General features: G+C 71.3%; 57 protein-coding genes and 1 riboswitch (3 of these 58 only partly in view). Of the genes, 18 read left to right on the top strand and 39 right to left on the bottom strand.

The window, feature by feature from the left end; translation table 11 throughout:
• Positions 1–4, bottom strand: the 5' portion of a protein-coding gene (gene murD / locus KV097_RS09780; RefSeq protein WP_374106987.1) for a UDP-N-acetylmuramoyl-L-alanine--D-glutamate ligase. The gene continues 1484 nt to the left of window position 1, outside the view; only the first 4 of its 1488 coding nucleotides appear in the window; its start codon is at positions 2–4; its stop codon lies beyond the left edge, outside the window.
• Positions 1–1050: the 5' portion of a phospho-N-acetylmuramoyl-pentapeptide-transferase gene (gene mraY / locus KV097_RS09785; protein ID WP_220344388.1), read on the bottom strand. It extends 15 nt beyond the left edge of the window; only the first 1050 of its 1065 coding nucleotides appear in the window; its start codon is at positions 1048–1050; the stop codon falls past the left edge of the window. The genes murD and mraY overlap by 19 nt, the downstream gene beginning before the upstream one ends.
• The gene (murF, locus tag KV097_RS09790; RefSeq protein ID WP_220365771.1) at positions 1047–2489 is read right to left on the bottom strand and encodes a UDP-N-acetylmuramoyl-tripeptide--D-alanyl-D-alanine ligase; all 1443 of its coding nucleotides are present in this window, start codon (positions 2487–2489) and stop codon (positions 1047–1049) included. Before murF ends, mraY begins: the two co-directional genes overlap by 4 nt.
• Positions 2486–4042 carry a UDP-N-acetylmuramoyl-L-alanyl-D-glutamate--2,6-diaminopimelate ligase gene (locus KV097_RS09795; RefSeq protein WP_220365772.1) on the bottom strand — a complete coding sequence of 519 codons (1557 nt, stop codon included), beginning with the start codon at positions 4040–4042 and terminating at the stop codon, positions 2486–2488. Before KV097_RS09795 ends, murF begins: the two co-directional genes overlap by 4 nt.
• A gap of 21 nt (positions 4043–4063) precedes the next feature.
• Positions 4064–5803, bottom strand: a complete 1740-nt coding sequence (locus KV097_RS09800; protein WP_220365773.1) for a penicillin-binding protein 2 — start codon at positions 5801–5803, stop codon at positions 4064–4066.
• The gene (locus tag KV097_RS09805; protein ID WP_220344384.1) at positions 5800–6249 is read right to left on the bottom strand and encodes a hypothetical protein; all 450 of its coding nucleotides are present in this window, start codon (positions 6247–6249) and stop codon (positions 5800–5802) included. Before KV097_RS09805 ends, KV097_RS09800 begins: the two co-directional genes overlap by 4 nt.
• A complete protein-coding gene (gene rsmH, locus KV097_RS09810; RefSeq protein ID WP_220347048.1) occupies positions 6246–7196 on the bottom strand; it encodes a 16S rRNA (cytosine(1402)-N(4))-methyltransferase RsmH in 951 nt (316 codons plus the stop codon). The genes KV097_RS09805 and rsmH overlap by 4 nt, the downstream gene beginning before the upstream one ends.
• Before the next feature lie 216 nt (positions 7197–7412).
• Positions 7413–7844, bottom strand: a complete 432-nt coding sequence (gene mraZ / locus KV097_RS09815; RefSeq protein WP_220344382.1) for a division/cell wall cluster transcriptional repressor MraZ — start codon at positions 7842–7844, stop codon at positions 7413–7415.
• Positions 7845–8224: 380 nt separating this feature from the next.
• Between mraZ and KV097_RS09820 the strand changes: the two genes are divergently transcribed.
• The 3 genes from KV097_RS09820 to KV097_RS09830 are packed head-to-tail and all read left to right on the top strand — an operon-like array spanning position 8225 to position 12772.
• Entirely contained in the window at positions 8225–9220 is a 996-nt protein-coding gene (locus KV097_RS09820; protein ID WP_220365774.1) for a MoxR family ATPase, read from the top strand.
• Between the two features lies 1 nt (position 9221).
• Positions 9222–10460, top strand: a complete 1239-nt coding sequence (locus KV097_RS09825; RefSeq protein ID WP_220344380.1) for a DUF58 domain-containing protein — start codon at positions 9222–9224, stop codon at positions 10458–10460.
• Complete coding sequence (locus KV097_RS09830) at positions 10457–12772, top strand: DUF3488 and transglutaminase-like domain-containing protein (protein WP_220365775.1); 2316 nt, start codon at positions 10457–10459, stop codon at positions 12770–12772. The genes KV097_RS09825 and KV097_RS09830 overlap by 4 nt, the downstream gene beginning before the upstream one ends.
• A 64-nt stretch (positions 12773–12836) precedes the next feature.
• Here KV097_RS09830 and KV097_RS09835 read toward each other — a convergent pair whose 3' ends face one another.
• Positions 12837–13238 (bottom strand): DUF3040 domain-containing protein, encoded by a 402-nt coding sequence (locus KV097_RS09835; protein WP_220344378.1) that lies wholly within the window; start codon positions 13236–13238, stop codon positions 12837–12839.
• Between the two features lie 147 nt (positions 13239–13385).
• Here KV097_RS09835 and KV097_RS09840 point away from each other — a divergent pair, with 147 nt between their 5' ends.
• The 3 genes from KV097_RS09840 (at position 13386) to KV097_RS09850 (ending at position 16214) form a co-directional block, all read left to right on the top strand.
• Positions 13386–14207 carry a L,D-transpeptidase family protein gene (locus KV097_RS09840; protein WP_220365776.1) on the top strand — a complete coding sequence of 274 codons (822 nt, stop codon included), beginning with the start codon at positions 13386–13388 and terminating at the stop codon, positions 14205–14207.
• A gap of 44 nt (positions 14208–14251) precedes the next feature.
• A complete protein-coding gene (locus KV097_RS09845; RefSeq protein ID WP_220365777.1) occupies positions 14252–14728 on the top strand; it encodes a YbaK/EbsC family protein in 477 nt (158 codons plus the stop codon).
• A 205-nt stretch (positions 14729–14933) separates the two neighbouring features.
• Complete coding sequence (locus tag KV097_RS09850) at positions 14934–16214, top strand: FAD-dependent oxidoreductase (RefSeq protein WP_220365778.1); 1281 nt, start codon at positions 14934–14936, stop codon at positions 16212–16214.
• Between the two features lie 10 nt (positions 16215–16224).
• On the opposite strand, the gene KV097_RS09855 is transcribed toward KV097_RS09850, so the two are convergent.
• Together KV097_RS09855 and metF are read right to left on the bottom strand one after the other, a co-directional pair.
• Entirely contained in the window at positions 16225–16503 is a 279-nt protein-coding gene (locus KV097_RS09855; RefSeq protein ID WP_220344374.1) for a hypothetical protein, read from the bottom strand.
• A 65-nt stretch (positions 16504–16568) separates the two neighbouring features.
• The gene (gene metF / locus KV097_RS09860; protein WP_220344373.1) at positions 16569–17459 is read right to left on the bottom strand and encodes a methylenetetrahydrofolate reductase [NAD(P)H]; all 891 of its coding nucleotides are present in this window, start codon (positions 17457–17459) and stop codon (positions 16569–16571) included.
• Between the two features lie 86 nt (positions 17460–17545).
• Between metF and KV097_RS09865 the strand changes: the two genes are divergently transcribed.
• A complete protein-coding gene (locus KV097_RS09865) occupies positions 17546–18601 on the top strand; it encodes a polyprenyl synthetase family protein (protein WP_308289392.1) in 1056 nt (351 codons plus the stop codon).
• An 18-nt stretch (positions 18602–18619) separates the two neighbouring features.
• Here the strand turns inward: KV097_RS09865 and KV097_RS09870 are convergent, their stop codons facing one another.
• Positions 18620–19006, bottom strand: a complete 387-nt coding sequence (locus KV097_RS09870; RefSeq protein ID WP_220344371.1) for an Rv2175c family DNA-binding protein — start codon at positions 19004–19006, stop codon at positions 18620–18622.
• Between the two features lie 135 nt (positions 19007–19141).
• Between KV097_RS09870 and pknB the strand changes: the two genes are divergently transcribed.
• Together pknB and KV097_RS09880 are read left to right on the top strand one after the other, a co-directional pair.
• Positions 19142–21166, top strand: coding sequence for a Stk1 family PASTA domain-containing Ser/Thr kinase (gene pknB / locus KV097_RS09875; RefSeq protein ID WP_308289393.1), 2025 nt, complete (start codon positions 19142–19144; stop codon positions 21164–21166).
• A gap of 52 nt (positions 21167–21218) precedes the next feature.
• Entirely contained in the window at positions 21219–22106 is an 888-nt protein-coding gene (locus KV097_RS09880; protein ID WP_308289394.1) for a deoxyribonuclease IV, read from the top strand.
• Positions 22107–22347: 241 nt separating this feature from the next.
• Here KV097_RS09880 and pdxY read toward each other — a convergent pair whose 3' ends face one another.
• From pdxY to KV097_RS09910, 6 genes are all read right to left on the bottom strand, one after another.
• Complete coding sequence (gene pdxY / locus KV097_RS09885; protein ID WP_220344369.1) at positions 22348–23205, bottom strand: pyridoxal kinase PdxY; 858 nt, start codon at positions 23203–23205, stop codon at positions 22348–22350.
• Positions 23206–23292: 87 nt separating this feature from the next.
• The gene (locus tag KV097_RS09890; RefSeq protein ID WP_220344737.1) at positions 23293–24630 is read right to left on the bottom strand and encodes a class II 3-deoxy-7-phosphoheptulonate synthase; all 1338 of its coding nucleotides are present in this window, start codon (positions 24628–24630) and stop codon (positions 23293–23295) included.
• A gap of 59 nt (positions 24631–24689) precedes the next feature.
• A complete protein-coding gene (locus KV097_RS09895) occupies positions 24690–25715 on the bottom strand; it encodes an ATP-dependent 6-phosphofructokinase (RefSeq protein ID WP_220344368.1) in 1026 nt (341 codons plus the stop codon).
• A gap of 36 nt (positions 25716–25751) precedes the next feature.
• Positions 25752–26396: a response regulator transcription factor gene (locus KV097_RS09900; RefSeq protein WP_220344367.1), complete on the bottom strand. Its 645-nt coding sequence runs from the start codon at positions 26394–26396 to the stop codon at positions 25752–25754.
• A gap of 10 nt (positions 26397–26406) precedes the next feature.
• Positions 26407–27567 (bottom strand): MacS family sensor histidine kinase, encoded by a 1161-nt coding sequence (gene macS / locus KV097_RS09905; protein ID WP_220347037.1) that lies wholly within the window; start codon positions 27565–27567, stop codon positions 26407–26409.
• Positions 27568–27576: 9 nt separating this feature from the next.
• Positions 27577–28299, bottom strand: coding sequence for a 1-acyl-sn-glycerol-3-phosphate acyltransferase (locus KV097_RS09910; RefSeq protein WP_220344365.1), 723 nt, complete (start codon positions 28297–28299; stop codon positions 27577–27579).
• An 85-nt stretch (positions 28300–28384) separates the two neighbouring features.
• Here KV097_RS09910 and KV097_RS09915 point away from each other — a divergent pair, with 85 nt between their 5' ends.
• Both KV097_RS09915 and KV097_RS09920 read left to right on the top strand, forming a co-directional pair.
• Positions 28385–29173, top strand: coding sequence for a carboxylesterase (locus KV097_RS09915; RefSeq protein WP_220344364.1), 789 nt, complete (start codon positions 28385–28387; stop codon positions 29171–29173).
• Positions 29170–29634 carry a hypothetical protein gene (locus KV097_RS09920; RefSeq protein ID WP_220344363.1) on the top strand — a complete coding sequence of 155 codons (465 nt, stop codon included), beginning with the start codon at positions 29170–29172 and terminating at the stop codon, positions 29632–29634. The genes KV097_RS09915 and KV097_RS09920 overlap by 4 nt, the downstream gene beginning before the upstream one ends.
• 4 nt (positions 29635–29638) lie before the next feature.
• Here KV097_RS09920 and KV097_RS09925 read toward each other — a convergent pair whose 3' ends face one another.
• The 12 genes from KV097_RS09925 to KV097_RS09980 form a co-directional block, all read right to left on the bottom strand.
• Positions 29639–30421 carry a TIM barrel protein gene (locus KV097_RS09925; protein WP_301021716.1) on the bottom strand — a complete coding sequence of 261 codons (783 nt, stop codon included), beginning with the start codon at positions 30419–30421 and terminating at the stop codon, positions 29639–29641.
• Positions 30418–31437 (bottom strand): Gfo/Idh/MocA family oxidoreductase, encoded by a 1020-nt coding sequence (locus KV097_RS09930; RefSeq protein ID WP_220365780.1) that lies wholly within the window; start codon positions 31435–31437, stop codon positions 30418–30420. Before KV097_RS09930 ends, KV097_RS09925 begins: the two co-directional genes overlap by 4 nt.
• A complete protein-coding gene (locus KV097_RS09935; RefSeq protein ID WP_255559491.1) occupies positions 31437–32435 on the bottom strand; it encodes a Gfo/Idh/MocA family oxidoreductase in 999 nt (332 codons plus the stop codon). The genes KV097_RS09930 and KV097_RS09935 overlap by 1 nt, the downstream gene beginning before the upstream one ends.
• Before the next feature lie 5 nt (positions 32436–32440).
• Positions 32441–33595: a Gfo/Idh/MocA family protein gene (locus tag KV097_RS09940; protein ID WP_220365782.1), complete on the bottom strand. Its 1155-nt coding sequence runs from the start codon at positions 33593–33595 to the stop codon at positions 32441–32443.
• Positions 33592–34557 carry an ATP-binding cassette domain-containing protein gene (locus tag KV097_RS09945; RefSeq protein ID WP_220344359.1) on the bottom strand — a complete coding sequence of 322 codons (966 nt, stop codon included), beginning with the start codon at positions 34555–34557 and terminating at the stop codon, positions 33592–33594. Before KV097_RS09945 ends, KV097_RS09940 begins: the two co-directional genes overlap by 4 nt.
• Positions 34554–35591, bottom strand: coding sequence for an ABC transporter permease (locus KV097_RS09950; RefSeq protein ID WP_220344358.1), 1038 nt, complete (start codon positions 35589–35591; stop codon positions 34554–34556). Before KV097_RS09950 ends, KV097_RS09945 begins: the two co-directional genes overlap by 4 nt.
• A gap of 71 nt (positions 35592–35662) precedes the next feature.
• The gene (locus tag KV097_RS09955; protein ID WP_220344357.1) at positions 35663–36622 is read right to left on the bottom strand and encodes a sugar ABC transporter substrate-binding protein; all 960 of its coding nucleotides are present in this window, start codon (positions 36620–36622) and stop codon (positions 35663–35665) included.
• Positions 36619–38541: a 3D-(3,5/4)-trihydroxycyclohexane-1,2-dione acylhydrolase (decyclizing) gene (gene iolD / locus KV097_RS09960; RefSeq protein WP_220365783.1), complete on the bottom strand. Its 1923-nt coding sequence runs from the start codon at positions 38539–38541 to the stop codon at positions 36619–36621. The genes KV097_RS09955 and iolD overlap by 4 nt, the downstream gene beginning before the upstream one ends.
• Positions 38538–39398 (bottom strand): 5-deoxy-glucuronate isomerase, encoded by an 861-nt coding sequence (gene iolB / locus KV097_RS09965; RefSeq protein ID WP_220365784.1) that lies wholly within the window; start codon positions 39396–39398, stop codon positions 38538–38540. The genes iolD and iolB overlap by 4 nt, the downstream gene beginning before the upstream one ends.
• On the bottom strand, positions 39395–40291 hold the full coding sequence (locus tag KV097_RS09970; RefSeq protein WP_308289395.1) for an aldolase: 897 nt from the start codon (positions 40289–40291) through the stop codon (positions 39395–39397). Before KV097_RS09970 ends, iolB begins: the two co-directional genes overlap by 4 nt.
• Complete coding sequence (gene iolC / locus KV097_RS09975) at positions 40288–41208, bottom strand: 5-dehydro-2-deoxygluconokinase (protein ID WP_220347193.1); 921 nt, start codon at positions 41206–41208, stop codon at positions 40288–40290. The genes KV097_RS09970 and iolC overlap by 4 nt, the downstream gene beginning before the upstream one ends.
• A gap of 20 nt (positions 41209–41228) precedes the next feature.
• A complete protein-coding gene (locus tag KV097_RS09980) occupies positions 41229–42098 on the bottom strand; it encodes a TIM barrel protein (RefSeq protein WP_220344354.1) in 870 nt (289 codons plus the stop codon).
• 121 nt (positions 42099–42219) lie between these two features.
• On the opposite strand from KV097_RS09980, the gene KV097_RS09985 reads away from it, so the two are divergent.
• A complete protein-coding gene (locus KV097_RS09985) occupies positions 42220–42960 on the top strand; it encodes a GntR family transcriptional regulator (RefSeq protein ID WP_220365785.1) in 741 nt (246 codons plus the stop codon).
• Here KV097_RS09985 and KV097_RS09990 read toward each other — a convergent pair.
• The 5 genes from KV097_RS09990 to KV097_RS10010 all read right to left on the bottom strand — a co-directional run bounded on the left by KV097_RS09990 (position 42941) and on the right by KV097_RS10010 (position 46264).
• Positions 42941–43969 carry an ROK family glucokinase gene (locus KV097_RS09990; protein ID WP_220365786.1) on the bottom strand — a complete coding sequence of 343 codons (1029 nt, stop codon included), beginning with the start codon at positions 43967–43969 and terminating at the stop codon, positions 42941–42943. The genes KV097_RS09985 and KV097_RS09990 overlap by 20 nt on opposite strands.
• A gap of 9 nt (positions 43970–43978) precedes the next feature.
• The gene (locus KV097_RS09995; RefSeq protein WP_220344351.1) at positions 43979–44923 is read right to left on the bottom strand and encodes an ROK family glucokinase; all 945 of its coding nucleotides are present in this window, start codon (positions 44921–44923) and stop codon (positions 43979–43981) included.
• On the bottom strand, positions 44914–45267 hold the full coding sequence (locus KV097_RS10000) for a hypothetical protein (protein ID WP_220344350.1): 354 nt from the start codon (positions 45265–45267) through the stop codon (positions 44914–44916). The genes KV097_RS09995 and KV097_RS10000 overlap by 10 nt, the downstream gene beginning before the upstream one ends.
• Before the next feature lie 85 nt (positions 45268–45352).
• Complete coding sequence (locus KV097_RS10005) at positions 45353–45802, bottom strand: SRPBCC family protein (RefSeq protein WP_220344349.1); 450 nt, start codon at positions 45800–45802, stop codon at positions 45353–45355.
• A 36-nt stretch (positions 45803–45838) separates the two neighbouring features.
• Positions 45839–46264, bottom strand: a complete 426-nt coding sequence (locus KV097_RS10010) for a hypothetical protein (protein WP_220365787.1) — start codon at positions 46262–46264, stop codon at positions 45839–45841.
• A gap of 97 nt (positions 46265–46361) precedes the next feature.
• On the opposite strand from KV097_RS10010, the gene KV097_RS10015 reads away from it, so the two are divergent.
• The gene (locus KV097_RS10015) at positions 46362–48152 is read left to right on the top strand and encodes a long-chain fatty acid--CoA ligase (RefSeq protein WP_220347028.1); all 1791 of its coding nucleotides are present in this window, start codon (positions 46362–46364) and stop codon (positions 48150–48152) included.
• 159 nt (positions 48153–48311) lie between these two features.
• Here the strand turns inward: KV097_RS10015 and KV097_RS19765 are convergent, their stop codons facing one another.
• The gene (locus KV097_RS19765) at positions 48312–49337 is read right to left on the bottom strand and encodes an NlpC/P60 family protein (protein WP_220344346.1); all 1026 of its coding nucleotides are present in this window, start codon (positions 49335–49337) and stop codon (positions 48312–48314) included.
• 8 nt (positions 49338–49345) lie between these two features.
• Positions 49346–49487, bottom strand: a riboswitch (cyclic di-AMP (ydaO/yuaA leader).
• Positions 49488–49625: 138 nt separating this feature from the next.
• Positions 49626–49889 (bottom strand): hypothetical protein, encoded by a 264-nt coding sequence (locus KV097_RS10025; RefSeq protein ID WP_255559404.1) that lies wholly within the window; start codon positions 49887–49889, stop codon positions 49626–49628.
• Positions 49890–49990: 101 nt separating this feature from the next.
• On the opposite strand from KV097_RS10025, the gene KV097_RS10030 reads away from it, so the two are divergent.
• Positions 49991–51802: a DEDD exonuclease domain-containing protein gene (locus KV097_RS10030; protein WP_220365788.1), complete on the top strand. Its 1812-nt coding sequence runs from the start codon at positions 49991–49993 to the stop codon at positions 51800–51802.
• A 45-nt stretch (positions 51803–51847) separates the two neighbouring features.
• Positions 51848–52132, top strand: coding sequence for an Lrp/AsnC family transcriptional regulator (locus tag KV097_RS10035; RefSeq protein ID WP_220365789.1), 285 nt, complete (start codon positions 51848–51850; stop codon positions 52130–52132).
• Between the two features lie 30 nt (positions 52133–52162).
• Here the strand turns inward: KV097_RS10035 and trpD are convergent, their stop codons facing one another.
• Together trpD and KV097_RS10045 are read right to left on the bottom strand one after the other, a co-directional pair.
• On the bottom strand, positions 52163–53215 hold the full coding sequence (gene trpD, locus KV097_RS10040) for an anthranilate phosphoribosyltransferase (RefSeq protein ID WP_220365790.1): 1053 nt from the start codon (positions 53213–53215) through the stop codon (positions 52163–52165).
• Positions 53212–53649, bottom strand: a complete 438-nt coding sequence (locus KV097_RS10045) for a hypothetical protein (RefSeq protein WP_220344342.1) — start codon at positions 53647–53649, stop codon at positions 53212–53214. The genes trpD and KV097_RS10045 overlap by 4 nt, the downstream gene beginning before the upstream one ends.
• A gap of 72 nt (positions 53650–53721) precedes the next feature.
• Between KV097_RS10045 and KV097_RS10050 the strand changes: the two genes are divergently transcribed.
• The 3 genes from KV097_RS10050 to KV097_RS10060 form a co-directional block, all read left to right on the top strand.
• Positions 53722–54369, top strand: a complete 648-nt coding sequence (locus KV097_RS10050) for a heme-copper oxidase subunit III (protein ID WP_220344732.1) — start codon at positions 53722–53724, stop codon at positions 54367–54369.
• A gap of 130 nt (positions 54370–54499) precedes the next feature.
• The gene (locus tag KV097_RS10055; RefSeq protein ID WP_220344341.1) at positions 54500–55330 is read left to right on the top strand and encodes a c-type cytochrome; all 831 of its coding nucleotides are present in this window, start codon (positions 54500–54502) and stop codon (positions 55328–55330) included.
• Positions 55327–55993 carry the 5' portion of a ubiquinol-cytochrome c reductase iron-sulfur subunit gene (locus tag KV097_RS10060; protein WP_220344340.1) on the top strand. The gene runs 410 nt beyond the window's last position, so the window shows 667 of its 1077 coding nt (coding positions 1–667); the start codon lies at positions 55327–55329; the stop codon falls past the right edge of the window. Before KV097_RS10055 ends, KV097_RS10060 begins: the two co-directional genes overlap by 4 nt.

A 55993-nucleotide genomic window follows, 5' to 3' on the forward strand; every position in this document is an offset into this window, starting at 1 on the left:
CCACTCGGAGTAGAAGATGCCCAGGCCGAGCGCTACGAAGAGCCCGCTGATGATCCAGAACCGGACGACGATGGTGATCTCGGCCCACCCCATCAGCTCGAAGTGGTGCTGCAGCGGCGCCATCCTGAACAGCCGCTTGCCCCCCGACATCTTGAACCACCCGACCTGGAGGATCACCGACAGCGTGATGATGACGAACAGGCCGCCGAGGACCAGGAGGAGGACCTCCGTACGGGTCATGATCGCGAAGCCGGCCATCGCGCCGCCCAGCGACAGCGACCCGGTGTCGCCCATGAAGATCTTGGCCGGTGAGGCGTTCCACCACAGGAAACCGAAGCAGGCGCCGGTGAGGGCGGCCGCGACCACGGCGAGGTCGAGCGGGTCTCGGACGTCGTAGCACTTGGGGCCGGGGTTGAAGGCGCACGACTGGTTGCTCTGCCAGAGGTTGATCAGCATGTAGGCGCCGAAGACCATCACGGACGCTCCGGTCGCGAGACCGTCGAGACCGTCGGTGAGGTTGACCGCGTTGCTGGTGCCCCAGATCATCACGAGCACCCAGATGACGATCAGCGCGGCGGGGACGGTCCACCCGGGGATGTCACGGATGAACGAGATGCCCTCGGAGATCGGGGTCCGACCGTTCGCGTCGGGGAAGCTGAGCGCGAGCAGGGCGAAGCTGAGCGCGACGAGCGCCTGCCCCGCCAGCTTTGCCTTGGACCGAAGACCGAGGCTGCGCTGCTTGATCACCTTGATGTAGTCGTCCAGGAACCCGACCAGCCCGAGCCCGACGAAGAGGTAGAGCAGCAGGACCGCTGAGGCCGACGGCACGCTCCCCGTGATCAGCTTGGCCAGCGCGTAGGCCAGGACGACCGAGATGATGATCACCAGGCCGCCCATGGTCGGCGTCCCGCGCTTGGTGTGGTGCGAGGTAGGACCGTCGTCGCGGATCAGCTGCCCGTAGCCCTTGCGGACGAGCAGACGGATCGCCAGCGGTGTGCCGAGCAACGTGCCGATCAGCCCGAAACCGCTGGCGATCAGAATGGCCCTCATCGACCGTCGTTCCCTTCGTCGTCGCGTCCTCCGCCGTCCTCGGGCTCGGTGCCCGCGACTCGTTCGTGCTGCGCCGGTGGCGAGAGCAGCGCGTCAGCCACCCGCTCCAGACCACTCGCGCGAGAGGCCTTCACCAGCACGATGTCACCCGGGCCGGCGTACGTCCGCAGCCACGCGACGGCGTCGTTGACGTCGTCGACGGCGACGGACGGAGCGCCGGCGGCGAGCACCGCCTCGTGGATCGGGCGTGCGCCCGACCCGACGGCGACCACGTGGGTGACACCGAGGTCCGCGGCGAGACTACCAACGTCGGAGTGGGCACGGTGAGACGCATCGCCGAGCTCGAGCATCTCTCCGAGGACGGCCACGACCCTCCCCTCGCCCCGCATCGCCGCCACCGCGCTCAGCGCGGCTGCCGTCGACTCCGGGTTGGCGTTGTAGGCGTCGTTGACGACCACGAGGCCGTCGTCGCGCACGAGGCGCTCCATCCGCCAGGCCGAGCGCGTCGTGGCCGCACCGAGGGCGTCGCTCACGGTCGGAAGGTCCATGCCGACCGCGAGTGCCACCGCGGCCGCCGCAGCAGCGTTGGAGGCCTGGTGAGCACCGAGCAGCGGGACGTGGACCCCGACGCTCTCGTCACCGGCGACCAGCCGGAAGCGAGGCTCGCCGTCGGGTCCGACGGCGAGGTCGCGCACCGCCACGTCGGCGCCGTCGGACATGCCGTAGGTCACCACCCGCGCCCTCGTGCGTGTCGACATCGCCGCGACGGTCGCGTCGTCGGCGTTGAGCACCGCCACACCCTGCGGAGGGAGCGCTTCCACGAGCTCGCCCTTCGTGCGCGCGATCGTCTCCACCGACCCGAACTCACCCAGGTGGGCCGACCCGACGCTGAGGACGGCGCCGACGTCCGGGCGGGCGATCGCACACAGCTCGGCGATGTTGCCCAGCGCTCGCGCCCCCATCTCGACGACGAGGAACCGGGTGTCGGGGTCGGCGCGCAGCACGGTGAGCGGCACCCCCAGCTCGTTGTTGTAGTTGCCTGCGGTGGCCACGGTCGTCCCCGCACGGGTGAGGACCTGCGCCAGCAGGTCCTTCACACTGGTCTTGCCCTGCGACCCGGTCACCCCTATGACCGTGCAGCCGTCCAGCCGGTCGCGCACGTCGGCCGCGAGCGTGCCGAGCGCTCGGGTCACGTCGTCGACGACCACGCAGGGGCCGTCGACCCGGCGCTCGCCGAGGACGGCGGCGGCACCCGCCCGCAGCGCCGCGGGCGCGTATTCATGACCGTCGACGTGCTCGCCCCGGACGGCGACGAAGAGCCCTCCGGACGCGACGTCGCGCGAGTCGAGCGTGGCGGGGCCGGTGACGACCACGTCGTCGGAGTCGTAGGCCGTACCGCCGACGAGGTCGGCGACGCGGGCGAGCGAGGTCGCGATCACCCGTCTCTCCTCTCCCGGTCACGCAGCGCCTCGGCGACGACCTCGCGGTCGTCGAACCGGTGCACGACGTCGCCCACGACCTGTCCGCTCTCGTCGCCCTTGCCCGCCACGACGACCGTGTCGCCGGGCCGGGCGTCGGCGACGGCGTGGGCGATGGCCGCCCGTCGGTCGCCGATCTCGACCAGCGTCGCGGTGGCCCCGCGGAGGATGGCGTCCTGCGCCCCGGCCAGGATCGCGGCCCGGACCGCGGCCGGCTCTTCCGTGCGCGGGTTGTCGTCGGTGACCACCACCACGTCGGCGAGCTCAGCAGCGACGGCGCCCATCAGCGGGCGCTTGCCGGGGTCGCGGTCGCCGCCGGCGCCGACCACGACCAGCAGCCGCCCGGGGCCCAGCCCACGCAGGGACGCCAGCACCGCTCGGAGGGCGTCGGGCTTGTGCGCGTAGTCGACCAGGGCGACGAAGTCCTGACCCACGTCGACGGGCTCCATCCTGCCCGGCACGCCGGTGCAGGCGGCGATCCCGGCCAGCGCGTCGTCGACCGCACGGCCAGTCGCGGTGACGGCTGCGAGGACGGCGAGCGCGTTGGCGACGTTGAAGCGGCCCGGCAGGCCGACGACGAGCGTCTTCTCCTGACCGTCCGGTCCGACGACCTCTGCGGTCGAACCGGAGGGGGTGCTCTCCAACGACGCGACCCGCCAGTCGGCCTCCTCGCGCCCGTCCACCGAGACCGTGGTCACCGGGAGGGCGGTCTCCGCGGCCAGCCGACGGCCGTACGGGTCGTCCACGTCGACGACGGCGTGGCCGGCGTGCTCGGGAGTGAACAAAGACGCCTTGGCCGCGAAGTAGTCCTCGACGTCGGCGTGGAAGTCGAGGTGGTCGCGGCCCAGGTTGAGAAAGACCGCGACGTCGTAGACGACACCGTCGACGCGGTGCAGCGCGAGGGCGTGGCTGGAGACCTCCATCACGACCGCGTCGGCCCCGTGGTCGCGCATCACCGCGAAGAGCGCGTGCAGCGCCGGGGCCTCGGGAGTCGTCAGCGCCGAGCTGACCGGACGGTCCTCCAGGAAGGCGCCGGTCGTGCCGATCACGCCCACACGGTCGCCGCACGCCCGCAGCGCAGATGCCATCAGGAAGGCACTGGTCGTCTTGCCCTGCGTGCCCGTGATCCCGATCGTCGTCACGCTCTCGGCAGGCCAGCCGTAGACGTGCGCAGCGACGCGACCGAGCACCTCTCGGGGGTCGTCTAAGCGGAGGACGGGCACGTCCACGCCGGCCTCGGAGAGAAGGTCGGCACCTGGCCCGTCGGTGAGCACGGCCACGGCGCCGGACGCCACGGCGTCCGCGGCGAAGCGCGCCCCGTGGGTTCGCATCCCCGGGAGCGCGGCGTAGAGGTCGCCGTCCCGCACGTCGCGCGACGACAGGGTGACACCGGTGACGACGCCTCCCGTACCGCCGACGAGGGTGGCGCCGACAGCCTCGGCGAGATCATCGAGAGCGACCGGGACCACCGAGGGCGGTCGCGTGTCGAGAGGGGTGAGAGGCTCAGAAGACATCGCAGCCGAGCGTATCGAGTCTCACCACTTGACCGGCGTCCTGGGCGCACGCGACCCGCTCGGCGCGATGCCGTAGCGCTGCAGGGACTGCTGCATGATGTCTCGGAAGACCGGGCCTGCCGTGCCGCTGCCCGATCCTCCCCCCTGCGGGTTGTCCAGCACGACGTAGGTGAGGAAGCGCGGCTTCTCCGCGGGCGCGAACCCGATGAACGACACGGTGTTCTCGCCGCGCACGTACCGCCCGGTGTCGGGGTTCACCCGCCAGGCGGTGCCGGTCTTCCCGGCGACCCGGTAGCCGGGGATCGACACGTTGGGCGCCGACCCCCGCGGCGAGGTGACCGCCTCCATCATCGTCGTGACCATCGACGCGGCCTCGGGCGAGACGACCTCACGGGACTCGGGCGCCTTCCGCGGGACCGTGGTGCCGTCGGCACGACGGACCTCGGTGACCAGGGTCGGGCTGGTGTAGCGGCCGCCGTTGGCGATCGCTGCGACCGCGGCGGTCTGCTGCATCGCCGTCACCGAGATCCCCTGACCGAACGAGATGGTCGCGTGCTGCGCCCTCGACCACCGCTCCGCCGGGGTGAGGATGCCTCGCGACTCCGATGACAGCCCGACGCCCGTGGGCTGACCGAACCCGAACTTCGTCAGGTAGTCGTGCATCGTCGCGTCGTCCATCTGCTGGGCCAGGGCGATCGTGCCGAGGTTGGACGACTTCGCCACCACACCCGCGGCGGTGAGCCGCAGGCGTCCGTGGTCCCACCAGTCGCTGATCGTGAACCCGTCGAGACGCAGCTCGCTGGGCACCCGGACCTTGGTCTGCGGCGTCACGAGACCGGCGTCGGCGAGCGCGGCCATCGTGACGACCTTCTGCACCGAGCCCGGCTCGTAGACGTTCTGCACGGCGCGGTTGTTCATCGACGCCGGCGTGACGGTCGAGCGGTCCTCGGCGTCGAACGTCGGGAGCTGCGACAGCTGCAGCACCTGCATCGTCTCGAGGTCGACCGTGATCGCGACGCCCCAGTCGGAGTCGCTCGCGCGCACGGCCGCGGCGAGACGCTTGTCGGCGTACCACTGGAGGTCGCGGTCGATCGTGGTCACCACGTCGGCGCCAGGCACCGCCTCCTTCATCGTCTGACGCGCCAGCGGGATGCGTACCCCCTTGGGGGAGGTCTCGTAGGTCGCCTTGCCGTCGCTGCCCGTCAGGTCGTCGTCGAACGCCTTTTCCAGCCCGCTGGTGCCCTCGCCCGTCTCACCCGAGACCAGGCCGATCAGCGTGGCGCCGAGAGTGCCACCGGGGTACGTCCGGACCGCGTCGCGCTCCGTCGTCACACCGTTGAGGAGGCCAGCGTCGGCGAGCTTCGCCATCGCGCTGCTGGCCTGGTAGGCCGGGACCTTGCGGGCGACGTAGACGAACTGCGTCCCCTCGCGTCGCAGCTTCGTCACCGTGTCGAAGTAGTCGACGCCCAGCTCCGCGGCGAGGATGCTCGCAATCTCGGTGGCCGGCTTGGCGGTGAACCTCGGGTTGGCGATGATCGACTGCGCGTCGAGCGAGGTGGCCAGAGGTTCACCGTCGCGGTCGAGGATCCGCCCACGGTCGGCGTGCAGCACCGTCGGCTGCACCGTCTCCTTCAGAGCACGCTCGGCGTACGCGTTCGCGTCGACACCCTGGATCTGGAAGAGGCGGCCGGCGAAGATCACGAGGAGGGTCGCGACGACCACGAAGCAGAAGCGCGCACGGTTGCGGACCGCCGGACTCACTCGCGGGCTCCCACGGCGGCCGGCGACGGCCCTCCGACCCCGGAAGGGCTCTCGCCCCGGGCGGCGGGCTCCGGGTCGCCGACGACCTTCCCGTCGGAGAGTCGCAGGAAGACGGGAGTCGTGTTGGGCACCATGCCGAGCTCTGCGGCTCGCTCCGCGAGTGCCGCCGGGGTCGCACGCTCCTCGACCTCGAGGGACAGCTGGGCGTGCCTGCTCTGCAGCGTCTCCGCCTCCTTCTCCAGCTCGGCGAGCTGGAAGGCGCCGTTCTGCATCGAGGTGTTGAGGAGCAGCAGACCGACGAGCCCACCGGCGAGCAGGGTGACCACGAGGAGCACGAAGGGCGCGCGCGGCGAACGGGGGCGAGCGGCCGGGACGACGCGCAGGGGACTGCGCGTCGGCTGCGGACGACCCGGCGCCCGGCGCGGAGCGCTGTGGACGACACTCATGCTGCCTCCTTCACTCGCTCGACGACGCGAAGCCTGACGGGCTTCGCGCGGGGGTTCTGCTCGATCTCGGCCTCCGACGCCGTCTCGGCGCCGCGGGTGACGAGTCGGAACCGGGGCTCGAGGGCCTCGGGGACGACGGGGAGTCCTGGCGGGACGTCCAGCCGGGTGACCTTCGCGAACGCCTGCTTGACGATCCGGTCCTCGAGGGAGTGGTAGGCCATGGACACGACTCGACCACCGAGGCCGACCGCGTCCAGCGCGGCCGGGACAGCACGCCGGAGCACGCCGAGCTCGTCGTTCACCTCGATGCGCAGTGCCTGGAAGGTCCGCTTGGCGGGGTTTCCGCCGGTGCGCATCGCCGCCGCGGGGAGGGCCTCGCGGACCAGCGCCACCAGTTCGTCGCTCGTGCGCAGGGGTGCTTCGGCCCGCCTCCGTACGATCGCGTCGGCGATCCGCCCCGCGTGCTTCTCCTCGCCGTAGGTCCGCAGGATGCGGGCCAGGTCGTCCCGGCTGTAGGTCTCGAGGACCTCCGCCGCGGTCGTCCCCTCACTCCCCATGCGCATGTCGAGCGGAGCAGGGCGGGAGTACGAGAAGCCGCGCTCGTCGAGGTCGAGCTGCATCGAGGAGACGCCCAGGTCGAACAGGACGGCATCGACGTGGGAGCGCCCGGCCTCGGCGATCGCCTCCTCGAGCTGGTCGTACACCCCCTCGAAGAAGGTCACCCGGTCTCCGAAGGGAGCGAGGCGCTCGCGAGAGCGCCGGAGGGCCTCGGGATCACGGTCGATCCCGATCAGCTGCACGCCGGCGAAGCGCGACAGCACCGCCTCCGCGTGCCCGCCCAGGCCCAGCGTCGCGTCGACCAGGACCGCGTCGCTTCCGGCCAGGGCGGGCGCGAGGAGCTCGACCGTCCGATCCAGCAGCACCGGTACGTGCTTCGTCTCACCCATGCGTCCCGGCCCCGGGACGTCCGACCACCATCTCGACCCCTCGTTCCGTGTGGTTCAGCGTTGTGTGCGCCTCGATCCGCTACCCGTGCGGTCTGATCGCGGGTGGTTCGTCCGGCCAGGTCCCTGGCCGCTTGCCCTGGGAAGTCACCTCTTGGCACCGGGGAAGTGGAGCCAGGAGGTGGAGCAAGCGGCCCAGAGGCCTCGACGGACGAGCCTCTAGAGCAGTCCCTCGATCACCTCCTCCGAGAGGGTCGCGAAGCTCTCCTCCTGCTCGTCGGAGTACTCCGCCCAGCGTGCGGCGTCCCAGATCTCGACCCGCTCCATCGCCCCGACGACCACGCAGTCGCGGTCGAGCCGGGCGTAGTCACGCAGAGGTCCCGGGACGGTGATGCGGCCTTGCTTGTCGGGAACCTCGTCCGAGGCGCCCGAGAACAGGACGCGGACGAAGTCGCGAGTGGCCTTGTTGGTGAACGGCGTCTTGCTGATCCGGTCGCTGAACTCCTGGAAGCTCGCCTGCGGCCAGACGTAGATGCAGCGGTCCTGCCCCTTCGTCAGCACGAGACCCTCCGTGAGCCGGTCGCGGAACTTGGCGGGGAGGAACAGGCGACCCTTGTCGTCGAGTCGAGGCGTGTATGTGCCGAAGAACATCGCACCGCACACTCCCTCGTCTCGCGCCGCCGAACCGGACACCCGAGGACCCGAAAGTCGATGACCGGCTGTTGCTCCACTTTGCGCCACCATACTCCACAACGCACCACGAATGCCGATCTTGCACGTCGGCGCGCCCTCCTGACGCCGTCGCGCACGAGAGGGCAGGTCAGGCGTCGATGCCTCGCGATCGCTGGAATCCCAGGCACTCCCCTGGCCGTGGCGCAGAGGATGGGGAAGAGTGGAGGAGAAGTGGAGGACGAGAGCGCGCGCTCCGCGTTCCGAGGTGGCCCGTTGGGACGCGCGGGTAGTCTCGGAACCTCCGGGGGGTGATCGCGTCATCTCCCGACCGAGCCCCGCTGGAGCCCCAGGAGACTGCCGTGACGACGACACCTCGCCGAGAGCCGGCCGCCCCTCCCGCGCCGGACCAGACCGACGAGCTCGTCGTCGCCGCGCAGCGTCTGGTGGACAACGTCGGGACGGTGATCGTCGGCAAGGCCGACGTCGTCCGCACCGCCGTCATCGTGCTCCTCGCCGGCGGACATCTCCTCCTCGAGGACGTCCCCGGAGTCGGCAAGACGATGCTCAGCAAGGCGCTCGCGCGATCCATCGACGGGTCGATGCGGCGGATCCAGTTCACTCCCGACCTACTCCCCAGCGACGTCACCGGCTCGTCGGTCTGGGATCCGGCGACCCGCACCTTCGAGTTCCGGCAGGGCGCGGTGTTCGGCAACGTGGTCGTCGGAGACGAGATCAACCGCGCGTCCCCCAAGACGCAGTCGGCGCTCCTGGAGTGCATGGAGGAGCGTCAGGTCACCGTCGACGGCACCTCGTACCCGCTCGACGACCCGTTCATGGTCGTCGCCACCCAGAACCCGCTGGAGATGGAGGGCACCTACCCGCTGCCCGAGGCGCAGCGTGACCGGTTCATGGCCCGCGTGGCGATGGGCTACCCGTCCGCCGATGCCGAGGCGGCGATGCTGCGCGAGCACGGCAGCACCGACCCTCTCGCCGACCTCGTCCCGGTGACCGACGTCAAGCAGGTGGCCGACCTCGTCGCCACCGTGCGCACCGTCCACGTCGCGCCCGCCATCGAGAAGTACGCCGTCGCGCTCACGACCGCGACCCGCTCCTCGCCCCGCCTGCGGCTCGGCGCCTCCCCGCGCGCCACGCTGCACCTCGTGCGTGCGGCTCGCGCACGCGCTGCGCTGGAGCGGCGTCCGTACGTCCTGCCCGACGACGTCTCGACCCTGGCCGTCCCGGTGCTCGCTCACCGTCTGCTCCTGTCCCCCGACGCCGTCGTCGCGGGTTGGCAGGCTGCCGACGTCGTCCGCGAGGTCCTGTCCGACGTCCGCGTGCCCGACCCTGGGCGATGACGTGCGCTCGACGCTCGGTGCTCTGACGTCGCGCGGCCGCGCGTTCCTGGCCGCGGGGACCACCGTGGTGCTCGGGGGCATGTTCCTGGGACTCGACCTCCTGGTCCGCATCGGCGCCCTCGCGCTCGCGCTGCCGCTGCTGGCGGTCATCGCGGTCGCTCACAGCCGGAGCACGGTGGGCGCCAGCCGCGAGGTGTCGCCGGCGCGGGTGCCTGCGGGCACGGACGTCGACGTGTCGCTCGACCTTTCCGGCCGTGGTCGAGGCACGTCGGGCACCCTCCTCCTGGAGGACCGGCTGCCCGACGCCCTGGGGGGCGACCGCCGCTTCGCCGTCGACACGGTCGGAGCGCGGTGGCAGTGCCCGGCCCGTTATCGACTGGTTCCTCGGCGGCGCGGCTTCTATTCCCTGGGTCCCCTGTCGGTCCGGGTCGGAGACCCCTTCGGCTTCCTGTCCGTCCGCAAGACCTTCCACACCACGACGCCCCTCGTCGTCACCCCCACCATCCACCCGCTCGGCCGGCTGTGGGCGGGAGGCGTGGGGACCGAACAGGGAGAGCACCGGGTCCGGCTCGGCTCGAACGGACGCCCCGACGACGCCTCCGTACGCGAGTACCGCATCGGCGACGACCTCCGCCGCATCCACTGGCGCACGACGGCGCGGACCGGAGAGCTGATGGTCCGCCGCGAGGAGGAGGGTCGCCACGCCGACGTCACCGTCTACCTCGACACCCGCCGCCACGTCCACCGCCCTGGCTCGGACGGCTCCTTCGAGTGGGCGGTGTCGGCAGCCGCCTCGGTCGTCGCCCACTTCGCCGGCAACGGGTGGGACGTCCGTCTGATCACCGACACCACCGACTCCCACGACTCCGCACGTGACGAGCTCGGCCTGATCCTCGACGACCTGGCCGCCGTACGCATGTCGGCCCGGCGCGGGAGCGACCTGGTGCCCGCCGACGTGATGGCGTCGCGAGGAACGGTCGTGGCCATCGTCGGCGGAGCAGACCCGGACTCGCTGGAGCACGTCAACCGGTGCTCGCTCGGCGCCGGACGGCGACTGGCCCTGGTGCTCGACGGCGACGGCTGGCTGCGCGGGGCCCACGGTGGTTCGGGCACCGCGGCCGACCTCGCCTCCTCGGCACGCGCGCAGGGTTGGGCCGCCACGGCGGTCGGCGGCGGCGACACGGTGGGCGAGGCGTGGCACGCCCTTGCGGCCCAGTCCACGAAGGATGCGGTGCGATGAACGCGTCGGTGGCGCACACGTTCTGGGTCGGGCTGTGGGTGTGGCTGCTTGCGGTCACGACGGGAGCCGCGTTCTCGCCGCTGGTGGCCGACAGCCGCTTCCTGCTCGAGGGCGCGCTCGGCGCCGCGGCCGTGGTCCTCGTCGGCGTCGTCGTCCGCGCGGCAGGCGGACGCCGACCCGTCGTCGTCGCCGCGCAGGCCGCGGTGACGCTCGGGTGGCTCACCGCGGCGTACGGGGCAGGCACCGGGATCGCCGGGGTGATTCCTACCCCCGACACGCTCGAACGTGCCGGTGCCCTGGCCGAGGCGACCTATCTGCACGCCCAGCGATATGCGGCGCCTGTCCCCGACACCGCGGCGCTCACCGCGACCCTCGCCGCCCTCGTCATCGTCCTGGCGCTGGTGATCGACGTCCTCGCCGCCGAGCTGCGATGGACGCCGGCCCTCGGGCTCGTCCTCCTCGCCGTCGTCATGGTGCCGGCGACCCTCCTCGAGGGTCGCTCGCCGCTCCTCGTGTTCGTCCTGGGCGCTGCGGCGTACGCCGGCCTGCTCGCCGTCACGCGCAACGACGACGGCCGTGCCTGGGGACCGCGCGTCACCGCGGTCGGCTCCCAGCCGCGGGACCCCGTCGACTCCGCGGTCGGGCACGTGCGCGCGTCGATTCCCGCGGTCGGGATCGCGATCGGCGCGATCGCCGTCGCCCTGGTCGTCCCCCTGGTCACGCCGACCGCCGGTGAGAGCTTCCTCGACGGGGCCGGCTCGGGTGCCGGATCCGGCATCGGCACGGGCCTCGACAACCCGGTGCTCGACATGCGCCGCAACCTCCGCGGACAGAGTCGCGACGTCCTCCTGACGATGACCGAGGAGAAGGACGCGCCCCGGCCGCGATACGTCCGGCTCGCCTCGATGCAGTCGGTCGGCGACCAGGGGTGGACCCTCGGTGACCGCGTCGGTGCCGGCCAGCAGCTCGACGACGACCTCCCGTCGGTGCCGGGTCTCAATCCCGGCGTGCCGACGACGACAGCGCGCTACCGGACCGCGGTCTCACCCGGGTTCGAGACGCGCTGGCTCCCCCATGTCTATGCTCCGACCGCCGTGAGGCTCGAGGACTCCTCCGGTGTCGAGATCAACCGGAGCATGCTCGACATCAGTCGCCTCCCACGTCTCGGGTCCTTCGCCGGAGCGTCCTACGACGTCGAGGTCATGGTCGCGCGTCCGACTCAGGCCGACCTGCGCACCGCTCCTGCCTCGACGCTGACGATGTCGTCCTACGTCGATCTCCCCTCCTCCACGCCGGATGTCGTGAACGAACGCGCGGAGGAGGTCACCGCCGGCGCGTCCAACGCGTTCGACCGTGCCCTCGCTCTCCAGCGGTGGTTCCGTCAGGACGGTGGCTTCAAGTACTCGCTCGCCCAGCGCCCCGGATCGGGGATGGAGACGATCGAGGCCTTCCTCACCGACGATCGGGTCGGCTACTGCGAGCAGTTCGCCACCGCGATGGCAATGATGGCCCGGTCGTTGGGGATCCCCTCACGCGTCTCCGTCGGCTTCCTCTCCGGTGAGCCCGCCCGTCAGAAGGGCACGTGGGTCTTCCGGGGAACCGCCATGCACGCGTGGCCCGAGCTGTACTTCGCGGGCGTCGGCTGGATCGGCTTCGAGCCGACACCTGGCGGCAGCGGCTACACACCTCCGACGTTCGCCGAAGGCTCGGCCGACCCGCAGGAGGCTCCGGACCCGTCAGCAGACCCGACGGCGCTGCCGACCGGCGCCGCGTCCCCGGCTCCGGGCAGCGCTGAGGCAGACGCCGCGGGGGACGCCGCTGACGGCGGAGGGTCGTGGGTGCCCGTGGCCCTCGTGGTGCTCGGGCTCCTCACGGTCGCGCTCGCCGTCCCCGCGGCCGTCCGCACCGCCCGGCGACGCCGTCGACGCGCGGCCCACGACGATCCGGCGGCGGCAGCCGAGGACGCCTGGGCAGAGGTCCGCGACACCGCGACCGACCACGGGATCGGTTGGACCGAAGGCGTCTCACCGCGAACGTCGATCGCGCCGCTGCGGGCACGGCTGGACGACGACCCGGTGGCGCGAGAGGCGATCGACACGCTCGTCGACGCGGTCGAGCGCAGTCGCTACGCGCCTGTCTACGAGCCGGCAGACCTCACCGCGGTGGTCGACCACCTTGTCGGTGCGACGGCGGCCAGCGTCACGCGCCGGCAGCGACTGGGTGCCGCGGTGCTCCCCCGGTCGGTCCTCGTGCCGGCCGAGCGGCGTGTCGGGGTCCGGGAAGAGGACGAGGTTCTTTCGCTGCGGGAGTAGCCCGCGGGGCGAGAGTCGGAAGCTCGGTCCCGAGCGTGCACGCCCGCTCAGGAGGCCGCAGCCGTCAGGAGCCGGAGTCGTCGCGCCGGCGGCGCCAGCGCTCCTCCATGCGGTGCATGAAGGAGTCCGAGGTGCTGCCGCTGCCCTGCTTCGGACGCGGCGGCGCGGTCTGGGTGGACTCGTCAGGTCCTTCGACGTCACGCGAACGCCACGTCGTGAGGAAGAAGTAGGCGCCCGCGACCATGAGGGCGAACCCGGCAACTCCGACGGGCGTCGAGGCGGCGATCACGCCGATCATCAGCATCGCGACCCCCGCGACGAAGCCGATCGACGCCAGGACGATGATCCGGCGAGCGCGGGCTCGGAGCTTCGAACCGCGCAAGGTCGAAGCGAGTCGCGGGTCTTCGGCAGCAAGCGCCTGCTCAAGTTGCTCGAGCAGTCGCTGCTCTTCCTCTGAGAGCGGCACTTCGGGCCTCCCCTGAACTCGACCGGCGGTTGCCGCCGGACCTTGGGTGTCCAGTCTAGGCAGGCGTCATCGGCTGCGCCACAGCACGGGCTATTGTTTGTGCGCAGGGGGGCAACGGCTCCCGTCTGCCATCCCGGAAGGACGCCGATGCGCCGGTCCACCACCCTTGTCTGCTCTGCCGCCCTGGCCTTCTCAGGACTCGCTCTCGGCGCTGGGTCGCCGGCGAGCGCAGCCCCGGCCGCCGTGGTGCCGGCCGTGGTGTCACCGGCCGCCGTCGGCCAGTCCACGGTCGCGGCCGCGCCGGCAGCCCTCCGCGCAGCCAAGCCCTCCCGCAAGGACCGGTTCTACCGGGCGACGACGCGTCCGGGCGACCGCGACCGGTCGGTGACGTCGATCAAGCACGTCCGCGAGCTCCAGTACCGCCTGCGTTGGGCCGGCGTCTACGGAGGCTCGGTCAACGGCGTCTACACCGCCCGCACCGCGAAGGCCGTCAAGAAGTTCCAGAAGCGCCACGGGCTCAAGCGCTCGGGCGTGGCGAACACCGCGACCTGGAAGCGCCTCATCCAGAAGACGGTGCGTGGCAAGTCCAAGATCCCCAAGCGGTGCAAGTCGTCGGGCTGGAACGCCTGCTACGACCGCCGTCGGCACCAGGTCGTGCTCTACCGCAACGGCACGCTGTGGAACAGCTGGCTGGTGCGTGGCGGCGCCGCCTCGTCGAAGACCCGCACCGGCAAGTTCACCGTGTTCTCCCGTAGCAAGAACCACGTCAGCTCGATCTACGAAGCCAAGATGCCGTACGCGCAGTTCTTCTCGGGCGGTCAGGCCTTCCACGCCTCCTACCTGATGATGGACCCCTTCGTCGGGCACAGCCACGGCTGCGTGAACCTCTACATCCCCGACGCCAAGCAGCTGTGGGCGCTGACCTCCAACAAGAAGCTCAAGGTGACCGTCTACGGCGCCTGGAGCTGAGGGCGCCGGCGAGCGCTGGCCCCCACAACCAGTACGGTCGCCCGATGACTGCGACACATCCGAGGGTCCAGCAGGTGATCCAGGCCCTTGCCGATCGTGGGGTCGTCGACGAGGTCGTGCGGATGCTGCCCGACTCCGTACGTACGGCGCAGGAGGCGGCCGACGCACTCGGCGTCGACGTCGCCGCGATCGCCAACAGTCTCGTCTTCGACGGCGGGGGCGAGGTGGTGCTTGTCCTGACCAGCGGCGCGCACCGCGTCAACACCGAGGCCCTGGCTGCCGCCCACGGACTGCCGACGCTCGAGCGTGCCCGGCCCGAGGCGGTCCGGGCCGCGACCGGCCAGGTGATCGGCGGGGTGGCGCCGGTCGGCCACCCCGCACCGCTTCGGACCTTCGTCGACCTCGCCCTGAGGGAGCACGAGGTGGTCTGGGCGGCGGCCGGCCATCCGCGCGCGGTGTTCGCAACCTCGTTCGACCAGCTCGTCGCGATCACGGGCGGCACTCCCACCGAGGTCGCCTGACCCGGCAGCGCCGATCACCCGGAGACATGGAGCTGCCCGCCCGGCTCGACCCCCGACGCGAGCCGGACGAGCAGCGTCGCCACCATCGTCTCGCGCGTGAGCGCCGATCCACATGAGCATTCGTACTCAGATCGTGACCTGAGCGAGGACCGCGACGTGCACGTCGGCGCGTCGGCGCGTCGGCGTCGCTCGGTAGCCTGACCCGGTGGCTGACGTGGTGGTGGTCGGGGGCGGGTTCGCGGGCATCTCTGCTGCGGTCCGCCTGGCCAAGATGCGGCACCGCGTCGTCCTGCTCGAGGCCGACGACCGTCTCGGTGGGCAGCTCCGGCCGTACGAGGCGGGAGGCTGGTCCTTCGACCACGGGTGGTCGGAGCTGACGCTGCCCGCGACGGTGCGTGACCTCTTCAAGAAGTCCGGCCGGCCGCTCGAGCGCGTCCTCGACCTCGAGCCTCTTGCCGTCGCCCGGCGGCATGTGTTCGACCGCGACCTCGTTCTCGACCTTCCCTCCGGCAGCCGGGGAGCCCAGACCGACGCGATCGACGCCGTGCTCGGCCGTGGCACGGGCGAGCGGTGGACCCGGTGGCTCGACGGGTTCGACGACGCGTGGGAGGTGCTGCGCCACGTCGCGCTCGGCCGGCCGCTGGCCGGACGCGACGACTTCGACCGTGAGCAGTGGCGGACGCTGCGGACGCGCCTGTCGCTCGAGCGCGCGGCTCGACGCGGTCTTCGCGATCCTCACCTGCGCGCGCTCGTGCTCGACCGCCACCGGCTCGACGGGCAGCAGCCCCGTTCGATGCCCGCCTTCCTCGGGGTGTACGACCTGGTCGAGCGTTCGTTCGGCCGCTGGCGGATCGCCGGCGGCTCGACGGCCCTCCTCGCGGCGCTCGAGCGACGGCTGGAGGAGCGGCGGGTGGAGATCAGGCTCGGCGTGCGTGCCCACGACGTGACAGGGACCGACGTCGTCGACGGTGTCCTCACCGACGACGGCAGGGTCGGCGCGGACGTCGTCGTGTGGGCAGCCCCGACCGGACCGGGCGGGCGGTCGGAGACCGACGCCCTCCCCCGGGTGCCGTCGGCGGTCACCTACCTCGGCCTGGGCCCGTACGCCCCCCGGCTGGCTCAGCAGACGGTCGTCCACGGCACCCCCGTCCGGGTCACGCCCAGCGCTACGCACACGGGCGACGGGCAGGCATGGACGGTCGAGCACCTCGCCGCCGAAGACCCCGTGCTGACCTTGCGCCGGGTCGGGATCGACGTCGGCGACCACGTCGTCCACCGGGAGGACGTGAGCCCGGTCGACGTGGCGCGCCGCCACGGGGCGCGCCACGGCTGGCAGTGGTCGGGGTGGCGTACGGCGTTCACGCTCCCCGGGGTCGGGCCGGAGCGACGCGGCCTGCTCCGGGTCGGCGTCAACGCCCACCCAGGCCCGTCGACCGAGCTGGTCGCACTCGGGACCGCCGCGGCGGCCGAGACCCTCCGACCATGAGGCCGACCGCTCAGCGGCGCCCGTGGGTGCCGGTGTGGCTCCACTCCTGACGGAGACCGGTGACGAGCGAGCCGAGATAGTGGGGACGCTCGATGCCGTCGTCCTCGACGCCACAGGTCGCCACCCCCAGACCGACGCTCACCAGGCCGCTGGTCCACCACGCGACGACGAGGAGGCCCCCGTGGACGCCTCCGTGGAAGTACAGGTAGGCGCAGCCGACGAACACGACGGCCCCGATCAGACCGCCGAGCACCAGCATCCCCCGCTTGCGGTGCTGCTCCCGAGTCACAACGTCAGGATCGCACCGCTGGGGTCCACGCGCCGGACGCAGGCGATGGCCGCGCGTGTCGCAGGTCACATCACGGGGAGCGGAGCGAGGCTCTCGTAGATGCGCCGAGTCGCCGTCGAGCGGTTGAGCGTGTAGAAGTGCAGGCCCGGCGCCCCGCCCTCGAGGAGCGCGTCGCACAGCTCGGTCGCGACCAGCGTCCCCTCCGCACGCAGGCCGTCGGGATCGTCGGCCCACGGCTCCAGCCGTGAGACCACCGACGGCGGCACGTCGTGACCCGAGAGCTCGGCCATGCGGGAGATCTGCTTGAGGTTCGTGATCGGCATGATGCCCGGCACCACGGGGATCTCGCATCCTCGGGCGCGGACGCGCTCCACGAGCGCGAAGTAGTCCTCGGCGAGGAAGAAGAAGTCGGTGACCACGAACTCCGCCCCGGCGCGGGCCTTGGCCACCACGACGTCGGCGTCCGCCTCCAGGCTGGAGGACTCGCGGTGTCCCTTCGGGTACGCCGCCGCACCGACGCAGAAGGTCCCCAACCCCGCGACCAGGGCGACCAGCTCGTCGCCGTGGTCGAGGCCGCCCGGGTGCGGCGTCCAGGGCGCACCGGGACCTCCGACCGGGTCACCGCGCAGCGCGAGGATGTTGCGCACACCCGCGGCCGCGTACTGGCCGAGCACCGTACGAAGGTCGTCGCGCGACTGGCCGACGCAGGTCAGGTGCCCCATCGGGCGGAGCGTGGTCTCGGTGGCGATGCGCTCGGTGATGCGCACGGTGCGGTCACGGGTGGACCCGCCGGCGCCATACGTCACCGAGACGAACGTCGGGTGCAAGGGCTCCAGCTCGCGGATCGCCGTCCACAGCGCGCGCTCGCCGGCGTCGTTCTTCGGCGGGAAGAACTCGAACGAGAAGCTCGGCGCCGAGGCGGCGATGTCCTCGCTGAGACGGCGGGCGGTCGACATGACCTCACTTTAACCGGGCGTACGGCCGCAGGCGGCGTTCCGGCCGAGTCGTGGACGTCGGCGTGGACGTCGGTAGGGTGGAGATCGTGTCCGACTCCCCCGACCTCTCGACCCGGGTCGGTGAGGAGCTCCAGGCCTTCGCGGCCGCCCAGCGCGAGCGACTCGCCCCCCTCGGGCCCCGCCTGATCCCCTTCCTCGCCGCCGCGTCGGAGGCCGCGGCAGGCGGCAAGCGTCTCCGCGCGGCGTTCTGCCACGCGGGGTGGGTCGTCGGCGGCGGGACCGGCGACGACGCGGCAGTCGCTCGCGCGTCCGCCGCCCTCGAGTGGCTCCAGGCGAGCGCGCTCGTGCACGACGACGTGATCGACGCCTCGCTGACTCGGCGTGGCAACCCGTCCGCGTACGCCGCCTTCGCGATCGCCCACCGAGCGGCCGGCTGGTCAGGAGACCCCGACGCGTACGGCACCGGGGCGGCGCTCCTGCTCGGCGACCTCCTGCTCTCCTGGTCGGACGAGATGTTCCGTACGTCCGGGTTCGCACCCGCCGTCGTCGCACGGGCCACCCCGTACCTCGATGCCTGCAAGACCGAGGTGGTCTCGGGCCAGTTCCTCGACCTCGTCGGCCAGGCGATCGGCGAGAGCTCGGTCGAGGAGGCGCTGCGAGTGGTGCGCTACAAGGCGGCGAAGTACACCGTGGAACGCCCCCTCCACCTCGGTGCGGCCCTGGCGGGGGTCGGTCAGGACACGATCGACGCGCTCAGCGAGTACGCCGTCCCGCTCGGCGAGGCGTTCCAGCTGCGCGACGACGTGCTCGGCGTGTTCGGCGACCCGGCGGTCACCGGCAAGCCGGCCGGCGACGACCTCCGCGAGGGCAAGCAGACGGTGCTCGTCGCGCACGCCTACGAGCGGGCGACGAGCGAGCAGCGCGCGGCTCTCGACGGAGGGCTCGGTGATCCGTCTCTCACCCCGGAGGCGGTCGACCGCCTCCGCGACGTGATGCGTGACACCGGTGCCCTGGCTCGGCTCGAGGAGGACATCGTCGCCCTCGAGGACCGGGCGTCAGCCGCGCTCACGCATCCGCGGCTGGCGCCGTACGCCGGGTTGCTCTCGGATCTCGCGACCCGCGCGGTGCGTCGCTCGGCCTGAGCCGGTCGGGCGCTTCGCTCAGAAGCCGAGCGCCTGCGCGCGCCGGCGGACCTCACGGCCGCGGCCCTCGCGCAGCGCGTCGACCGGGCGACCCGGCAGCGTGTCGTCGGCGGTGAAGAGCCAGACCGCCGCCTCCTCGTCGGTGAAGCGTGCATCCCCCAGGAGCACCAGCGTGCCGCGAAGCCCTTCGAGCGGGGCGCCGTCGACCAGGAGCAGCGCGGGGACACGCTGCTTCGACGACGACGCCGTGCGCACGGCGAGCAGGTCCCGCTCGCGCACCTTCTGGCGTACGCGGCTCACCGTCGTCTCCAGCGCCGTCGCAGCCTCGTCCAGCGTGAGCCACTCGTCAACGAGCTCGTCGAGCTGTTCGCCCGTCGTCGGGACGGATCCGGTCTCGTCAGCCATGGGTCAAGACTCGCACGACCCGACGGAGTCGCCTCCGCCGGTCGGGGTAGGCGCTCACCTACACTGAGGCGGGGCCGTTCCCCGCGTTGGCCTGCCCGGACCACGATCCGGCCCGCACGCCGTGAGGAGGTGACCGTGACGACACTCGACGACGATCTGCTCGTAGGACGAGTGCTCGACGGTCGCTACCACCTGCGCAAGATCCTCGCCCGCGGCGGCATGGGCACCGTCCTGCTCGCCACCGACACGCGCCTCGACCGTACCGTCGCGGTGAAGGTGATGCAGTCCGGTCCCGACGCCGACGGCTTCACCACGCGCCTCCAGGGCGAGGCACGGGCCGCAGCCCGCCTCAGCCACCCCAACGTCGTCGCGGTGTTCGACCAGGGGGCCGACCTGGGGCTCCTGTACCTCGTCATGGAGTACGTCGCCGGCCACACTCTCCGCGACGTGATCAGCCGCGAGGCCCCGCTGCCCCCTCGCCGCGTGCTCACTCTCGTCGAGCCGCTGCTGCTGGCGCTCTCGGCGGCGCACGACGCACGGATGATCCACCGCGACGTGAAGCCCGAGAACGTCCTCATCACCCCCGACGGACAGCTCAAGGTCGCCGACTTCGGCCTCGCCCGGGCGATCAGCTCTGACTCCCAGGCGACGGGCGGCGTCCTGGTCGGGTCCGTCTCGTACCTCGCCCCCGAGCTCGTCCTCAACGAGGCCGCCGACGCCCGCTGCGACGTCTACGCGGTCGGCGCGATGATGTTCGAGATGCTGACCGGCTCCAAGCCGCACACCGGTGAGACCCCGCTCCAGGTCGCCTACCAGCACGTCCACGCCGACGTCCCCGCGCCGTCGACCCTGGTGGCCGGCATCCCGCCGTACGTCGATGCGCTGGTCGCCCGCGCGACAGCGCGCGACCGCGACCAGCGCTCCGCCGACGCCCGGGTCCTCCTCCACCAGGTGCGCAGAGTCCGGTCCGCGTTGGAGGCTGACGTCGCCGACGACGTCGAGCTCACCCAGGACCTGCGTCTGCACAAGATCGTGATGGCTCCGAGCGACGAGATCCCGCACCACCCGACGGAGGCGATGACGGCCCTCGCGCCCGCCGACGCCGCGCACGACCACTGGGGGCCGCGCGACCCCTCCGCGGACGCGCCGACGACGGTGGCGTCGTACGCCGACGGTGACCACGGCGGCTACGAGGCGACCCGGACCGTCACCCGCGACGCGTCCGGCATCCCCTCAGCGCCCGCGTCTCCCCCGTCGACGCCCCGCGGCGGACCACGGAGCCGGCGCGGGCGACTCCTGCTCGTCGGAGTCCTCCTCGTCGCGCTCCTCGCGGCGGGCGCCGGCTGGTGGTACGGCGTGGCGCGCTACGACTCCGCACCCGACCTCGTCGGGCTGCCGCTCGCCGAGGCGCGCGCCGAGGGAGAGCGCGCGGGCTACGTGGTCGAGACAGGCGGTGACTCCTACAGCGAGACGGTCGCCCGCGGGTCGGTCGTCTCCACCGACCCCGGTCCCGGCGGACGAATCCTTCCCGACGGCACGCTGACGCTCACCGTGTCCAAGGGCAAAGAGCGCTACCCCCTCCCCGACCTCGAAGGCATGTCCGAGAGCGAGGCGGAGCAGGCGCTGGCCGACATCAAGGCCGTCGTCGGTCAGGTGGACCGCAAGTACGACGACTCCGTCGAGCTCGGTGACGTGATCGCCGTCTCGTTGCCGGTCGGACGGATGATCCGGCCCGACACCGAGGTCGACCTGGTGGTGAGCAAGGGACGGCGCCCGGTCAAGGTGACCGACTACACCGGCAAGCCGGTCGACCGGGCTCAGCAGGAGCTTGAGAAGGCGGGCTTCGAGGTCGAGGTCACGCGGGTCAACGACGACGAGGTCCCCAAGGACGAGGTCATGAGTCAGGACCCCTCGGGCGGCACGGCCTACAAGGGCGACACTGTCACGCTCACGGTCTCCGACGGTCGCGAGCCCATCGAGGTCCCCGGCGTGGTCGGCAAGAACGTCGATGACGCGCGGGCCATCCTGGAGGCCGCCGGCTTCGTGGTCGAGGTCGAGAAGGAGCGCATCCACTTCGGGAGCAACCTGGTCTCCCGGCAGTCGCCGGGCGGTGGCGACGAGGCTCCGCCCGGGTCCACGATCATCCTCAGGATCGTTTGACCGGTCCATCGGTCGTCGTACCGTCCGGACGGTACGACCTAAGATGGTCGGCGTGCCGAACCCCTCCCCCTCTGCCCCCGTCACGCACGCCCGCAACCCTCTGGGGGCGCACATCGCCGTCGGAGCCGGGCTCGCCCGAGGTGCGTGGACGACCATGCGCGCCCTCGGGGCCGACACGCTCCAGGTCTTCGCCGGGAACCCGCGTGGATGGGCGGCGTCGGCGGGCAACCCGGGCCAGGACGCCGCGTTCCGCCAGCGGTGCGAGGACGAGGACGTGCCGGCGTTCGTCCACGCGCCGTACCTGGTGAATCTCGGCAGCCCGAACCCCACGACGTACGAGAGGTCGATCGCCGCGGTCGCGCACAACCTCGGACGCACCGCCGCCATCGGGGCGCAGGGTCTGGTCGTCCACACCGGGTCCTGCGTCGACGACGGGGCGTACGACACGGGCCTCAAGCAGGTGCGCGAAGGGCTTCTTCCGCTCCTCGACGCGCTCCCGGATGACGGCCCACGACTGCTCCTCGAGCCCACCGCCGGACAGGGGCGATCGCTCTGCGCCCGGGTCGACGACCTCGAGCCCTATCTCGACATCCTCGAACACCACCCTCGCCTCGGCATCTGCCTCGACACGTGCCACGCCTTCGCGGCCGGCGAGCCGCTCGACGAGCCAGACGGGGTCGCCACAACCCTCGAACGCCTGGTGAAGATCGCCGGGCCGGGTCGGCTGGCGCTGGTCCATGCCAACGACTCGATGGACGTGCGGGGGAGCTTCAAGGACCGGCACGAGCGGATCGGGCAGGGGCACATCGGGACGGAGGCGTTCGCGGCGCTGCTCGCGCACCCGGCGACTGCGGGCGTGCCGTTCGTGCTCGAGACACCGGGGGGCGACGCCGCGACCGCCGAGGATCTCGTCCTGCTCGCCGGGCTCCGCGACCGCTAACTTCCTCCGCCCGCGGGTCACCCTCTCGCAGTCGCGAGTCACCATCTCGCGCCCGCGAGTCACAGTCGAACTCCGGGAACTGACCCACGAACACCAAAGACTGACCCGCTAGCGCAAGAAACTGACCCGCGGGCGGAAGGGGGTGACCCGCGGGCGGAAGGAGGTGACCCGCGGGCGCAAGAAACTGACCCGCGAGCGGAAGAGGGTGACCCGCGAGCGCCAGGGACTGACCCGCGGGCAGTCAGCGAAGGCGCTCGACCGCGAACTCCATCGGCGGGTCGGCGATGACATCCTGCGCGGCCACCACTTCCATCTCCCGCGCCCCGGTACGGCGGGTGTGCTCGAGGATGCCGAAGATCGACGAGGCGACCGTGCCCAGCGCACCGGGCACGTCCATGTCCGACTGCAGGAGGCGGCCGAGGAACATCGACGTCGTCGCGTCGCCGGATCCGGCGACCACGTTCATCTCCAGCTTCGGCGTGGTCACCACGTACGCCCCCGTGTCGTCGACGGCCACCATCGAGATGGTCTTCTCGCTGGGGTCGAACACCTCGACCGAGGTCACGAGCACGATGCGGGGTCCACGCGCGCGCAACGCGTCGACGGCCGCCAGCAGCGCATCGAGGGAGCCGACCTCGGCGCCGGTCAGCAGCTCGAGCTCGAACTGGTTGGGCGTGGTGATGTCGGCCGCGGGGACGATCCGGTCGCGCATCAGCTCCGCGATGCCCGGTCGCACGTAGACGCCGCGTCCGCGGTCGCCGATCACCGGGTCCGCGCAGTAGACGGCACGTGGGCTGGCCGCCTTGACCTGCGCGACGGCATCGAGGATGACCTCGGCGATCTCAGGCGCCCCCTGGTAGCCGGAGAGGACCGCGTCGAGGGAGGGGAACACTCCCCGCTCGGCGACACCGGTGATGACGTCGGCGACCTGGGACGCCTCGAAGACGGTGCCACGCCAGACGCCGTAGCCGGAGTGGTTGGAGAACGCGACCGTGTTGACCGGCCATGTATCGACGCCGAGGCGCTGGAGCGGGAAGACGGCCGAGCTGTTGCCTGCGTGGCCGTACGCGACGGAGGACTGGATCGAGAGCACCTGCACGAAGCACAGCGTACGACCTGTCGAGCCGACGGGCGGTGCCGACCGACTCTCCACCGACGAGGCCGGGCGGCCTGCGGCGTACGGAAGTCAGCGTGCGCGCAGCATCTCCGCGACGAGGAACGCCAGCTCGAGGGACTGGGCACGGTTGAGGCGCGGGTCGCAGAGCGTCTCGTAACGGTGCGTGAGGTCTGCCGCGACGAGCTTGCCGCCACCACCGACGCACTCGGTCACGTCGTCACCGGTGAGCTCGACGTGGACGCCGCCCGGCCAGGTCCCGAGCGCCCGGTGCACCTCGAAGAAGCCGCGCACCTCGTCGATCACGTCGTCGAACTCGCGCGTCTTGTAGCCGTTGTCCGTGGCGAAGGTGTTGCCGTGCATCGGGTCGCTGATCCACGCGACCTGGACGCCGGCGGCGTGGACCTTCTCCACGAGCACGGGCAGCAGGTCGCGGATCCGGTCGGCACCGAAGCGGGTCACGAAGGTCAGCTTGCCGGGGATGTTCTCCGGGTTGAGCTTGTGCGCGTACGCGAGGGCGTCGTCGGGTGACGTCGTCGGGCCGAGCTTGATGCCGACCGGGTTGGCGATCCTGCTGAGGAGCTCGACGTGCGCCCCGTCGAGCTGGCGGGTCCGCTCGCCGATCCACAGGAAGTGCCCGGAGACGTCGTAGAGGTGACCGGTGCGCGAGTCGACGCGGGTGAGCGCCTGCTCGTACTCCAGGAGGAGCGCCTCGTGGGACGAGTAGAAGTCGACGGTGTGGAACTCGTCGGGGTCGACCCCGATCGCGTCCATGAAGGCGAGCGCCTTGTCGATCTCGTTGCCGATCGTCTCGTACTTGGTGCCCACCGGGCTGTTGCGGACGAAGTCGGAGTTCCAGGCGTGCATCTTGCGCAGGTCGGCGTAGCCGCCCTGGGTGAAGGCGCGGGCGAGGTTCAGGGTGGCGGCCGACGCGTGGTAGACCTCGAGCAGACGCTGCGGGTCGTGGGCCCGCGCCTCGGGCGTGAACTCGAAGCCGTTGACCGCGTCGCCGCGGTAGGCCGGCAGCGTCACACCGTCGCGGGTCTCGGTGTCGCTCGAGCGCGGCTTGGCGTACTGCCCGGCGATCCTCCCGATCTTGACGACCGGCACGCTCGCGGCATAGGTGAGCACGACGGCCATCGACAGCAGGACGCGCAGCTTGTTGCGGATGTTGTCGGCGTTGACGCCGTCGAAGGTCTCGGCGCAGTCACCACCCTGCAGCACGAACGCCTCACCGCGCGCCACGGCGCCCAGCTTGTCGCGCAGCTGGTCGGCCTCGCCGGCGAACACCAGCGGCGGCATCCCCCGCAGTCGCTGCACCGCGGCGTCACGGGCCGCGGGGTCAGCGTACGTCGGCTGCTGCGCGGGGCCCATGGCGCGCAGGGCTTCGAGGCTCGGGATGCTCACGATCCCAGGGTACGACGCCCCGCCCACGGGGCTCTCCCGGTCCCGGTCGGCGGGACGAGCCGTCAGCCGAGCAGCGCCGCCACCTCGGCATACCGCTCGGGCGACACGGTCTTGAGCTGCCCCACCGCGTCGGCCAGCGGAACCCGGGTGATGTCGTCACCCCGCAGGGCGACCATCGAGCCCCATGCCCCGTCGACGACCGCCTCGACGGCGTGAAGTCCGTAGCGGGTCCCGAGGCTGCGGTCGTACGCCGTCGGCGTGCCGCCGCGCTGCACGTGCCCGAGCACCGCGGCCCGGGTGCTGGGGTCTTGCGCCCGCGCGAACTCGGCGGCCAGCCAGTCACCGACGCCACCGAGCTGGGTGTGTCCGAACGCATCGGTGCCGGCGTTGGCGAGCACCTCGGCACCATCCTCGGGGACCGCACCCTCAGCGACGACGACGATGGGAGCACGTCCCCTCGCGACGACGCGGGCGCACCGCTCGAGGACATCGTCGACGACGACCGGCTGCTCCGGGATCAGGATGTCGTCGGCGCCACCGGCGAGACCGGCGCGCAGCGCGATCCAGCCCGCGTGCCGTCCCATCACCTCGAGGACGATCGGACGGTGGTGGGACTCGGCGGTGGTGCGAAGCCGGTCCACGGCCTCGGTCGCGATCACGACGGCGGTGTCGTGACCGAGCGTGATGTCGGTCGCGGAGAGGTCGTTGTCGATCGTCTTGGGCACTCCGACGACGGCGACGCCCTCGTCGGCGAGGGCGTGCGCCACCCCCAGGGTGTCCTCGCCCCCGATCGCGATGAGCGCGTCGCAGCCGGCGGAGTCGAGTCCTGCGCGCACCCTCGCGATCCCGTCGTCCATGGCGACCGGGTTCGTGCGCGAGGATCCGAGCATCGTGCCGCCGCGGTCGAGCAGGTCGGCGACGTCGTCCCAGCCGAGCGGGCGGGTGTCGACGTCGATCGGCCCCCGCCAGCCGTCACGGAAGCCGACGATCTCCATCGACGACTCCGACCGGGCACGGCCGACGATCGCTCTGAGGGCCGCGTTGAGACCGGGGCAGTCTCCGCCACCGGTCAGCACTCCGACTCGCATGTGACTCCCCTTCCAGCGTCAGCGGCGGTGTGGTGGCTACTCGTCGAGCCCGCGCTCGATCGCGTAGCGGACCAGCTCGACCCGGTTGTGCAGCTGGAGCTTGCGCAAGGTGTTCTGGACGTGGTTCTGGACCGTACGGTGGCTCAGCACCAGGCGTTCGGCGATCTGCTTGTAGGTCAGACCCTTGGCGACGAGGCGCAGCACCTCGGTCTCCCGCTCGGTCAGGCGGGGCGCGTCCGGCTCGTCGGTCGGGGGTGCCTCCGACAGCCGGCGGTACTCGCCGAGCACGAGGCCCGCGAGCCCGGGCGTGAAGACCGATTCTCCACGAGCCACCGCCTGGACCGCGTCCAGCAGCGCCTCGCGTGACGCCGACTTGACGAGGTAGCCGCTCGCACCGGCCTTCACGGCGTCGAGGACGTCCTGCTGCTCGCCGGAGGCGCTCAGGACGAGGACCTTGGTGTCGAGCCCGCGCTGGGTCAGCGTCGCGGTCACCTCGACGCCGTCGGGAGCGGGGATGTTGAGGTCAAGCAGGAGGACCTCCGGCCGCGTGGCGAGCACCCGGTTGATCGCGTCGACGCCGTTGGCCGCGGTCGCGACCACGTCGAGGCCTGCCTCGGTCAGATCACGCGCGACGCCCTCCCGCCACAACGGGTGGTCGTCCACAACCATCACTCGCACCATGGGCCGCACCCTATCGCGCGCCTGTGGGCCACGACACACGCGTCAGGGGTACGGAGAGCTCCCACTCGCACCCCTGTCCGCCGGTGTCGACGAGGTCAGCGCTCCCGCCCAGGTCACGCAGACGTCCCTTGATCGACGTGGCGACACCCATCCGGCCCTCGGCCTCCGCCTCCTCCAGCCGTCCTGACGGGATCCCGGGTCCGTCGTCGCGCACGCTCACGACCACCCGGTCGCCGACGGTCTCGAGCAGGATCCACGTGGACGGCTCCGGCCCGCCGTGGAGCGTGGTGTTGGCGCGGCACGCCCGGATGGCAGCGACCAGCTCCTCGACGACCTCCGCCGGAAGCATGACCGGACGGCTCGGCGTCGCGACGCTCACCCGCGGCTCCGCCAGCGTGTCGAGGGCACGGCCCAGGTCGATCATCTGACCGTCGGTCGTCGGCTCGTCGCGTCCCCGGGACTGGATGAGACTCCGCAGCGCCAGCTCCTGCTCCCCCGCCAGACGCCCCAGCTCGGCGGCCTCGCCTCCGATCTCGTTGCCGCGTCGCTGGACCAGCGCGAGGATCTGGAGAACGCCGTCGTGCACCGCGCGACCGAGCCGCTCGCGCTCGCTGGCCATCGCCGCCGCACGCTCGGCCTCGACCCTGCGCACCGCCGAGACCCTCAGGGCGTGGGCGCAGAAGCCGACGAGCATAGAGGCGAGGACCATCAGGAAGATGTTGCCGACGGTGGACGAGTTGACCGTCGGACGCATGGTGACGTCGACGGTCTGCACGATGGCGGTGGCGAGCAGCCCTCCCGTGACCCCCCAGCGCACCGCCCAGCACACGACGACGGTGGTCACCCAGTAGGTGGTGAGGGTGAACGTGTGCTCGGCGAGCATCTCGGGCGTGTGGACGTACTGCGTCGAACGCAGGAGCGCCAGGGTGACCACCATGTCGACGATGAAGACCCACGTCGCGCGGTGGCGGGGCTCGTACAGCCACGTGACCACGCCCGACCAGATGACCATCACGCCGATGAGCAACCACGCTGCGACAGGATGCTCGAAGTCGCGCCAACGGGCGGCGTTGACGCCGACGGCGTAGACCAGCGTCACGGCCCGCAGGACGGTGAGGACACGGTAGAACTGGTCGTCGACCTGCTGCGCAGCGCGCGTCACGCGGTCCATGCTCGCGGCCTACGACGCCTTCGGGAGCTCGCGGGGCGGAGCGTCCGAGAGCGACTCGGGCCCTGGCCTGCGAGAGCGGGATGCGTACGTGTCGACGTACTCCTGGCCCGAGAGCCGCATGATCTCGTACATGATCTCGTCGGTGACCGCCCGAAGGATGTAGCGGTCGTCGGCCATGCCCTCGTAGCGGCTGAAGTCGAGCGGCTCGCCGAACCGTACGGTCGGCCGCGTGTAGCGGCCGAAGACCTTGCCGGGGGGTGCGACGACGTTGGTGCCCCGCACTGCCACCGGGACGACGGTCACCCCGGACTCGAGCGCCAGCCGGGCGACGCCGGTGCGCCCGCGGTAGAGGCGGCCGTCGGGCGACCTCGTGCCCTCGGGATAGATCCCGCACACCTCGCCCTTGCGCAGCAGACGGAGCTGGGTGCGCAGAGCGCCCTCGGATGCACGTCCACCGGTCCGGTCGATGGGGACCTGACCGGTGGACGAGAAGAACGTCTTCTGGAACCACCCCTTGATGCCGGGGGTGGTGAAGTATTCCGCCTTGGCGACGAAGGTGACACGCCGCGGGACGACGAGCGGCATGAACAGCCAGTCGCTGTAGGAGAGGTGGTTGCTCGCGATGATCACCGGGCCCTCAGCGGGGACGTTCTCGGCCCCGGAGGCCTCAGGCCGGAACACGAGCCGCAGCAGCGGACCGAGGAACACGAACTTGAGTAGCCAGTAGGTCACATCATCCCCTCCTTGATCAGCGAAAGCGTACAGCGCCTGACACCCTCTGCTGTACGGACGGGCGGCACTGGGCGAAGATGGGCTCATGGCCGACTCCCCTGCGCTGCACCCCCTCGCGCACCCGCTCGTCGCCGACGGAGGACCGACCGGCGTGCTGCTGCTCCACGGCTTCACCGGCTCGCCGGCGTCGATGGCTCCCTGGGGACGCCACCTTGCCGACCGGGGCTTCACCGTGCGGGTCCCCCGTCTTCCCGGCCACGGCACCACCTGGCAGGAGCTGAACCGCACCCGCTGGGACGACTGGTACGCAGAGGCCGACCGGACCCTGTCGGAGCTGCGTGGACGCTGCGAGCACGTTGCGGTCGCCGGGCTGTCGATGGGCGGCGCCCTCGCGCTTCGGCTCGCCGAGCAGCGACCCGACGACCTGGACGCCGTCGTGCTGGTCAACCCGGCCGTCACCATCGCCGACCGCCGGCTGGCCGCGCTCCCGGTGGTGCGTCACCTGGTGCCGTCGCTGGCCGGCATCGGCAACGACATCAAGAAGAGCGGCGTCGAGGAGTCCGGGTACGACCGGACCCCGCTCCACGCGCTGTGGTCGCAGACGCGGCTGTGGGCCGACGTCCGCGCCAACCTCCACAAGGTCTCGCAGCCGCTGCTGATGTTCCGGTCGGCCGAGGACCACGTCGTGGACCCGTCGTCGGGTCGCCTCATCCTCGCGGGGGTCTCCTCTGCGGTGGCGGTCGAGGTCGTCCTCACCGACAGCTACCACGTCGCCACGCTCGACAACGACGCCGAGCGCATCTGGTCGGAGTCGGCCGACTTCATCGCCCGGCACACCGCCGGCACAACGCTGGAGGGTGACCCGGCCCTGTGAGCGGCGCGACCTCCGACGACGAGGAGTTCGAGCGGATCGTCGCAGGCCTCGAGCTCTCGATGCCCGACCTCGACCCGCCTGCCGAGGAGCGTCCGACGTCCGATCCACATGACGCAACAGGCACCTCCGATCCCCGCGACGTCCTCGAACCCCAGGGCGTCTTCCAGCCGCGCTGGTCCGACCCGGTCCCCGACGAGGACGACGACGCGTGGGACGAGGAGGAGTTCGTCCCACCCGAGCCCGAGCCGATGCCGCGAGGTGACCTGTGGACCAGGGTGGCGTGGGGCGGCCTGGTCGGAGGGCCGTTGCTGCTCTTCGCCCTCGCCGTGATCGGCGCGCCGGTGCCGGGCATCATCCCCGGCGTCGCGGTGGTCGCCTTCGTGGTGGCTCTGGTGTTCCTGCTCGTCCGCCGAGGAGACCACGACCGGGGAGACGACCCCGACCACGGCGCGGTCCTCTGAGAGGTCAGTGCTCGACCGTGAACGCGTCGCGGAAGCGCTCGAGCGCGAGGTCGGAGTCAACCGAGGCCCACGCCTCCAGGGCGACGACCCCGTCGTACCCGGCCGCCGCGAGCTCACGGGCGACGTAGGACCACCGGATCTCGCCGGTGCCGGGCTCGCATCGTCCCGGAACGTCGGCGACCTGCACCTCACCGAGGTACGGGATCGATCGCCGTACGAGATCGACGAGGTTCCCCTCGCCGATCTGGGCGTGGTAGAGATCCAGGTTCATCCGGAGGTGCGGGCTGCCCACCTCCCGGACGAGCGCAAGGGTGTCGGTGGCGCGTGCGAACGGCGTCCCCGGGTGATCGACCTCGGTGTTGAGGTTCTCGAGGACGTAGGTCACGCCCTCCCCCTCGGCCAGCGCAGCGAGCCGCTCGAGGGTCCGCCGGGCGGCGAGCCACATGCCGCCCGTGACGTGCTCGACCGGCCGGACCGGGAGGCCACCGTCGCCCAGGCCGGTGCCATGGACGTTGAGGGTAGGGCAGCCGATCTCGTGCGCGAACCGGATCGACGCTGCCGCGGTCCGAAGGAGGGCGTCGGCTCCCTCGGGCGTGGTCAGGTCGCCGTGCAGGTAGCCGGTCATCGAGGTGAACCGTGCGCCGGTGGCGGCGAGCGTCGCGGCGTCCTTGTCGGTCCAGCCCCAGATCTCGACGGCGAAGCCGGCGTCGTGGATCCTCCTCACGCGTTCGAGGTGCGGCAGGTCGAGATGGACCATCTCGGCGCAGGCCGCAAGGGTGAACGTCACGCCAGGACTCCTGGGTCAACCTCGGCCCGGCCTCCGGAGCGGATCGAGGCGATGCATGCCTCGGCGATCGCGAGCGCGGCGCGGGCGTCCGCGCCGGTGACCTCGGGGGCCCGGCGCTCCTGGACGGCGGCGACCAGCTCGGCGAGCTCGGCGGCGTAGGCGTCACCCAGCAGCGCGACGTCGCTGCGGGCGGTGGCAGCACGTCGCCCGGACGCATCGTGCAGCCGCATGGACGAGGCCGCCGCGTCGCCGGCGGTCACCATCCCCGCGGAGCCCAGGACCTCCGCCCGTACGTCATAGCCGTAGGCCGCAGCAAAGCTGGCCTCCGCAGTGCCGATGGCGCCGTTGTCGTAGCGGATGACCACGACCGCCGAGTCCAGCAGCCCGGACGACTTCAGCCGGGGCGCGACGAGGGCGTCGGCGGTGGCGAGGACATCGACCGCACGAGCACCCGGATTGAGCCAGTTGAGCATGTCGAAGTCATGGATCAACGTCTGGGTGAAGATCGTCCACGGAGGCACGGCAGCAGGGTCGGGCGGTCCTTCCCCGGCGTCGCGGGTCAGCGAGCGGAGCATCCGCACCTGGCCGATGGCGCCGTCGACGACCGCGTCGTGAGCCGCGCGGAAGTCCCGGGCGAAGCGCCGGTTGAAGCCGACCTGGAACACCACGCCTGCAGCCGAGGCCGCCGCCACACCGGCGTCGATCTCGGCGATCGTCATGCCCGCCGGCTTCTCGCAGAACACGTGCTTGCCAGCCTCTGCCGCCGCGACCACCAGTGCCGAGTGCGCAGTCGAAGAGGCGGTGATGACGACCGCGTCGATGTCGTCGGCGGCTGTCACCGCCTCAGCGGTGGTCTCCCCGCGGGCTCCCAGCGGTTGCGCGAGCGCCGCCGCGACACCCGGTCGCGGGTCGGCCACGGCGACGAGATCGGCTCCGTGCACCCTCCGGACCAACGTCTCGGCGTGGGCAGCACCGATACGACCCGCGCCGATCAGCCCGATGCGCACCCCGTTCATCAGTCTGCCCGCCGGGGGTAGAGGTCAGGACGCGGGACCGGCGTGACGGCCTGCCGCACGCCGCTCGTCAACGCGGTGACGCCGGCCTCGGCGACGAGGTTCGCGAGGTAGCCGTCCCAGGCGGTCGGCCCGTCGACGCCGCCGGCTCGCGCGGCTCGGGTCCACGCTGACAGCTCGATTCGGTAGGCGTCGGCGAAGTGGACGACGAAGTCGCTCGCGACCACGATTCCTTCCACCCCGGCGATCCGGGTGCTGACGTCGGCGCCGCGCGTCAGCGCCGCGGTCCCGCTCGTGCCGACGACCTCGCACCGCACGTCGTAGCCGTAGCCGGCGTTGACGAACACCTCGACCGTCGCGAGTGTCCCTCCGGCCATCTCCAGCGTCGCCAGCTGGGGGTCGGGCAGGCCGTCCTTGACCGGCGACTCGACCCGGATGCCGACGACCTCGTCGTCGAGCAACCACGGGACGGTGTCGAGCTCGTGGATCATCGACCCGGTGACGATGCCGGGTCCGGTGGCGCTCGTGGCGCTGGAGGCGTTGCGGTGCACGTTGTGGACCACCCTCACCTCGCCCAGCGCACCCGAGGACACGGTCGCCTTGAGGCGGTTGTAGCCGGGGTCGTACCGACGCATGAATCCCACCTGGACCAGCCGGCGTCCGGCCGACACCTCGGCGTCGACGACGCCGAGCGCCTCCTCGGAGGTGACCGCGAGCGGCTTCTCGCACAGCACCGGCTTGCCCGCGGTGATGCAGGCCAGGACCAGGTCGGCGTGGGTCGCATCCGGGGAGGCGACCACCACGGCGTCCACCTCGTCGGAGGCGATCAGGTCCTCGGCGGACCGCGCCGCGACACCCCCGGCCGCCGCGGCGACCTGCTCGGCACGGTCGGTGTCGCGGTCGTAGACCTGGGTGACGGCAACGCCCGGGACCGTCGTGGTGAGGGTACGGACGTGGTCGGCGCCCATCGCCCCCGCACCCACCACGCCGACCCGCAGCATGCCCGTCACAGCGCCACCCACCGTCGCTCGACGATCGAGGCACGCATCGCCTCGACGATCTCGGCAGCGACGACCGCATCGTCGATCGTCGCGCCACGCGGCGTGCCGGTGGCGATCGACTCGACGAGCCGGAGGGCCTCGACGACCTTCAGGTCGTCGTACCCCATCGCGATCCCCGCCCCGGGCTGGAACGCGGACACGACGCCGTCCTCCGGTCCGACGAACACCGTCGCGTACGAGGCGTCCTGGTAGTCCTGGTCGAGGCAGACGCGCAGCTCGCCCATCCGGCGGAAGTCCCACGCCAGCGCACCACGCTCGCCGTGCACCTCGATCCCGTACGAGCACTGCTCGCCGACGGAGGTCCTCCCCGCCTCGAGCACGCCCCGCGACCCGTCGGCGAAGCGCAGCAGCGCGGAGACGTAGTCCTCGTTCTCGACCTCCTGCAGCGGTCCCTGACCACCGCGGGAGAAGTGCGACGCAGCACCGACAGCCGCCGGACGCCGAGGGATGAAGCGACCGTCGTCGGCGACCAGCTCGCCGATCTCCCCGACCACGTGACGGGCGAGGTCGACCGCATGGCTCACGAGGTCACCGAGCACACCGCTGCCGGCCAGGTCCTGGCGGAACCGCCAGGTCAGCGCCCCGGCGGGGTGCGCGGCGTAGTCGGAGAGGAACCGGACGGTCGTGTGGGTCACCGCGCCGATCCGGCCCGAGGCCACCAGCTCCCGTGCGCGCTGGACAGCGGGCGCGTTGCGGTAGTTGAACCCGACGGTCGCCTGGACGCCCGCCTCTCGGGCCGCGGCAGCGATCTCGCGCGTCTCGACCGCGGTCCGCCCGGCCGGCTTCTCCACCCACAGGTGCTTGCCGGCCCGAGCCGCCGCGACGGCGACATCTCGGTGGACGTGGTTGGGTCCGGTCACCGAGACGACGTCCACGTCGTCGCGGGCGACCAGGTCGTGCCAGTCCTCCACGAGCACCTCGGCACCGTACGCCCTGGCGGCCCGCCCGAGCCGGTCGTCGGGGGCAGGATCGGCTGCGGCGACCACCCGGACGCGCCGGGGTAGGTCGGCGAAGTGGTGGGCCAGGCGGCTGACGGCTCGCGCGTGGACCTCGCCCATCCAGCCGAACCCGACGATCCCGAGCCGGAGCTCGTCGGTCATGGGCGCGGGGACGTGCCGTGTCCGGGGGACGTCTCGGTCGTCGCGCCGTGCGACGTCTCGACCGCTGCCTCGACACCGGCGGCGTCTGCGCTCATCTCCTGCGCGATGGGGGAGTCGGCACCCAGGTCGCGGCTCAGCTCGTGGCTGAGCGCCTCCAGCTCGGTGCCACCGGCCATCATCGCGGTGAGCTCGTCGAGCGTCATCTCGGACTTGGGAAAGTCGCCCATGCTGCGTCCGCGGCGCAGCAGCACGAAGCGGTCACCCACGGGGTAGGCGTGGTGCGGGTTGTGCGTGATGAAGACGACGCCGAGGCCCCTCTCGCGAGCCTTGGCGATGTATTTCAGGACGACGCCGGACTGCTTCACCCCGAGCGCGGCGGTGGGCTCGTCGAGGATCAGTACGCGGGCCCCGAAGTGCACCGCGCGGGCGATCGCGACGCACTGCCGCTCTCCGCCTGACAGCGTGCCGATCGGCTGGTCGACGTCACGCAGGTCGATCCCCATGTCGCCGAGCTCGCTCTTGGTGATCCGCTTCATGGCGGGGATGTCGAGCCGCTTGAGCGGACCACGGCCCTTCGTCGGCTCCGAGCCCAGGAAGAAGTTGCGCCACACCGGCATCAGCGGCACGACCGCGAGGTCCTGGTAGACGGTGGCGATGCCGAGGTTGAGAGCCGCGCGAGGGCTGGAGAACTGCCGCGCGATGCCGTCGACGAGCAGCGTCCCCTCGCTGTGCTCGTGGGCGCCGGCGAGGATCTTGATGAACGTCGACTTGCCCGCGCCGTTGTCGCCGAGGACGCAGGTCACCTCACCGGCCTTCACCGTGGTCGAGACGTCGCTGAGCGCGATGATGTTGCCGTAGCGCTTGCCGATGTCACGGACCTCGACGATCGTCGTCCCGCGAGGCGGCGGAGCGCTGGTGCTGACGTCGTCGCTGGTGGCCTCGTCCCTGCTCGCTGTGCTCATCGCGCGTTCTCCGCCCTCTTGCGAACCCAGTTGTTGATCAGGCAGGCCCCCAGGAGCATCACGCCGAGGACTGCCTTGAGCCAGTTGCTGTCCCACCCCGAGTACGGGATGCCCTGGTTCACCATCCCGTAGATCAGCGCGCCGAGGGCGGCGCCGATCGCCGAGCCGTACCCGCCGGTCAGCAGACACCCGCCGACGACCGCGCAGATGATGTAGATGAACTCCTGGCCGATGCCGGTGTTGCTCTGGACCGTCGAGGTACGGAACAGCACGAGCATCCCGACCAGCCACCCTGCGAAGGCCGTGGTCATGAAGAGACCGATCTTGGTCCGGAAGACGGGCACGCCGACCTGTCGCGAGGCGGTCTGCGCACCGCCCACGGCAAAGATCCAGTTGCCCGCGCGGGTCCTCATCAGCACCCACGAGGCGATGATCGTGACGGCGATCCACCAGAAGACCGAGACGTGGATGGTGGCGCCGCCGACAGTGACGGTCGATCCGAAGATCTTGTGAGGCTGGTCGTAGAAGGGGACGTTGGACATCCCCTGGATGGCGACCTGGCCGATGATGAGCTTGACGAGGGCGAGGTCGATGCCCTGGAGCACGAAGAACGTGCCGAGCGTGACGATGAAGCTCGGCAGGCCCGTCTTCATCACCATGAAGCCGTTGAGCGCGCCGACCGCGAGCGCGAGGGCCAACGCGACCAGGATCGCGACCCAGATGTTGAGGCCCCAGTGCGTGGTGAGAACCCCGACCGTCAGTCCGGTGAAGCCGGTCATGACGCCGGCGGAGAGGTCGAACTCGCCGCCGATCATGAGCAGCGCGACGGCTACCGCCATGATCCCGATCGTCGAGGAGGTCTGGAGCCACGTGCTGGCCCCGGCGGGAGTGGCGAACGTCTCCGTGGTGAGGGCGAAGAAGAGGAACACCGCGAGCGCGGCGATCAGTGCGCCGATCTCCGGGCGCTTGAGGAGTCGCGCGACCGGTCCCGTCGCTGCGACCCGCTCGTCTGGTTGTGCGGTAGCCGTTGCCATCGTCGTTCTCCTGTCACGGTGGCTGAGAGGGGTGGTGGGGCCTCGTTTTCACGAGGCCCCACCAGGCGTTGTCAGCGCGTGCCGTTCTTCGCGAACTGGAGCACGTCGTCGGCATTCTCCTGCGTGACGAACGCAGGTCCCGAGTTGACCGGCTGGCCACCACCGAGGTCGTTGCCGTTGAGGTCCTTGAGGTACAGGGTGGTCACCCCGAGGTAGCCCTGGACGTACGGCTGCTGGTCGACGGCGAAGAGGATCTTGCCGTCCTGGATGTTGGTGATGACGTCCTCGGACAGGTCGAACGTCGCGACCTTCGCGCCACTGCCTGACTGCTCGACCGCTGCGACCGCGTCGATCGCGTACTGCCCACCGAGGGTCAGCACACCGTCGACGGCGGAGTCCGCCTGGAGCTTGGAGGTGATGCTCGCCTGGACGGCCGCGTCGTCGGTGCCGTCGACCTGGAGGTTCTCGACCTTGCCGCCGAGCGTCTCGTTGACGGCCTTGCACCGCTCCTCGAGACCGACGTTGCCGGCCTCCTGGATCACGCACACGACGTTCTTGAGGCCCTCGGACTTGAGCCGCTCCCCCACGGCCTTGCCGGCGATGGCCTCGCTCTGACCGATGTGGGTGATCGCGCCGAACTCCTGGAACCGGTCGACGCCGGAGTTGATCGTGACGACCGGGATACCGGCGCTGACGGCTCCCTTGATGGCCGTCTCCAGGCCGTCGGGGTTGGCCATGGAGACGACGATGCCGTCGACCTTGTCGGCGACCGCGCCGTCGATCTTCTGCGCCTGGCCGGCCGGGTCGGGATCGCTCTCGTAGCGGACGGTGACTCCGTAGTCGTCCGCGGCCTGCTCGCCCCCGGACTTCACCCGGTCCCAGAAAGCGTCGCCCGAGCTGGAGTGCGTGATGACGGCGTAGGTGAAGTCCTTCTTGTTGTCTGACGCGCCGTCGTCCTGGCCCGTACCGCTGCACGCGGTCAGCGTCAGCGCTGACGCCGCGACGACTCCGAGGAGCCTGAGTTTGTTCATGACTGGCGATCTCCTTGCTGTTCTGTGATGGTCCCGAGATGGTGGCGCTGGGCCGCCTTGTGCTGCTCGTACGTGGTTCGGGCGGCCCGGGTCGTGTCGAGGGTCGACACCTCCGAGACGGGGACGTCCCACCAGGCCGGACTGTCCGGCGCCGGGACGAGCGGATCGGTCTCGACGTGGATCACGGTCGTACGCTCCGACGCCTTCGCGCTGCGCAGCGCCGCCCTGAGGTCGTCGAGGCCCTTGGCCACGATCACGTCGGCCCCCAGCGACGCGGCGTTGGCGGCCAGGTCGACCGGAAGACGCTCGCCGTCGAGGCCGGTAGGCGTCCGATAGCGGTACCGCGTGCCGAAGCGCTGCGAGCCGAGCGACTCCGACAGCGCACCGATCGAGGCGAAGCCGTGGTTCTGTACGAGCACGACGATGATCTTGACATCCTCCGCGACCGCAGTGACCAGCTCGGTCCCCATCATGAGGTACGAGCCGTCCCCGACCATCACCACCACGTCGCGCGGATCACCGGTGTCGTCGGCCGCCAGCTTCACCCCGAGACCGCCCGCGATCTCGTATCCCATGCACGAGAAGCCGTACTCCACGTGGTAGCCCTTGCGGTCGCGCGTACGCCACAGCTTGTGGAGGTCACCCGGCATGGACCCCGCCGCGCACACCACCACGTCGCGCGGGTCGGTGCCGTCGTTGACAGCGCCGATCACGGCCGACTGCGCGAGCAACGGCTCGTTCTCGACCGCGTACGCCGCCTGGACGACGGCATCCCACGCGCGGGCGCGCTCCGTCGCCTCGCTGGTGTGCTCCGCCGGCGCCCGCCACCCCTCCAGCGCGACCCCGAGCGCCTCCAGACCGGCGCGGGCATCGGCGACGAGCGCGAGCCCGGACTGCTTGTGAGCGTCGACGCTCGCCACGTTGAGGTTCACGAAGCGCACCTCGGGACGCGCGAACACCGTCCGGGAGGCCGTGGTGAAGTCGCTCCACCGGGTGCCGACCCCGATGACGACGTCGGCCTCGTTGGCGAGAGCGTCGGCGGCATCGCTCCCGGTCGCACCGATCGCCCCGACGGCCTGCGGGTGGTCGTACGGCAGGGACCCCTTGCCCGCCTGGGTCTCGGCGACCGGGATGCCGGTGGCCTCCGCGAAGTGGCGGAGCGCACCGTCGGCACCGGAGTAGATGACGCCGCCGCCGGCGACGAGCAGCGGTCGCCGCGCCGACCGGACGAGGGCGGCGGCCCGCTCGACGGCCGCGGCCTCCGGCACCGGCCGGGCGACATGCCACACCCGCCGGTCGAACAGCGCCTCGGGCCAGTCGTACGCCTCGGCCTGGACGTCCTGGGGCAGGCAGAGCGTGACCGCTCCGGTGTCGGCGGGGTCGGTGAGGACCCGCATCGCGGCCAGCAGCGCGGACGGGAGCTGCTCGGGGCGCTCGATGCGGTCCCAGTAGCGCGAGACCGGGCGGAGTGCGTCGTTGACCGACGCCGTCATGCTGGCCGGGTCCTCGAGCTCCTGGAGGACAGGGTTGGCGACCCGGGTCGCGAACACGTCGCCCGGGAGCAGCAGCACCGGCAGTCGGTTGATCGTGGCGAGCGCCGCACCGGTGACCATGTTCGTCGAGCCCGGCCCGACCGACGCCGTCACCGCGAACGCGGCCAGCCGGTCGCGCTGGCGGGCGTAGGCGACGCTCGCGTGGACCATCGCCTGCTCGTTGCGGCCCTGGAGGTAGCGCAACCGTCCCGGGTCGTCCGACAGCTCCCGCTCGAGCAGAGCCTCCCCGATGCCGGCGACGTTGCCGTGCCCGAAGATGCCCCAGCACCCTGCGAAGAAGGCGTTCTCGGCACCGTCGCGTTCGACGTGCTGCACCTCCAGGAAACGGACGACGGCCTGGGCGACGGTCAGTCGGGTCGTGGTCATCGGGGTCCTCCCATCGGGAGCCGGGGATCGACCGGCTGCGTCGTCCACGTGTCGCGCACCCAGGCGTGCTGGGGATCATCGCTGATGAGCCACGCCCGCTCGTGACCGGGGCCCGCCATCACGTTGAGGTAGTAGAGGTCGTAGCCGGGTGCCGCCATCGACGGGCCGTGCCAGCCGTACGGGATGAGGACCGCGTCGCCCGAGCGCACCTCGGCGAGGACGTCGATGTCCGCACCGTCGTGCCCGTACACGCGCTGGTAGCCGAAACCCGCCCCGTGCGGGCCGTCGGCGACCTCGAAGTAGTAGATCTCTTCCAGCGCACTCTCACCGTCCCCGTCCTCGTCGTGCTTGTGCGGCGGGTAGGACGACCAGTTGCCTCCTGGAGTGAGCACCTCGCACACGATCAGCCTGTCGGCCTCGAAGGTGCCCGGCAGGCAGAGGTTGTGGACCTGTCGGCTGGCGTGGCCCGCGCCGCGCAGCTCGAGGGGCACGTCGACCGCCGGTTGGTGCCGGAACGCGAGAGTACGGTCGCACCGCGCCGAGGCCAGCGCGAACCGGCCGCCCTCCTCGCTCACGACCTCGAAGTCCGCCCCCCGAGGCACGTACACGAAGTCGCTCGGTCCGGTGAAGACGTCGGGCCGTCCGGCGACGACGTGCACCTGGTCCCCGCAACGGACCCGGCAGGAGCCCGACAGCGACAGCACGAGGACCTCGGTGTCGTCGGTGGCGGCGCCGTACGACTCGCCTGCGGCCAGCCGCAGCACCCGCAGCCCGCTGAACTCCCACCCCGCCACCTCCGGCGTGACCTCGAGGGCGGTCGAGCCTTCGGCAGCGCTGTGCAGCACATGACGGCTCATCGGGCGATCATCTCCACCGTCGCGTCCACGGCGGCCTCCACGTCGCCGTCGGGGGGATAGAGGAGCGAGCGACCCACGACCATCCCGCGCACCTGCGGGCTGGTCAGAGCCTTGGACCAGGCTGCGAACTGAGCCCCCTGGTCGGCCGACACCTCGCCGCCGAGGAGCACCACCGGCAGCGTGGTCGCGGCGAGGACCGACTCCATGTCGTCGACGACCGGGAGCTTCAGCCACGTCCGCGCGGAGGTCCCGCCGAGACCCGCGGCGACCGAGGCCGCGCGCACCACAGCCTCGGTCGTGAGGTCGTTGCGGACCCGGCCCCGGTCGTCTCGGTGGGAGATGAACGGCTCGACCATCGCCGCGAGCCCGTGGGCGGCGAGGTCGTCGACCGCACGTGCGCAGGCTTCCATCGTCCGCACGGTAGCGGGGTCCGTCGGGTCGATGCGCAGCAGCATCTTGCCACCCTGGAGACCTGCCCGGTCGATCGCCGCAGCCTCGTACCCGGTGAAGCGGTCGTCGATCTCGAAGCTCGTGCCGGCGAGACCGCCGCGGTTCATCGACCCGAGCACCACCTTGCCCTCGAGAGCGCCCAGGAGGAGCAGGTCGTCGACGAGGTCGGCGGTGCCGAGGAATCCGTCCACACCAGGACGGTCGAGCGCCCTCACGATCCGGTCCAGCAGGCGGGCCCGGTCCCCCATGGCCAGCGGCTCGTCTCCGGCGCGCAGTGCACCGCGGGCAGGGTGGTCGGCAGCGACGAGCAGGAGCCGCCCGGTCTGGCCGGTCAAGCCCTCCGGTCGCCTCCGGCCGCGGGCGAGCCGCGCGATCCGGTCGGGGTCGCGGACCCGCGCGTCGACGAGGTCGGCGACGGTGGCGTCGGTCACGCGCGCGATCACGCGGCTCGTCCGAGCATCGTCGTCACCTGGTCGACGTCCGGCATCGCATCGGCACACGCGAGCTGACCGGCGACGTACGCGCCGGCGGCGTTGGCGAACTCCAGCGTCCGGCGCAGGTCCCAGCCCGCCAGCAACCCGTGGCAGAGGGCGCCACCGAAGGCGTCACCGGCCCCCAGTCCGTTGACGACGTCCACGGCGACCGGCGGCACCACCACGTGCTCGCGCCGGTCCGACCCGAGCACGCCGGCCGGGCCCTGCTTGACGACGGCCAGGTCCACCCCGGCGTCGCGCAGAGCCTTCGCCGCGGACTCGGGGTCGGACTCGCCGACCGCGACCTGACACTCCTCGCGGTTGCCGACGGCCACCGTGACGTACGGCAGCGCTCGCGCCACCTGCGCGGTCGCCTCCGCGGCCGACGACCAGAACATCGACCGGTAGTCCAGGTCGAGGACGGTGACGCCGCGCCTGCCTCGTGCCTCGAGCGCGGCCAGGGTCGCTTCCCGGCTCGGCTCCTCGGCGAGACCGGTGCCGGTGACCCAGAAGACATCAGCCGCACGCACCGCGTCCAGGTCGAGCTCGTCGGCGCGGATCTGCAGGTCGGGCGCGGTGGGGAGGCGGTAGAAGTAGAGCGGGAAGTCGTCCGGCGGGAAGATCTCGCAGAACGTGACCGGGGTCTGCAGGCCCGCCACGGCCGTCACGAACCGGTCGTCGACGCCGAAGCCGTCGAGCGCGCGGTGGACGAACCGGCCGAAGGGGTCCTCGCCGGTGCGGGTGATCACCGCCGCCCGGCGCCCGAGCCGGGATGCAGCGACGGCGACGTTGGTCGGGCTTCCGCCGAGGAACTTGGCGAACGACGTCACCTCGTCGAGACCGACCCCGATCTGCTCCGGATAGACGTCGACACCGACCCGGCCCATCGTGAGCACCTCGAAGCCGGTCACGAGGCGAGCCCTTCGAGGTAGGCAAGGCTCGTGCGCACGTCCTCGAGGGGTCCGTCCCCCGTCGGGTCACCGTCGAGCATCACGTCCTGCTCGAGGACGTACCAGCCGTCGTAGCCGCGCTCCTCGAGCGTGGTGACGAGCCCGACGACGTCGACGTCGCCGCGACCGAGCGGGCGGAAGAGACCACCGCGGACGGCCTCGCTGAAGGAGACGGAGCCTTCGTGGACCTCGGTCGCGAGCCGCGCGTCGACGTCCTTGAGGTGCACGTGCCTCACCCGCTCGGCGTGCACCTTGGCCAGCGGCAGCGGGTCGACACCGGCCGCCATCAGGTGACCGGTGTCGAGGCACAGCGCCACCCGTGACCGGGCCATGACCGTCCCCACGTCCTCAGCCCTCTCGACCACCGTGCCCACGTGGGGGTGGAGCGCGAGGCTCAGACCGCGCGCCCGGACACGGTCGTCGAGAACATCGAGGTTCACGCAGAGCGTGCGCCACTGCTCGTCGGTCAGCTCCGGGCGCGCGTCGTACCCGGTCACGCCCGTGGCGGCGGCAAGGACGACGACCATCGCGCCGGCAGCGACGCAGGCGTCGGCGAAGGCGTCGAGCTCGGGCGCCGGGTCGTGACCGGCGTCGTGGAGCACCACCGGAAGGAATCCGCCGACCGCCGTCAGCCCGTGCTCACCCAGCGTCCGTGCCCTGGTCGCCGGCTCCCGTGGCAGCCAGCCCTCGGGGCCGAACTCGGTCGCCGTCAGGCCCAGCCGGCTCATCTCCTCGAGCACCCGCTCCACCGGCAGCTGGAACCCCCACCCGTCGACCTCGCTCACACCCCACGAGATCGGGGCACCCGCGATGCGGCCACGCTCCATCGTCACCCGCCTCCGTCGATGCTTCACCTGATCCGTCAGTGTGACGTGGAGCACAATCGACTGTCAACGATTTGTCCGGACATATAGACCTAGTGGCCGCACCCGCCCCTATAGTGCTCGCATGGGTGCGCGGCCGGAGATCTCGCTGGACCGCTCGAGCCCGGTCCCTCTTTACTTCCAGATGGCCGAGCAGCTCGAGGGCGCGATCGTCAGCGGCACGCTCGCACCCGGTGACAAGCTGGACAACGAGCTCGTCCTCGCCGACCGGCTCGGACTCTCGCGCCCCACGGTCCGCCAGGCGATCCAGGTGCTCGTCGACAAGGGCATGCTCGTCCGCAAGCGAGGCGTCGGGACGCAGGTGGTGCACGGCAAGGTCAGCCGTTCGGTCGAGCTCACCAGCCTGCACGACGACCTGACCGCGGCCGGGCAGGCCCCCCGTACGGAGGTGCTGAGCCTCGCTCGCCTCGAGGCGAGCGAGGAGAGTGCGCGCGCGCTCCAGCTGGAGCCGGGCAGCCCGGTCTGGTCGCTCGAGCGGGTCCGCTACATCGGCGACGAGCCACTCGCGCTCATGCAGAACCTGCTCCCCGCCTCGCTGCTCGACCTCGCCGCGGTCGACCTGGCCGACAACGGCCTGTACGCGGCACTGCGCCGCGCCGGGATCTGGATGCGGGTCGCCAAGCAACGGATCGGCGCCCGTCGCGCCGACGCGCGGGAGTCGCGGCTCCTCGGCGAGCGCAGGGGGGCGCCCCTCCTCACGATGCAGCGCACGGCGTACGACGACGCCGGGCGTGCGGTCGAGTACGGCGAGCACGCCTACCGCCCCGACCTCTATGCGTTCGAGCTCACCCTCGTCGACCGCTGAGCCGCACCAGCGAGCCCTCGGCGCGAGGTCGGCGACGCCGCCCCCGCCGTGCACGACGACGCACCGAGCGGGCCATGTCGGCCGCGCCGATCATGCCCGCGTCGTTGCCGAGGTGGGCCCGCACGATCAATGCCTCCGGGCGGAAGCCTCGACCGGTGAGCGTCCTCCGGAACGACTCGCGCGCAGGCTCGAGCAACAGCTCGTCGGCGTCGGAGACTCCCCCGCCGATCACGAACAACGCCGGGTCGAACGCAGCCGCCAGGTTGGCGATGCCGATCCCGAGCCACGCGCCGACGTCCTCCAAGCACCGCAGAGCGTCTTCGTCCCCGTCACGCGCCAGCTCCGACACCACCAGCCCGCTCACCTGGTCCGGGTCACCGTCGAGGCGCTCCAGCAGCCGCTTGCCGTAGTCGTCGCCGCGATCCATCGCCTCGCGTGCGTCCCGGATCAGCGCATTGCCGCTCGCGTACTGCTCGAGGCAGCCGTGGTTGCCGCACTCGCACGCCCGGCCGTCCGGCACGACGATCATGTGCCCGAACTCCCCCGCGATGCCGTACCGGCCGCGGTGCGGTCGCCCGTCGATCACCAGCGCCCCGCCGATGCCGGTGCCGAGGGTGAGACAGACCATGTACTCCTCGTTCTGGGCGGCACCGAACCGCCACTCCGCCCAGCCGGCGGCGTTGGCGTCGTTGTCCACCAGGACCGACAGCCCCGTACGCCGCTGCACCGCGTCCCGCAGCGGCTCGTGCCGCCACGCCAGGTGCGGGGAGAAGAGCACGGTCGACTGCGTCGCGTCGACGAAGCCCGCCGCGCCGATACCGACGGAGGTGACGTAGTGGTGCCGTCGTAGCGTCGCCACGATGTCCGCGATCGCGTCGAGGACCGCCATCGGGCTGCTCGTCGGCGTGTCCCGGCTCAGACGTGCCAGGACATGACCGTCGAGGTCCACCACACCGGCCTTGACCCGAGTGCCACCGATGTCGATCCCGATCGAGAGCCGCTCAGCCATCGTGCCTCGTCACCGCGCGCGAGCGAGGTCGGCGGCACCGATCATGCCGGCGTCGTTGCCCAGGCTCGCGGGCCGCAGCGTCGCCTGCGGACGATAGACCGGGGCCGAGAGCGTACGGAGGAACGACGCGTGCGCGGGCTCGAGCAACAACGCCCCTGCCTTGGCGACACCACCGCCGATTGCGACCACGCTCGGGTCGATGACCGCCGCCAGCGACGCGATGCCCTCTCCGAGCCACCGGCCGACGTCGGCGATGAGCTCGATGGCCAGAGGGTCGCCCTTCTGGGCCTGCTCGGTCACCATCTGCCCCGTGATCCGCGTGACGTCACCGTCGATCAGCGCGGCCAGGGGCTGCGCCTGCGCCATCCCCGCACTGATCCGGTCGCGGGTCTCGCGCACCAGCGCGCGGCCTGAGGCGTACTGCTCCCAGCACCCGTACTGGCCGCAGCCGCACCGGATCCCGGCGGGGACCATCCGCAGGTGACCGATCTCACCGGCGACGCCGAACGCGCCCCGGTCCAGGCGTCCACCCTGGATGATCCCGCCACCGATGCCGGTGCCGACCGTGACGAGGAGCATGTCGTCGACGTCGGCCCCCGCCCCGAACCGGAACTCGCCCCACGCCGCGGCGTTGGCGTCGTTCTCGATCACCACGGGAAGGTCGATGAGGTCTTCGAGGCGGTCGGCGAGCGGTTCGTCGATCCACTTGATGTTGGGGGCGAACAGCACGGAGCGCCGCGCGGCGTCGACGAACCCGGCGGCGCCCACACCGACGGCCTCCACCTGGTGGTCTCGCTTGAGGGCGTTGACGGACCGGCCGACGGCGTCCCCGATGAGGGTGGGGTCCGTCGCCGGCGTCTCCAGCTGGTCGTGAGCGATAACGGTGCCGTCGACGTCGACGACGCCCACAGCGATCTTGGTGCCGCCGATGTCGACGCCGACCGTCAGCCCCATGGCTCGTCCTCCCCGTCCCTGTCCGCCGGCCCGTCGGCGGCCGCCCGCCCGGACGCGTGCGGCGGACGCGTCTGCGCCCACGCGTCCACCACACCACGCGCGGCGAGGGTGAGCGAGGCCAGGGCCGACGTCAGGTGGTCGGCCACCTCGGGGCGCGCGTGACGCACGACTGTCATGAGCTGGCACAGGGGGCAGGAGTCGCAGGTCTCGGGACGATGCTCGGCCGACGAGGTGTCGTCGGCTCCTCGCCGGCCCTGCGACGCCTGGTCGGCGAGCACGCGAGCGAGCTTGAGGGCCTCCTGCGCGAGGGTGCCGACATGGTCGTCGCCGGTGTGTTCGGTCATGCCTCTCCTCGTGCAGAGAACCTGGGGACGTGCGAGCGCGGTCGTCAGATCCTATCGAGACCCGCGCCTCGCCACGTCGTCCCGGTCACACCTCGGATGACTCGACGCGCTTCTTGAGGCCCTTGAGAGCTGTCTCGATGATGACCTTCTCCGCCTTGCGACGGAGCATCCCCAGCAGCGGGATGGAGACCTCGACAGCGAGACGGTAGGTGACGCGGGTCCGCCCGTCCTCGAGGGGTTCGAGGACGTAGGCCCCGTCCATGCCCGTGACCATGGACCCCGGCTCGGTGACTCGCCAGTCGACCTCACGGTCGCCGTCCCAGGTGTAGCCGAGGGTGTAGGTGTCGCGGATCGGCGTGGCGTCGAGGACGAACTGCACCTCGGTGGGGCGTGCCCGGAACTCGTCGAGCTCCACGACCCGCGCCTCTTTCACCCCCGTCGCCCACGAGGGGTACGACGCGAAGTCGGCGATGACCGCCATGATGACGCCGGGATCGGCGTCGACCACGATGTCGCTGGTCGTCTGGTCAGTCATCCAGAGCCCTCCTGGTCGTCGGTGCTGCGGCCGACCCTATCGCGCATCCCGGACGTCCTCGGTCGGGGCAGCCCCGCGCTGCGCTGTGGCGGGCGGCTCCCCGACGGGCCGTCCGACGTCGAGAGTGTCCCGGACCTGGGTCACCCATCGCTTCAAGCGCTCCCGTACGTCGCGCTCCATCCGCCGGGCGCCCTGCGTCGACATCCCCGGCGCGCTCGGCTCCGCCTGCAGGAACAGGTGCACGATCGTCCCCTCGGGCGCCTGCTCCAGCCACACCTCGGCCGTCCCGTCGAGCGTGCCGCTCACGCTCCACCGCTTGCCGCGGTCGCCCCGGTCCTCGAAGCACCGCAGCTCCAGGCCGGGCAGCACCTCGGACCAGCCGGACTCCGCGCAGAGAACCTCGCGCAACTGGCGCTGCGGCACGGGCGCGTACGTCTGGTCGATCACGTCCACCGCCGGCATCGAGGTCTCCTTCGCAGGTGCTCCGAGTGGTGAATGTAACCTGCCCCAGGGGGAGTACGTCGTGTCGGCGTACCCAGATCACTCGATCGGAGGCAGAGTGCGTACCTACGCGACCCCAGCCACGTACCAGGTCCCAGAGACGGGCAGCATCACCAACGACATCCTGGTGCGGGTTGACGAGGACCCTGACCGGGTCGCCTTCCAGCGCAGGGTCTCCGGCGCCTGGACCGACGTCACCATCGCGCAGTTCCGCGACGAGGTCGTCTCCCTCGCCAAGGGGTTCGTCGCCGCCGGAGTCGCGCCGGGAGATCGTGTCGGTCTCCTCTCCCGCACGCGCTACGAGTGGACGCAGGTCGACTACGCGCTGTGGTGGATCGGTGCCGTCTCCGTCCCCATCTACGAGTCCTCGTCGGTCGAGCAGATCTCGTGGATCCTGTCCGACTCCGCCGCGGTGGGCTGCGTCGTGGAGAACGAGGAGCACGCGGAGCGGGTCGCGGCGTCCGGCACCGATCTCACCGACCTCAAGAACGTGTGGGTCATCGACTCCGGTCTGGACACTCTCGCCGCGTCGGGTGCCGTCATCTCCGACGCCGACCTTGCCGCCCGTCGTGACGCCGTGGCTCCGTCGGACCTCGCCACGATCATCTACACCTCCGGCACGACCGGACGCCCCAAGGGCGCAGAGATCACGCACGCCAACTTCATGTTCGAGCTCGGCGACGTCATCGACGTGCTTCCTGAGCTGTTCCACGACAACTCCGTGACGCTGCTCTTCCTGCCGCTGGCGCACGTCTTCGCCCGCATCGTCGAGGTCGGCTCCATCCGGGCAGGCGCGAAGCTCTCGCACTCCCCGGACGTCAAGAACCTCCTCCCCGAGCTGGCGGAGATCAAGCCGACGTTCCTCCTGGCCGTCCCACGCGTGTTCGAGAAGATCTACAACGGCGCCAGCCAGAACGCCCACGCGTCCGGCAAGGGCAAGATCTTCGACGTCGCGACCTCGACGGCGATCGCCTACAGCCGGGCGCGCGAGAGCGGCAAGCGCATCGGCCCGGTCCTCAAGGCGAAGCACACGCTGTTCGACCGGCTGGTCTACGCCAAGCTTCGCGACGCCATGGGCGGGCACGTCGAGCACGCGATCTCCGGCGGCGCTCCGCTGGGCGAGCGGCTCGCGCACTTCTTCTCGGGCATCGGCATCCCGGTGATCGAGGGGTACGGCCTCACCGAGACCACGGCCGCGCTCGCGGCGAACCTCGCCGGCGACTCCAAGATCGGCACCGTCGGGCGCCCTCTGCCGGGCACCGAGGTCCGGGTCGCCGATGACGGCGAGCTGCTGTTCCGCGGCGGACAGGTGTTCCGGGGTTACTGGAACGCGCCGGAGGCGACGGCGGCCGCGTTCGATGAGGACGGCTGGTTCCACACCGGTGACATCGGTGAGATCGACTCCGACGGCTTCATCTCCATCACGGGCCGCAAGAAGGAGATCATCGTCACCGCCGGCGGCAAGAACGTCGTGCCCGCGGTCCTCGAGGACCGCATCCGGGCGCACGTCCTGGTGAGCCAGGCGGTGGTCGTGGGCGAAGGCAAGCCCTTCGTCGGCGCACTCATCACGCTCGACCAGGAGTCGATCGGCTCGTGGCTCGAGAACCACGGCAAGCCGGCTGATACGCCGATCGAGCAGCTCGCTGACGATCCCGACGTGCTGGCGGCCGTGCAGACCGCGGTGGACGAGGCCAACTCCCACGTGTCCCGAGCGGAGGCGATCCGCAAGTTCCGGGTCCTCGCCAAGGACTGGACCGAGGAGGGCGGCCAGATCACACCGACCCTCAAGCTCAAGCGCAACGTCGTGATGCGTGAGCACCGCGACGACGTCGAGGCCCTGTACGGCTAGGCCCCGACCCCACGCAGACAGCAGCCCCCGGCGCACACGCGCCGGGGGCTGCTGTCGTCCGTGAGGGTTCGGAGCTGCTGCCCAGGGGTGGCCGCACGTCGTACACAGAAGAGCCACGACCCGAGACGGGTCGTGGCTCTTCGTACGGAGCGGAGGCGGTCAGCCGACGCGACGCACTCCGCTGACCGGCATGACGTCCACCGAGACGATCTCGACGCTGCGCCCGGGACGCGGGGCGTGGATCAGCTTGCCGTTGCCGATGTAGATGCCGACGTGGCTGACCGGGCTGTAGTAGAACACCAGGTCGCCCGGGCTCATCGACGACCGCGACACCGAGGAGCCCATCCCGGACTGCGCGGAGGACGAATGCGGGAGCGACACGCCGGCCGCGCCGAACGCCTTCATCGTCAGGCCCGAGCAGTCCCAGCTGCCGGGGCCCGCAGAACCGTAGGAGTAGGGCTCGCCCAGCTGCGCCATCGCGAAGTCGATCGCCTTCTTGGCCCGCCCGGACGCGTTCACCTTCGGGGCGCTGGTCGACGGACGGTCTTCGCTGCGGCTCGGACCACCGTGGTCGTTGTCGTAGACCTCTTCGCGCTCAGCAGGAGTCAGGCTCGCGACGAGAGCCTCGGCCTTGGTGACGCGATCGTCGAGCTTGGCCTTCTGCTTGGTCATCTCCTTCTGCGACTCCGAGATGATCTCGAGCTTGGAGGAGAGCTGCTCACGGCGGACCTTGAGCTCTCCGGCCTCGCGCTCGAAGGCGGCCAGCCGGTCGGCCTGGGTGCTGTTGTAGGACTGGAGCGCCGTCAGGCCCTCCAGGAACTCGTCGACATCGTCGCTCGCGAGCAGCTGGGTGGTCGGGCCCATCGGGGAGCTCGACAACCGCTCGGTGACGGTCTTGGCGAGGGCGTTGCGGACGTCCTCGACCTCAGCCTGCTGCGCCTTGACGTCGGTCCGGAGCTTCTTGATCTGCTTCTTGGCTCCGTCGACCTCGGTCCGGAGCTCGAGGAAGCGCTCGTTGGCCTGCTCGGCCTCGTGGCTGAGCTCGGCGACCTTGCGCTGGGCCTCGGACAGGCTCGGCGTCTGGGGGTCTGCTGCGCTGGGGGACGCGGTGAGCGTGGCAGCGAGGACCAACCCGGACCCGGCGGCGACTGCTGCCCTCATCGACAGCTTTCGGCCGTTCCGCACTCGGCGGCTCCTTCACGTTCTCGACGCCTACCGGGTGAGCTGACGGGTTCGGGCCAAGAACGTGCCCTACCGTCCGAGCGGACGGATTCACCCCAGGAACGTGGGTCCCCGGCTCCAGCGTCGATCGGGGGATCTCGGCCGAACTAGGCGGCGTGCCTGCGCCCTCCGGGGTAGAGAACTCCTCAGACACGCGAGCCTCACCCTATGCGCCAACGGGGTGGGGAATCAACGTGAAGCAGTGGGAAAGTCAGATCTCTCTCGCGGGCGGCGGTGGTTGGGTGAGAAAGCTCACACGTCGTCGATGGTCTCGCTGTCGGTCTGGGTCACGAGGCGGAGCGGAGACACGAGGCCGGCGGCGCTCAGCGCCTGGAGCGCGGCACCCTCGTCGGCGTCGATGCTGACGCCCTCGTCGGGGGCACCGAGCAGCGCGGTCACCACGCAGTCGCCGCATGCCTGGGGCCGGGCGAGGCAGCGACCGCAGTCGATGGTCAGAAGCTCGCCGTGACCCGTCGCCGGGCCCGGCTGCTGATGGAGCACGCGGGATTCGTCCATGCCCTGGACGCTACGCAGCCGCTCTGACACAAACCCGTCGTGCGACACGCCGTACGCCCCGACGGCCGGACATGTCAGCGGACGCACCTACCGTCGTTCCCATGACCCTCGCCCCCGAAACCGCTCCCCCGCCGACCGTCCCGGTTCCCGCGGTCGAGGGCACCGCGGTCCAAGGGACTCTCGACGAGCTGGGTCGAGACCTGTCGGGCATCACGTTCTGCGTCGTCGACCTCGAGACGACGGGCGGCTCGGCGGCCGCCGGCTCCATGATCACCGAGATCGGTGCGGTCAAGGTCCGCGGCGGCGAGGTCCTGGGTGAGTTCCAGACCCTCGTCGACCCCGAGGGTCCGATCCCGACGTTCATCACGGTCCTCACCGGCATCACCGACGCGATGGTCGTGGCCGCCCCGAGGATCGGCGAGGCGCTGCCGTCGTTCCTGGAGTTCGCCCGGGGCACCGTGCTCGTCGCGCACAACGCTCCCTTCGACGTCGGCTTCCTCAAGCACTTCACCCAGCACCTCGGGCTGGCCTGGCCCGGCTTCGAGACGCTCGACACCGCCCGCATCGCCCGTCGCGTCCTGCTGCGCGACGAGGTCCCCAACTGCAAGCTGAGCACGCTCGCGCGCCACTTCCACGCCGCCACCACCCCCAACCACCGCGCCCTCGCCGACGCCCGCGCGACGGTCGACGTCCTCCACGCGCTCCTCGAGCGCCTGGGCACCATGGGGGTGTCGACGATGGAGGAGCTCGCCACCTTCAGCTCCCGGGTCAGTCCCGCCCAGCGCAAGAAGAGCCGGCTCGCCGACCACCTCCCCCACCTCCCCGGCGTCTACCTCTTCCGCGACCGTCACGAGAACGTCCTGTACGTCGGGACCTCCAAGGACCTCCGTGCGCGGGTCCGCTCCTACTTCACCTCCAGCGAGACCCGCACGCGGATGGGCGAGATGGTGGCGCTGGCGACCCGCGTCGAGGGCATCACGTGTGCGACGGCCCTCGAGGCGCAGGTGCGCGAGCTGCGGTTGATCGCACACCACAAGCCGCCCTACAACCGCAGGTCCCGACACCCCGAGCGTGCGACCTGGATCAAGCTCACCCGAGAGCCGTGGCCCCGCCTCTCGTTCGTCCGCAAGACCGACGATGACGCCAACTACCTCGGTCCCTTCACGCGCCGCTCGTCCGCCGAGCGTGTCGCGGCGACGCTCTACGAGGCGTTCCGCATCCGCCAGTGCTCCGGACGGCTCCCGCGCCGTCCGTCACGCAGCGCGTGCGCCCTCGCCGAGATGGGCAGCTGCCTCGCACCCTGCGACGGCACCGCCACCCCCGAGACGTACGCGGCCGAGGTCGACCGCGTCCGGACGGCTCTCACGCTCGACCCCACCGTGGTGGTCGACGCCTCGACCGACCGCATGCGCACGCTCTCGGGGCAGGGACGCTTCGAGGACGCCGCCCATGAGCGAGACCGGCTCGTCGCGCTCGTCCGTGCCACCCACCGCAGCCAGCGGCTCGCCGCGCTGCTCTCGTGCGCCGAGGTGGTCGCAGCACGCCCCCTCGACCCGCAGTGGCGGGAGTGGGAGGTCCACGTCGTACGCCACGGACGTCTGGTCGCCTCCGGGGTGATGCCAGCCTCGACGCCGTCCGGTCCGTGGGTGGAGGCGCTCCGGTCGACCGCCGAGACGATCGTGCCCGACGAGACACCGGCTGCCACCGCGGCCGAGTCCGAGCTGGTCCTGCGCTGGCTGGAGTCCGACGGGGTCCGCCTCGTCGACCTCGACGGCGAGTGGGCCAGCCCGGTACGCGGCGCCGGTCGGCACCTGCCCATCGTCGAGGCTGCCGAGCGATCACGTGCGGCCGCTGCGCCCTTCGACGAGGCGCGAGGCGAGGGCTGGCGGACCGAGCACCGCCCACGCCGCTGACGAGTAGGCTGCAGCCCGTACGCCGACTCGTCCGCAGGAGGACCCGTGATCACCGCGATCGTGTTCATCAACGCCGAGGTCGACCGCATCCCGGAGGTCGCCGAGGAGCTCGCCGCGCTCGACGGCGTGAGCGAGGTCTACTCCGTCACCGGACACATCGACCTGATCGCGCTCGTCCGGGTGCGGCGCACCGAGGAGATCGCCGACGTGGTCGCCGACCGCGTCAACAAGGTCCCGGGAGTGCGGTCGACCGAGACGCACATCGCGTTCCGCACCTACTCCCAGCACGACCTCGAGGCAGCCTTCAGCATCGGTGGCGACTTCGAGTGATCGTGCGCCGCTGACCGCGCCCCGCGTCGGTCAGCTCTCGCGCTGCGACGCGTCGGCCCACACCGCGAGCGCCTCGCGGGCCGCCCCGGAGTCGAGCGCCTCACGGGCGCGAGCGACGTTGCGCTCCATCCGGGTCACGAGGTCGTCCTCGCCTCCCTCGTACGCCGCCAGCCCCGCGGCGGCGTTGAGCACGACCGCGTCGCGGACGGGCCCCTGCTCGCCCGCGACCACACGTCGGAAGACGTCGGCGTTGAAGGCCGGGTCGCCTCCGCGCAGCGCCTCGGGGGGAGACGGCGCGATCCCGACCTCGGTGGGGTCGAAGGTGTGCTCCGCCACGGACTTCTGACCGTCCGGACCCGACACGACCCACACCCGCGAGGTCGTCGTCGTCGTGATCTCGTCGAGGCCGTCGTCGCCACGGAAAACGAGCGCATCGAGCCCGCGCCGCGCGAAGACGCCGGCGACGACGCTCGCCATCCTCGCGTCGGCGACACCCACCGCCATCGCGGCGGGCTTCGAGGGGTTGGTGAGCGGCCCGAGGAAGTTGAAGGCGGTCGGGATGCCGAGCTCCTTCCGCGGCGCCGCGGTGAAGCGGAACGACGAGTGGAAGACGGGGGCGAAGCAGAAGGTGATCCCCACCTCACCCGCGAGCGACGCCACGCGCTGGGGCGTCAGGTCCAGCCGGACCCCGAGCTCCTCGAGGACGTCGGCCGCCCCGCTGGCGCTCGACGCAGCGCGGTTGCCGTGCTTGACCACCAACGCACCGGCACCGCGCATGGTCACCGCCGACATCGTCGAGATGTTGACGGTCTTGGCGCGGTCACCTCCGGTCCCGACGATGTCGACGGTCCGGCCCTCGACCTCGATCAGCCTCGCGTGCTCAAGCATGGTCGCCGCGAGTCCCTCGACCTCGGCGACGGTCTCACCCTTCGCCCTCAGCGCCACGGCGAAGCCGGCGATCTGCGCGGCCGTGGCGTTGCCGGAGAGGATCTCCTCCATCGCCCACGCCGTCTGCTCTGCCGTGAGGTCCTCGCCTGCCACGAGCCCGCCGAGGACCTCCGGCCAGCGGGTCGCGACCGTCATGCGGAGGCCGTGGTCGCCGCGGGGGCGATGAGGCCGAGGACGGCGTTCGCGAGCTTGAGCGGGTCGATCGGGTGGCTCGCGATGCCGTCGGCGCGCGACCAGGTCGCGAGCCAGACGTCCTGGTCCCGCGCGGTCAGCACCAGGAGCGGCGGGCACTGGAAGATCTCGTCCTTCAGCTGGCGCGCGACGCCCATGCCACCCGCCGGCGTCGCCTCGCCGTCGAGGATCGCCAGGGCGATGCCACCGGCGTCCATGTGCTGGAGCACCACCGGGAGCGTCGCGCACTCGACGTACTCGACGGGCGGCAGGTCGGGGTGGATCCGACGGCCGAGGGCGGTCGTCACCTGCGTGCGGGTGTCACCGTCGTCGGAGTAGACGAGGACGCGCAACGGGAGTTGACGTTCGGATGCGACATCAGTGCTGGGATCGGTCACAGCGCGATCGTAGCGACTCGCGAGGGCGTGAGGCAGGGGCCGGGGATGCCTCGCACAGGTCGGGGGTTAATAATGACACCCGTGGCGACGACATCTGTGATCCCAGCATCCCGCCTGCACGGGCAACCCAACCGACCCTCGCAAGTGACGGTCGGGACCGTGGTCTGGCTGTCGAGCGAGCTGATGTTCTTCGCGGCCCTCTTCGCCGCGTACTTCACCATCCGTGCGGTGAGCCCGGAGCTGTGGGCGGCGGAGACGGCCAAGCTCAACGTCCCGTTCGCCACGGTCAACACGACCATCCTCGTGCTGTCCTCGGTCACCTGCCAGTGGGGCGTCTTCGCCGCCGAGAAGGGCAAGGTCGGCCGCAGCGGACGCATCTGGCAGATCGGCCAGTGGGGTCTGCGCGAGTGGTTCGCCCTCACCTACGTGATGGGCGCCGTCTTCGTCGCCGGCCAGGCCACCGAGTACGTCGAGCTGATCCACGAGAACGTCACGCTCTCGTCGTCGGGCTACGGCTCGGTCTTCTACCTCGCCACCGGCTTCCACGGTCTGCACGTCATCGGCGGTCTCATCGCCTTCCTCCTCGTGATCGGCCGTACCTTCATGGCGCGTCGATTCACCCACGAGCAGGCGATCTCCGCAATCGTCGTGTCCTACTACTGGCACTTCGTCGACATCGTGTGGGTCGGGCTCTTCCTGACCATCTACGCCCTGCAGTAGGGGCCCCGTCCTCGACCCGTCCTCGACGGCTCCGGCGACGAATTCTCTACCAGAAGATCTGAATCAAGGTTTAATCGAAGGAGACGCCCCTGCCGGGGGCGTCCCTGGCAAGGGGAACGAGGTTCACTCCGTGCGGTTCTTGTCCACCCACCGAAGGCACCCTCTCGCGGGTTACGCGGTGCTGCTCTTCGGACTGCTCGTCGCGGGAGCGCTGTACGCCTCCCTCGCTCCGGGGAAGGCCGACGCCGACACGGCGAGTGACACCGCCAAGGTGGAGCAGGGCCGCGAGCTGTTCCTCGTCGGCTGCGCCAGCTGCCACGGCATGAACGCCGAGGGCGTCATGACCAAGAGCGGCGGCAACTTCGGCCCCTCGCTGATCGGGGTCGGCGCGGCGTCGGTCGACTTCCAGGTGTCCACCGGTCGTATGCCGCTGGCTCAGACCGCGCCCCAGGCACCCCGCAAGGATCCTGTCTACGACGAGGAGGAGACCGACGCGCTCGCCGCATACGTCGCCAGCCTCGCCCCCGGCCCTGCGGTCCCTGACGAGGAATACACCGACGTCTCCGACCTCTCTGAGGAGGAGCTGACCCGCGGCGGTGAGTTCTTCCGTACGAACTGCACCGCGTGCCACAACTCCGTCGGCGCCGGCGGCGCCCTGCCCAGCGGCCGCTACGCCCCCTCCCTGCGGGGCGTGAGCGCGAAGCACATCTACGAGGCCATGCAGACCGGCCCGCAGCAGATGCCGGTGTTCAGCGACGACGTCGTCACGCCTGAGGACAAGCGCGCCATCATCGGCTACATCAAGTCCGTCGAGTCGCAGCCCCAGGGCGGCTTCGGTGGCGGTGGCCTCGGCCCCGTCGTGGACGGCATGTTCGCCTGGATCATCGGAATCGGCGGTCTCGTCGCCGTCAGCGTCTGGCTGGCAGCGCACGGCGCCCGGGTGAAGAAGAAGAGGTCATGAGCCCCGAATCGCACGACGAGCAGCCGACTGACGACGTCGCCGTCCCGGCGCGCAACGACATCGAGCCTGCCGAGCCGATCGAGAACCCGGGGCTGCCCGAGCATCTCCCGCGTCCCACCGACGTGGATCCCAAGCTGGCCAAGCGCGCCGAGCGTCAGGTCGCCGGGATGTTCACCGCCGCCATCGTGCTCGCCCTGGCCTTCTGCGTCGCCTACTTCACGATCCCCAGGGACGCGGAGGTCTTCGGCTGGTTCTCGCTGAACCTCGCCCTCGGGCTCACCCTCGGCCTGGCGCTGTTCCTCATCGGCATCGGGGCCATCCAGTGGGCCAAGAAGCTGATGTTCGACCAGGAGATCATCGAGATGCGCCACCCGGCGCGCTCGTCGGACGAGGACCGCGAGGCGGCGCTCGTCGCCGTCGGCCAGGGCGTGTCCGAGTCGGGCTTCGGTCGCCGGCCGCTGATCCGCAACTCCCTCATCGGCGCCGTGGCCTTCCTCGGTCTGCCGGCCATCATCATGCTGCGCGACCTCGGCCCTCTGCCGGGCGACAAGCTGTTCAAGACGGTCTGGCGACGCGGCATGCGGGTCGTCAACGACGTCTCGGGCATCCCGCTGCGTCCGGGTGACATCGAGGTCGGCCAGCTCGTCAACGCCCAGCCCGCGA

Origin of the sequence: Mumia sp. zg.B17, from assembly GCF_019550915.1 — a bacterium.
In the GTDB taxonomy this organism is placed as follows: Bacteria; Actinomycetota; Actinomycetes; order Propionibacteriales; family Nocardioidaceae; genus Mumia.

Coding starts and splice junctions, on each gene's coding strand:
- KV097_RS09795 (WP_220365772.1), bottom strand. CDS start 4,042: ATGTCTTCTGAGCCTCTCACCCCTCTCGACACGCGACCGCCCTCGGTG.
- KV097_RS09805 (WP_220344384.1), bottom strand. CDS start 6,249: ATGAGTGTCGTCCACAGCGCTCCGCGCCGGGCGCCGGGTCGTCCGCAG.
- rsmH (WP_220347048.1), bottom strand. CDS start 7,196: ATGGGTGAGACGAAGCACGTACCGGTGCTGCTGGATCGGACGGTCGAG.
- mraZ (WP_220344382.1), bottom strand. CDS start 7,844: ATGTTCTTCGGCACATACACGCCTCGACTCGACGACAAGGGTCGCCTG.
- KV097_RS09830 (WP_220365775.1), top strand. CDS start 10,457: ATGAACGCGTCGGTGGCGCACACGTTCTGGGTCGGGCTGTGGGTGTGG.
- KV097_RS09840 (WP_220365776.1), top strand. CDS start 13,386: ATGCGCCGGTCCACCACCCTTGTCTGCTCTGCCGCCCTGGCCTTCTCA.
- KV097_RS09845 (WP_220365777.1), top strand. CDS start 14,252: ATGACTGCGACACATCCGAGGGTCCAGCAGGTGATCCAGGCCCTTGCC.
- metF (WP_220344373.1), bottom strand. CDS start 17,459: ATGTCGACCGCCCGCCGTCTCAGCGAGGACATCGCCGCCTCGGCGCCG.
- KV097_RS09870 (WP_220344371.1), bottom strand. CDS start 19,006: ATGGCTGACGAGACCGGATCCGTCCCGACGACGGGCGAACAGCTCGAC.
- KV097_RS09895 (WP_220344368.1), bottom strand. CDS start 25,715: ATGCGAGTCGGAGTGCTGACCGGTGGCGGAGACTGCCCCGGTCTCAAC.
- KV097_RS09900 (WP_220344367.1), bottom strand. CDS start 26,396: ATGGTGCGAGTGATGGTTGTGGACGACCACCCGTTGTGGCGGGAGGGC.
- macS (WP_220347037.1), bottom strand. CDS start 27,567: ATGGACCGCGTGACGCGCGCTGCGCAGCAGGTCGACGACCAGTTCTAC.
- KV097_RS09915 (WP_220344364.1), top strand. CDS start 28,385: ATGGCCGACTCCCCTGCGCTGCACCCCCTCGCGCACCCGCTCGTCGCC.
- KV097_RS09930 (WP_220365780.1), bottom strand. CDS start 31,437: ATGAACGGGGTGCGCATCGGGCTGATCGGCGCGGGTCGTATCGGTGCT.
- KV097_RS09935 (WP_255559491.1), bottom strand. CDS start 32,435: ATGCTGCGGGTCGGCGTGGTGGGTGCGGGGGCGATGGGCGCCGACCAC.
- KV097_RS09940 (WP_220365782.1), bottom strand. CDS start 33,595: ATGACCGACGAGCTCCGGCTCGGGATCGTCGGGTTCGGCTGGATGGGC.
- KV097_RS09945 (WP_220344359.1), bottom strand. CDS start 34,557: ATGAGCACAGCGAGCAGGGACGAGGCCACCAGCGACGACGTCAGCACC.
- KV097_RS09950 (WP_220344358.1), bottom strand. CDS start 35,591: ATGGCAACGGCTACCGCACAACCAGACGAGCGGGTCGCAGCGACGGGA.
- KV097_RS09955 (WP_220344357.1), bottom strand. CDS start 36,622: ATGAACAAACTCAGGCTCCTCGGAGTCGTCGCGGCGTCAGCGCTGACG.
- iolD (WP_220365783.1), bottom strand. CDS start 38,541: ATGACCACGACCCGACTGACCGTCGCCCAGGCCGTCGTCCGTTTCCTG.
- iolB (WP_220365784.1), bottom strand. CDS start 39,398: ATGAGCCGTCATGTGCTGCACAGCGCTGCCGAAGGCTCGACCGCCCTC.
- iolC (WP_220347193.1), bottom strand. CDS start 41,208: ATGGGCCGGGTCGGTGTCGACGTCTATCCGGAGCAGATCGGGGTCGGT.
- KV097_RS09980 (WP_220344354.1), bottom strand. CDS start 42,098: ATGGAGCGTGGCCGCATCGCGGGTGCCCCGATCTCGTGGGGTGTGAGC.
- KV097_RS09985 (WP_220365785.1), top strand. CDS start 42,220: ATGGGTGCGCGGCCGGAGATCTCGCTGGACCGCTCGAGCCCGGTCCCT.
- KV097_RS09990 (WP_220365786.1), bottom strand. CDS start 43,969: ATGGCTGAGCGGCTCTCGATCGGGATCGACATCGGTGGCACTCGGGTC.
- KV097_RS09995 (WP_220344351.1), bottom strand. CDS start 44,923: ATGGGGCTGACGGTCGGCGTCGACATCGGCGGCACCAAGATCGCTGTG.
- KV097_RS10000 (WP_220344350.1), bottom strand. CDS start 45,267: ATGACCGAACACACCGGCGACGACCATGTCGGCACCCTCGCGCAGGAG.
- KV097_RS10005 (WP_220344349.1), bottom strand. CDS start 45,802: ATGACTGACCAGACGACCAGCGACATCGTGGTCGACGCCGATCCCGGC.
- KV097_RS10010 (WP_220365787.1), bottom strand. CDS start 46,264: ATGCCGGCGGTGGACGTGATCGACCAGACGTACGCGCCCGTGCCGCAG.
- KV097_RS10025 (WP_255559404.1), bottom strand. CDS start 49,889: ATGGACGAATCCCGCGTGCTCCATCAGCAGCCGGGCCCGGCGACGGGT.
- KV097_RS10030 (WP_220365788.1), top strand. CDS start 49,991: ATGACCCTCGCCCCCGAAACCGCTCCCCCGCCGACCGTCCCGGTTCCC.
- trpD (WP_220365790.1), bottom strand. CDS start 53,215: ATGACGGTCGCGACCCGCTGGCCGGAGGTCCTCGGCGGGCTCGTGGCA.
- KV097_RS10050 (WP_220344732.1), top strand. CDS start 53,722: ATGACACCCGTGGCGACGACATCTGTGATCCCAGCATCCCGCCTGCAC.